General features: G+C 67.3%; 48 protein-coding genes (1 of these 48 only partly in view). 36 read left to right on the top strand and 12 right to left on the bottom strand.

Going from position 1 to position 57,040, the window contains the following annotated elements; genetic code table 11:
- Positions 1-164: 164 nt before the first annotated feature.
- From ACYJP6_RS20015 to ACYJP6_RS19905, 23 genes are all read left to right on the top strand, one after another.
- Positions 165-578, top strand: a complete 414-nt coding sequence (locus ACYJP6_RS20015; RefSeq protein ID WP_007158885.1) for an NADH-quinone oxidoreductase subunit A — start codon at positions 165-167, stop codon at positions 576-578.
- A gap of 10 nt (positions 579-588) precedes the next feature.
- A complete protein-coding gene (locus tag ACYJP6_RS20010) occupies positions 589-1,263 on the top strand; it encodes a NuoB/complex I 20 kDa subunit family protein (RefSeq protein ID WP_007158886.1) in 675 nt (224 codons plus the stop codon).
- Between the two features lie 51 nt (positions 1,264-1,314).
- Positions 1,315-3,099 carry an NADH-quinone oxidoreductase subunit C/D gene (nuoC, locus tag ACYJP6_RS20005; RefSeq protein ID WP_459477176.1) on the top strand — a complete coding sequence of 595 codons (1,785 nt, stop codon included), beginning with the start codon at positions 1,315-1,317 and terminating at the stop codon, positions 3,097-3,099.
- A gap of 2 nt (positions 3,100-3,101) precedes the next feature.
- On the top strand, positions 3,102-3,602 hold the full coding sequence (gene nuoE, locus ACYJP6_RS20000; RefSeq protein ID WP_058764029.1) for an NADH-quinone oxidoreductase subunit NuoE: 501 nt from the start codon (positions 3,102-3,104) through the stop codon (positions 3,600-3,602).
- Positions 3,599-4,948 carry an NADH-quinone oxidoreductase subunit NuoF gene (gene nuoF, locus ACYJP6_RS19995; protein WP_459477173.1) on the top strand — a complete coding sequence of 450 codons (1,350 nt, stop codon included), beginning with the start codon at positions 3,599-3,601 and terminating at the stop codon, positions 4,946-4,948. Before nuoE ends, nuoF begins: the two co-directional genes overlap by 4 nt.
- 140 nt (positions 4,949-5,088) lie before the next feature.
- Positions 5,089-7,806 carry an NADH-quinone oxidoreductase subunit NuoG gene (gene nuoG, locus ACYJP6_RS19990; RefSeq protein WP_459477171.1) on the top strand — a complete coding sequence of 906 codons (2,718 nt, stop codon included), beginning with the start codon at positions 5,089-5,091 and terminating at the stop codon, positions 7,804-7,806.
- Positions 7,803-8,813: an NADH-quinone oxidoreductase subunit NuoH gene (nuoH, locus tag ACYJP6_RS19985; RefSeq protein ID WP_459477169.1), complete on the top strand. Its 1,011-nt coding sequence runs from the start codon at positions 7,803-7,805 to the stop codon at positions 8,811-8,813. Before nuoG ends, nuoH begins: the two co-directional genes overlap by 4 nt.
- Positions 8,814-8,823: 10 nt before the next feature.
- Positions 8,824-9,372, top strand: coding sequence for an NADH-quinone oxidoreductase subunit NuoI (gene nuoI / locus ACYJP6_RS19980; protein WP_007158892.1), 549 nt, complete (start codon positions 8,824-8,826; stop codon positions 9,370-9,372).
- 9 nt (positions 9,373-9,381) lie between these two features.
- A complete protein-coding gene (nuoJ, locus tag ACYJP6_RS19975; RefSeq protein ID WP_459477167.1) occupies positions 9,382-9,894 on the top strand; it encodes an NADH-quinone oxidoreductase subunit J in 513 nt (170 codons plus the stop codon).
- Positions 9,895-9,919: 25 nt separating this feature from the next.
- Positions 9,920-10,228, top strand: coding sequence for an NADH-quinone oxidoreductase subunit NuoK (nuoK, locus tag ACYJP6_RS19970; RefSeq protein ID WP_007158894.1), 309 nt, complete (start codon positions 9,920-9,922; stop codon positions 10,226-10,228).
- Complete coding sequence (nuoL, locus tag ACYJP6_RS19965) at positions 10,225-12,072, top strand: NADH-quinone oxidoreductase subunit L (protein WP_459477164.1); 1,848 nt, start codon at positions 10,225-10,227, stop codon at positions 12,070-12,072. The genes nuoK and nuoL overlap by 4 nt, the downstream gene beginning before the upstream one ends.
- 27 nt (positions 12,073-12,099) lie before the next feature.
- Positions 12,100-13,632 (top strand): NADH-quinone oxidoreductase subunit M, encoded by a 1,533-nt coding sequence (gene nuoM / locus ACYJP6_RS19960; RefSeq protein ID WP_145008994.1) that lies wholly within the window; start codon positions 12,100-12,102, stop codon positions 13,630-13,632.
- A gap of 7 nt (positions 13,633-13,639) precedes the next feature.
- Entirely contained in the window at positions 13,640-15,091 is a 1,452-nt protein-coding gene (nuoN, locus tag ACYJP6_RS19955) for an NADH-quinone oxidoreductase subunit NuoN (RefSeq protein WP_459477162.1), read from the top strand.
- Positions 15,092-15,240: 149 nt separating this feature from the next.
- Positions 15,241-17,274: a M13 family metallopeptidase gene (locus tag ACYJP6_RS19950; protein WP_459477160.1), complete on the top strand. Its 2,034-nt coding sequence runs from the start codon at positions 15,241-15,243 to the stop codon at positions 17,272-17,274.
- Between the two features lie 73 nt (positions 17,275-17,347).
- Complete coding sequence (locus tag ACYJP6_RS19945) at positions 17,348-19,018, top strand: protein kinase domain-containing protein (protein WP_459477158.1); 1,671 nt, start codon at positions 17,348-17,350, stop codon at positions 19,016-19,018.
- A 63-nt stretch (positions 19,019-19,081) separates the two neighbouring features.
- Positions 19,082-20,326 (top strand): nitrate- and nitrite sensing domain-containing protein, encoded by a 1,245-nt coding sequence (locus ACYJP6_RS19940; protein ID WP_459477156.1) that lies wholly within the window; start codon positions 19,082-19,084, stop codon positions 20,324-20,326.
- Between the two features lie 381 nt (positions 20,327-20,707).
- The gene (locus ACYJP6_RS19935; protein WP_459477154.1) at positions 20,708-22,033 is read left to right on the top strand and encodes a CmpA/NrtA family ABC transporter substrate-binding protein; all 1,326 of its coding nucleotides are present in this window, start codon (positions 20,708-20,710) and stop codon (positions 22,031-22,033) included.
- Positions 22,034-22,061: 28 nt separating this feature from the next.
- Positions 22,062-22,907, top strand: a complete 846-nt coding sequence (gene ntrB, locus ACYJP6_RS19930; RefSeq protein ID WP_459477152.1) for a nitrate ABC transporter permease — start codon at positions 22,062-22,064, stop codon at positions 22,905-22,907.
- Positions 22,908-22,917: 10 nt separating this feature from the next.
- Positions 22,918-23,718 (top strand): ABC transporter ATP-binding protein, encoded by an 801-nt coding sequence (locus ACYJP6_RS19925; protein ID WP_459477150.1) that lies wholly within the window; start codon positions 22,918-22,920, stop codon positions 23,716-23,718.
- Positions 23,719-23,959: 241 nt separating this feature from the next.
- Positions 23,960-24,706 carry a uroporphyrinogen-III C-methyltransferase gene (gene cobA, locus ACYJP6_RS19920; protein WP_459477149.1) on the top strand — a complete coding sequence of 249 codons (747 nt, stop codon included), beginning with the start codon at positions 23,960-23,962 and terminating at the stop codon, positions 24,704-24,706.
- Positions 24,707-24,767: 61 nt separating this feature from the next.
- Positions 24,768-25,787 (top strand): ligase-associated DNA damage response exonuclease, encoded by a 1,020-nt coding sequence (locus ACYJP6_RS19915; protein ID WP_459477147.1) that lies wholly within the window; start codon positions 24,768-24,770, stop codon positions 25,785-25,787.
- The gene (locus ACYJP6_RS19910; RefSeq protein ID WP_459477145.1) at positions 25,784-27,505 is read left to right on the top strand and encodes an ATP-dependent DNA ligase; all 1,722 of its coding nucleotides are present in this window, start codon (positions 25,784-25,786) and stop codon (positions 27,503-27,505) included. Before ACYJP6_RS19915 ends, ACYJP6_RS19910 begins: the two co-directional genes overlap by 4 nt.
- A 3-nt stretch (positions 27,506-27,508) precedes the next feature.
- A complete protein-coding gene (locus ACYJP6_RS19905; RefSeq protein WP_459477143.1) occupies positions 27,509-28,612 on the top strand; it encodes an FUSC family protein in 1,104 nt (367 codons plus the stop codon).
- Here ACYJP6_RS19905 and ACYJP6_RS19900 read toward each other — a convergent pair.
- The gene (locus ACYJP6_RS19900; protein WP_459477141.1) at positions 28,552-29,049 is read right to left on the bottom strand and encodes a hypothetical protein; all 498 of its coding nucleotides are present in this window, start codon (positions 29,047-29,049) and stop codon (positions 28,552-28,554) included. The genes ACYJP6_RS19905 and ACYJP6_RS19900 overlap by 61 nt on opposite strands.
- Positions 29,050-29,487, bottom strand: a complete 438-nt coding sequence (locus tag ACYJP6_RS19895; RefSeq protein ID WP_459477139.1) for a GNAT family N-acetyltransferase — start codon at positions 29,485-29,487, stop codon at positions 29,050-29,052.
- A gap of 351 nt (positions 29,488-29,838) precedes the next feature.
- On the opposite strand from ACYJP6_RS19895, the gene ACYJP6_RS19890 reads away from it, so the two are divergent.
- The 5 genes from ACYJP6_RS19890 (at position 29,839) to ACYJP6_RS19870 (ending at position 34,117) form a co-directional block, all read left to right on the top strand.
- Positions 29,839-30,618: a transporter substrate-binding domain-containing protein gene (locus ACYJP6_RS19890; protein ID WP_459477137.1), complete on the top strand. Its 780-nt coding sequence runs from the start codon at positions 29,839-29,841 to the stop codon at positions 30,616-30,618.
- 102 nt (positions 30,619-30,720) lie between these two features.
- On the top strand, positions 30,721-31,461 hold the full coding sequence (locus ACYJP6_RS19885; RefSeq protein ID WP_145009008.1) for an ABC transporter permease: 741 nt from the start codon (positions 30,721-30,723) through the stop codon (positions 31,459-31,461).
- Positions 31,458-32,168, top strand: a complete 711-nt coding sequence (locus ACYJP6_RS19880; RefSeq protein WP_459477135.1) for an ABC transporter permease — start codon at positions 31,458-31,460, stop codon at positions 32,166-32,168. Before ACYJP6_RS19885 ends, ACYJP6_RS19880 begins: the two co-directional genes overlap by 4 nt.
- Positions 32,169-32,205: 37 nt before the next feature.
- Entirely contained in the window at positions 32,206-33,318 is a 1,113-nt protein-coding gene (locus ACYJP6_RS19875; protein WP_459477133.1) for a succinylglutamate desuccinylase/aspartoacylase family protein, read from the top strand.
- 34 nt (positions 33,319-33,352) lie between these two features.
- Positions 33,353-34,117: an ABC transporter ATP-binding protein gene (locus ACYJP6_RS19870; RefSeq protein ID WP_459477131.1), complete on the top strand. Its 765-nt coding sequence runs from the start codon at positions 33,353-33,355 to the stop codon at positions 34,115-34,117.
- An 81-nt stretch (positions 34,118-34,198) separates the two neighbouring features.
- Here ACYJP6_RS19870 and ACYJP6_RS19865 read toward each other — a convergent pair whose 3' ends face one another.
- Positions 34,199-34,330 carry a hypothetical protein gene (locus tag ACYJP6_RS19865; RefSeq protein WP_459477129.1) on the bottom strand — a complete coding sequence of 44 codons (132 nt, stop codon included), beginning with the start codon at positions 34,328-34,330 and terminating at the stop codon, positions 34,199-34,201.
- 468 nt (positions 34,331-34,798) lie between these two features.
- Here ACYJP6_RS19865 and ACYJP6_RS19860 point away from each other — a divergent pair, with 468 nt between their 5' ends.
- Positions 34,799-35,524, top strand: a complete 726-nt coding sequence (locus ACYJP6_RS19860) for a TorF family putative porin (RefSeq protein WP_459477127.1) — start codon at positions 34,799-34,801, stop codon at positions 35,522-35,524.
- A gap of 2 nt (positions 35,525-35,526) precedes the next feature.
- Here the strand turns inward: ACYJP6_RS19860 and ACYJP6_RS19855 are convergent, their stop codons facing one another.
- Together ACYJP6_RS19855 and ACYJP6_RS19850 are read right to left on the bottom strand one after the other, a co-directional pair.
- A complete protein-coding gene (locus tag ACYJP6_RS19855; protein WP_459477125.1) occupies positions 35,527-39,873 on the bottom strand; it encodes a DEAD/DEAH box helicase in 4,347 nt (1,448 codons plus the stop codon).
- Between the two features lie 56 nt (positions 39,874-39,929).
- Positions 39,930-40,874, bottom strand: a complete 945-nt coding sequence (locus ACYJP6_RS19850) for an NAD(P)-dependent oxidoreductase (RefSeq protein ID WP_459477123.1) — start codon at positions 40,872-40,874, stop codon at positions 39,930-39,932.
- A 206-nt stretch (positions 40,875-41,080) separates the two neighbouring features.
- On the opposite strand from ACYJP6_RS19850, the gene ACYJP6_RS19845 reads away from it, so the two are divergent.
- From ACYJP6_RS19845 to ACYJP6_RS19830, 4 genes are all read left to right on the top strand, one after another.
- A complete protein-coding gene (locus tag ACYJP6_RS19845; protein ID WP_459477121.1) occupies positions 41,081-42,310 on the top strand; it encodes a carbohydrate porin in 1,230 nt (409 codons plus the stop codon).
- Positions 42,311-42,411: 101 nt separating this feature from the next.
- Positions 42,412-43,695, top strand: coding sequence for an ergothioneine biosynthesis protein EgtB (egtB, locus tag ACYJP6_RS19840; RefSeq protein WP_459477119.1), 1,284 nt, complete (start codon positions 42,412-42,414; stop codon positions 43,693-43,695).
- Between the two features lie 3 nt (positions 43,696-43,698).
- The gene (gene egtD / locus ACYJP6_RS19835; protein WP_459477117.1) at positions 43,699-44,661 is read left to right on the top strand and encodes an L-histidine N(alpha)-methyltransferase; all 963 of its coding nucleotides are present in this window, start codon (positions 43,699-43,701) and stop codon (positions 44,659-44,661) included.
- A gap of 102 nt (positions 44,662-44,763) precedes the next feature.
- Positions 44,764-46,596 carry a sensor domain-containing phosphodiesterase gene (locus tag ACYJP6_RS19830; RefSeq protein WP_459477114.1) on the top strand — a complete coding sequence of 611 codons (1,833 nt, stop codon included), beginning with the start codon at positions 44,764-44,766 and terminating at the stop codon, positions 46,594-46,596.
- A 47-nt stretch (positions 46,597-46,643) separates the two neighbouring features.
- On the opposite strand, the gene ACYJP6_RS19825 is transcribed toward ACYJP6_RS19830, so the two are convergent.
- Both ACYJP6_RS19825 and prmB read right to left on the bottom strand, forming a co-directional pair.
- The gene (locus tag ACYJP6_RS19825) at positions 46,644-47,957 is read right to left on the bottom strand and encodes a DEAD/DEAH box helicase (RefSeq protein ID WP_459477112.1); all 1,314 of its coding nucleotides are present in this window, start codon (positions 47,955-47,957) and stop codon (positions 46,644-46,646) included.
- A 48-nt stretch (positions 47,958-48,005) separates the two neighbouring features.
- Positions 48,006-48,920 (bottom strand): 50S ribosomal protein L3 N(5)-glutamine methyltransferase, encoded by a 915-nt coding sequence (gene prmB, locus ACYJP6_RS19820; protein WP_459477110.1) that lies wholly within the window; start codon positions 48,918-48,920, stop codon positions 48,006-48,008.
- Between the two features lie 111 nt (positions 48,921-49,031).
- Between prmB and ACYJP6_RS19815 the strand changes: the two genes are divergently transcribed.
- Complete coding sequence (locus ACYJP6_RS19815) at positions 49,032-50,798, top strand: thiamine pyrophosphate-requiring protein (RefSeq protein ID WP_459477107.1); 1,767 nt, start codon at positions 49,032-49,034, stop codon at positions 50,796-50,798.
- A gap of 70 nt (positions 50,799-50,868) precedes the next feature.
- Complete coding sequence (locus ACYJP6_RS19810; RefSeq protein ID WP_459477104.1) at positions 50,869-51,192, top strand: hypothetical protein; 324 nt, start codon at positions 50,869-50,871, stop codon at positions 51,190-51,192.
- Here ACYJP6_RS19810 and ACYJP6_RS19805 read toward each other — a convergent pair whose 3' ends face one another.
- From ACYJP6_RS19805 to ACYJP6_RS19795, 3 genes are read right to left on the bottom strand one after another with little or no spacing between them, the layout of a single operon-like run.
- Positions 51,193-52,062, bottom strand: coding sequence for a rhomboid family intramembrane serine protease (locus ACYJP6_RS19805; protein ID WP_459477102.1), 870 nt, complete (start codon positions 52,060-52,062; stop codon positions 51,193-51,195).
- Positions 52,059-53,018, bottom strand: coding sequence for a metallophosphoesterase (locus tag ACYJP6_RS19800; RefSeq protein ID WP_459477099.1), 960 nt, complete (start codon positions 53,016-53,018; stop codon positions 52,059-52,061). Before ACYJP6_RS19800 ends, ACYJP6_RS19805 begins: the two co-directional genes overlap by 4 nt.
- Positions 53,018-53,902 (bottom strand): NAD(+) kinase, encoded by an 885-nt coding sequence (locus tag ACYJP6_RS19795; RefSeq protein WP_145009025.1) that lies wholly within the window; start codon positions 53,900-53,902, stop codon positions 53,018-53,020. Before ACYJP6_RS19795 ends, ACYJP6_RS19800 begins: the two co-directional genes overlap by 1 nt.
- Positions 53,903-54,036: 134 nt before the next feature.
- Between ACYJP6_RS19795 and ACYJP6_RS19790 the strand changes: the two genes are divergently transcribed.
- Positions 54,037-54,921: a DUF1853 family protein gene (locus ACYJP6_RS19790; RefSeq protein WP_459477096.1), complete on the top strand. Its 885-nt coding sequence runs from the start codon at positions 54,037-54,039 to the stop codon at positions 54,919-54,921.
- Here ACYJP6_RS19790 and ACYJP6_RS19785 read toward each other — a convergent pair.
- Together ACYJP6_RS19785 and ACYJP6_RS19780 are read right to left on the bottom strand one after the other, a co-directional pair.
- Complete coding sequence (locus tag ACYJP6_RS19785) at positions 54,894-55,817, bottom strand: 1-aminocyclopropane-1-carboxylate deaminase/D-cysteine desulfhydrase (RefSeq protein WP_459477094.1); 924 nt, start codon at positions 55,815-55,817, stop codon at positions 54,894-54,896. The genes ACYJP6_RS19790 and ACYJP6_RS19785 overlap by 28 nt on opposite strands.
- Before the next feature lie 19 nt (positions 55,818-55,836).
- On the bottom strand, positions 55,837-57,040 hold the 3' portion of the coding sequence (locus ACYJP6_RS19780) for a chromosome partitioning protein ParA (protein ID WP_459477091.1). Its footprint extends 110 nt past the window's final position; only the last 1,204 of its 1,314 coding nucleotides appear in the window; its start codon lies beyond the right edge, outside the window — the gene reads right to left on this strand; its stop codon occupies positions 55,837-55,839.

Here is a 57,040-nt window from a genome sequence, read left to right as displayed (position 1 = left end):
CATATAAAACGAAAGTTCTGTTTAATTTGATTCAAGGCAGTCAAATAGAATCTTTTTAATCCAATAAATTTACAGAATGAATCGATAGAGCATAAAATCTGTCTGTCTTGCGACACCGTGTCGCACTGATAGCGCCTGATACCCAATAATTAAGGATTCAAAGCATGTCTGAGTCGATCAGCCTACTGACCCACAACTGGAGCTTCGCGGTATTTCTCCTGGGCGTGGTTGGTCTGATCGCCTTCATGCTCGGAGTCTCGAGCCTGCTCGGCAGCAAAGCCGTGGGCCGCAGCAAGAACGACCCCTTCGAGTCCGGCATCGTCCCCACCGGGGGTGCCCGTCTTCGTCTCTCTGCCAAGTTCTACCTGGTCGCGATGCTCTTCGTGATCTTCGACGTCGAAGCCCTCTTTCTCTTCGCCTGGTCGGTGTCCATCCGTGAATCGGGATGGGCCGGCTTCGTGGAAGCCTCCATTTTCATAGCAATTCTGTTGGCGGGTCTTGTCTACCTGTGGCGAATCGGAGCGCTCGATTGGGCGCCTGCGAGCCGTCGCGAGCGGCAGGCGAAGTCGAAACAATGAGGCTTTGGCAATGCAATACAATCTCACCCGGATCGATCCCGATGCGGCAGTAGACCGCTATCCGGCCGGCCAGCGGGAAACCGTGGCCGACCCCGTCGAAAGTCAGGTCAACCGCAGCATCTTCATGGGCAAGCTCGAAGATGTCCTGCGGGGCGCGGTCAATTGGGGACGCAAGAATTCCCTGTGGCCGTACAACTTCGGCCTGTCCTGCTGCTATGTGGAAATGACCACCGCCTTCACGGCGCCCCACGACATCGCCCGCTTCGGCGCCGAAGTCATCCGGGCCTCGCCGCGTCAGGCCGACTTCATGGTCATCGCCGGCACCCCCTTCATGAAGATGGCCCCGGTCATCCAGCGCCTGTACGAGCAGATGCTGGAACCCAAGTGGGTGATCTCCATGGGCGCCTGCGCCAACTCCGGCGGTATGTACGACATCTACTCGGTCGTTCAGGGCGTGGACAAGTTCCTGCCCGTCGACGTCTACGTGCCCGGCTGCCCGCCTCGCCCCGAAGCCTTCCTCCAGGGCCTGATGCTCCTGCAGGACTCCATCGGTGAAGAACGCCGCCCCCTTTCCTGGGTGGTGGGCGACCAGGGTATCTACCGCGCCGAGATGCCTTCGCAGCGCGAGCAGAACCGCGAGCGCCGCATCCAGGTCACCAACCTGCGCAGCCCAGACGAAGTGTAAGTCCCCTTCGGGACCTGCACGCTGACGACGATCGATTAGCGACGGAACATCATGACCGCAGACACCGCTCTGTCCGCCTCTGCGCTCGCCCCTGCCGGCGAAGCGTCGGTGGTTGGCGAACTCCAGGGCCAATTCGGCGCCGACACCCTGACCCTGCAAGACACCCGTACCGGCATGCCGGTGATCTGGGTGGCACGCGAACGAATCATCGAAGTACTGCGCTTCCTGCGCAATCTGCCCCGCCCCTACGTCATGCTCTATGACCTGCATGGGGTGGACGAGCGGCTGCGGACCCACCGCCGCGGCCTGCCCAACGCGGACTTCACCGTTTTCTACCACCTGCTGTCCATCGACCGTAATAGCGATGTAATGCTCAAGGTGGCCCTCTCCGCCAACGACCTGCGCCTGCCCACCGCCACCGGCATCTTCCCCAATGCCAACTGGTACGAGCGGGAAGTGCTGGACATGTACGGCATCCACTTCGACGGACACCCGCTGCCCAAGCGCATGCTGATGGCCGACAACTGGCAGGGTCATCCGCTGCGCAAGGACTATCCGGCGCGCGCCACCGAGTTCGATCCCTATGCGCTGAATGCCGCCAAGCAGGACCTCGAACAGGAAACCCTGAGATTCAAGCCCGAGGAATGGGGCATGAAGGAGCATGCGGAGAATTCCGACTTCATGTTCCTCAACCTTGGTCCGAACCACCCCTCCGCCCACGGTGCCTTCCGCATCATCCTGCAGCTGGACGGCGAAGAGATCGTCGACTGCGTGCCGGAGATCGGCTACCACCACCGCGGCGCCGAGAAGATGGCCGAGCGCCAGTCCTGGCACAGCTACATCCCCTACACCGACCGGATCGACTACCTGGGTGGGGTGATGAACAACCTGCCCTACGTCCTCTCGGTGGAAAAGCTCGCCGGCATCAAGGTGCCGTCGCGGGTCGACTTCATCCGCGTGATGATGGCCGAGTTCTTCCGCATCAACAGTCACCTGCTGTACCTGGGTACCTATATCCAGGACGTCGGTGCCATGACCCCGGTGTTCTTTACCTTCACCGACCGTCAGCGCGCCTACAAGGTGATCGAAGCCATCACCGGCTTCCGCATGCACCCCGCCTGGTTCCGCATCGGCGGCGTGGCCCATGACCTGCCACGTGGCTGGGACAAGCTGGTCCGCGAATTCCTCGATTGGATGCCCAAGCGTCTGGACGAGTACGAAAAGGCCGCGATGAAGAACAGCATCCTCATCGGCCGGACCAAGAACGTCGCCGTCTACAACACCAAGGAAGCCCTCGAGTGGGGCGTCACCGGTCCCAACCTGCGCGCGACCGGTCTGGACTTCGACCTGCGCAAGGCCCGCCCCTACTCCGGTTACGAGAACTTCGAATTCGAAGTGCCCATCGCCCACAACGGCGACTGCTACGACCGCGGCATGCTGCGCGTCGAGGAAATGCGCCAGAGCCTGCGCATCATCGAGCAGTGCCTGCAGCACATGCCCGAGGGCCCGTACAAGGCGGATCACCCGCTGACCACGCCGCCGCCCAAGGAGCGCACCCTGCAGCACATCGAGACCCTGATCACCCACTTCCTGCAAGTGTCCTGGGGTCCGGTGATGCCGGCCGGCGAAGCCTTCCAGATGATCGAGGCGACCAAGGGCGCCAACAGCTATTACCTGACGAGCGATGGCAGCACCATGAGCTACCGCACCCGCATCCGGACGCCGAGCTTCCCGCATCTGCAGCAGATCCCGGCCGTCATCCGCGGCAGCATGGTGTCCGACCTGATTGCCTACCTGGGCAGTATCGACTTCGTCATGGCCGACGTGGACCGCTGAGCATGAGCACCGAAACCCTGATCCAAACCGACCGCTTCGTCCTGAGCGACACCGAGCGCTCGGCCATCGAACACGAGATGCACCACTACGAGGACCCGCGCGCGGCGTCCATCGAGGCCCTGAAGATCGTCCAGAAGGAACGCGGCTGGGTGCCGGACGGCGCCATCTACGCCATCGGCGAGGTGCTGGGCATCCCGGCCAGCGACGTCGAGGGCGTGGCCACCTTCTACAGCCAGATCTTCCGCGTGCCGGTCGGCCGCCACATCATCCGGGTGTGCGACAGCATGACCTGCTACATCGGCGGCCACGAATCCGTGGTCGGCGAGATCCAGCGCCAGCTGGGCATTGGCCTGGGCCAGACCACCGCCGACAGCCGCTTCACCCTGCTGCCGGTGTGCTGCCTGGGCAATTGCGACAAGGCCCCGGCGCTGATGATCGACGACGACACCCATGGCGATGTCCAACCCGCGGGCGTGGCCAAACTGCTGGAGGGATACGCATGAGACTGACCTCCTTCGGGCCTGCCAACAGCATCGCCCGTACCCCCGAGACCCACCCCCTGACCTGGCGCCTGCGTGAAGACGGCGCTCCGGTCTGGCTGGAGGAATACCAGGCGAAGGACGGCTATGCCGCGGCGCGCAAGGCGCTGACCGAGCTGGCTCCCGATGCCATCGTCCAGGAAGTCAAGGACTCCGGCCTCAAGGGCCGCGGCGGCGCGGGTTTCCCCACCGGCGTGAAGTGGGGCCTGATGCCCAAGGACGAATCCCTCGATATCCGCTACCTGCTGTGCAACGCGGACGAGATGGAACCCAACACCTGGAAGGACCGCCTGCTCATGGAGCAGCTGCCGCACCTGCTGGTGGAAGGCATGCTGATCAGTGCCCGGGCGCTCAAGGCCTATCGCGGCTACATCTTCCTGCGCGGCGAATACGTCGACGCCGCCGCCAACCTGCGGCGCGCGGTGGAAGAAGCCAAGGCCGCCGGCCTGCTGGGCAAGAACATCCTTGGCAGCGGCTTCGACTTCGAGCTGTTCGTCCACACCGGCGCCGGTCGCTACATCTGTGGCGAAGAGACCGCGCTAATCAACTCCCTGGAAGGCCGCCGCGCCAACCCGCGCTCCAAGCCGCCCTTCCCCGCCGCCGTCGGCGTCTGGGGCAAGCCGACCTGCGTTAACAACGTCGAGACCCTGTGCAACGTGCCGGGCATCGTCGCGGGTGGCGTCGACTGGTACAAGAGCCTGGCCCGCACTGGCAGCGAAGACATGGGCACCAAGCTCATGGGCTTCTCCGGCAAGGTGAAGAATCCCGGCGTCTGGGAATTGCCCTTCGGCATCACCGCCCAGGAGCTGTTCGAGGACTATGCCGGCGGCATGCGCGATGGCTTCAAGCTGAAATGCTGGCAGCCCGGCGGCGCCGGTACCGGCTTCCTGCTGCCCGAGCACCTCTCGGCGCAGATGTACGCCGGCGGCATCGGCAAGGTCGGTACCCGCATGGGCACCGGCCTGGCCCTGGCGGTGGACGACAGCATCAACATGGTCTCGCTGCTGCGCAACATGGAAGAGTTCTTCGCCCGCGAATCCTGCGGCTGGTGCACCCCCTGCCGCGACGGCCTGCCGTGGAGCGTCAAGCTGCTGCGCGCCCTGGAGAAGGGCGAAGGCCAGCAGGGCGATCTGGACACCCTGTTGCAGCTGGTCAACTTCCTCGGCCCGGGCAAGACCTTCTGTGCCCACGCACCGGGCGCCGTCGAGCCCCTGGGTAGTGCCATCAAGTATTTCCGCGAGGAGTTCGAGGCCGGCGTGCGCAAGGCGCCCAGCGAGCCGCGGCCGACCGCTTCCGCGAGCGTGACCTGAAGATCGGTCCCTAGCGGGGCCGCCTTCATAGCTTTCAGGCCGGGCCCGACCCGGCCGGCGCTGCCAGTGGCGATCGCCAGGGCGGCGCGAACGTTTTCCCATTAGCCAGACCCGCCCTGCGCGGGTGAGAAGAAAACCCTATGGCCACTATCCATGTAGACGGCAAGACGTACGAGGTCGACGGGGCGGACAACCTCCTCGAAGCCTGCCTGTCCCTGGGGCTCGACATCCCCTATTTCTGCTGGCACCCGGCGCTGGGCAGCGTCGGTGCCTGCCGCCAGTGCGCGGTCAAGCAGTTCGCCGACGAGAACGACACCCGCGGGCGCCTGGTCATGTCCTGCATGACGCCGTCCAGCGACAAGACCTACATCTCCATCGAAGACGCCGAAGCCAAGGAATTCCGCAGCTCGGTCATCGAATGGCTGATGACCAACCATCCCCACGACTGTCCGGTCTGCGAAGAAGGCGGCCACTGCCACCTGCAGGACATGACGGTGATGACCGGCCACAACAAGCGCCGCTATCGCTTCACCAAGCGTACTCACCAGAACCAGGACCTCGGCCCGTTCGTCGCTCACGAGATGAACCGCTGCATCGCCTGCTATCGCTGCGTGCGCTACTACAAGGACTACGCCGGCGGTACCGACCTGGGCGTCTATGGCGCCCACGACAACGTCTATTTCGGCCGCGTCGAGGACGGTGCCCTGGAGAGCGAATTCTCCGGCAACCTGACCGAGGTCTGCCCCACCGGGGTGTTCACCGACAAGACCCACTCCGAGCGCTACAACCGCAAGTGGGACATGCAGTTCGCCCCGAGCATCTGCCATGGCTGCTCCTCGGGCTGCAACATCAGCCCCGGCGAGCGCTACGGCGAACTGCGCCGCATCGAGAACCGCTTCAATGGCTCGGTGAACCAGTACTTCCTATGCGACCGTGGCCGCTTCGGCTATGGCTACGTCAATCGCAAGGATCGTCCGCGCCAGGCGCTGTTGAAGGACGGCAGCCTGGAGACTGGTATCGACGCCGCCCTGGATCGCGCCGCCCTGCTGCTGCGCGGCAAGAAGGTCATCGGCATCGGCTCGCCGCGTGCCAGCCTGGAAAGCAACCACGCCCTGCGCGAACTGGTCGGCGCCGAGAACTTCTATAGCGGCATGAGCGCCCGTGACCTGGCCAATGTGCGCCTGGTGCTGCAGGTGCTCAAGGACAGCCCCCTGCCCGTCCCGACCCTGCGCGCCATGGAGAAGCACGATGCCGTCTTCGTCCTTGGCGAGGACCTGACCCAGACCGCCGCGCGCCTGGCCCTGTCCCTGCGCCAGGCGGTCAAGGGCAAGCCCGAGGCCATGGCCGCGGCGCAGAAGATCCAGCCCTGGCTCAACGCCGCGGTGCAGAACATTGGCCAGAGCGAGCGCAATCCGCTGTTCATCGCCAGCGTCGCCGCCACCCGCCTGGATGACGTCGCCGATGCCCGCCTCCATGGCTCGCCGCTGGAGCTGGCCCGCTTCGGCCATGCCGTGGCCCATGCCATCGACGCCAGTGCCCCGGCCGTCGACGGCCTGAGCGATGAAGTCGCCGAGCAGGCGCGCCTGCTGGCCGAGACCCTGCTGGCCGCCGAACGTCCGCTGGTGGTGTCCGGTACCTCCCTGGGTGAACCGGCGCTGATCGAAGCCGCCGCCAACCTGGCCAAGGCCCTGGCCGCCAAGGGCAAGGCCGGCTCCTTGAGCCTGGTGGTGCCCGAGGCCAACAGCCTGGGTCTGGCGCTCTATGGCGGCGAGTCCGTCGAGGACGCCTTCGCCGCCCTGGAAAACGGCCAGGCCGATGCCCTGGTGGTCCTGGAGAACGACCTGTATCGCCGCGCCCCTGCCCAGCAGGTGGATCAGGCCCTGGCCCGCGCCCAGGTGCTGGTGGTGCTGGATCACCAGCGCACCGCCACCGCCCAGCGTGCCGATCTGGTGCTGCCGGCGGCGAGCTTCGCCGAAGGCGACGGCACCCTGGTCAGCCAGGAAGGTCGCGCCCAGCGCTTCTTCCAGGTCTATGAGCCGAGCTACTACGATCCCTCCAGCCTGGTCCGCGAAGGCTGGCGCTGGCTGCACGCCCTGCGCAACACCCTGGACAACCGTCCGGTGGACTGGACCCAGCTGGACCACGTCACCAATGCCGTGGCCACCGCCGCGCCGCAACTGGACGGCATCCGCGACGCCGCGCCCAACGCCAGCTTCCGCGTCAAGGGCCTCAAGCTCGCCCGCGAACCGCACCGCTACAGCGGCCGCACCTCCATGCGTGCCAACCTCAGCGTGCACGAGCCGCGTGCGCCCCAGGACGCCGACACCGCCTTCGCCTTCTCCATGGAAGGCTATGCCGGCAGCGCCGAGCCGCGCCAGCAGATCCCCTTCGCCTGGTCCCCGGGCTGGAACTCGCCCCAGGCCTGGAACAAGTTCCAGGACGAGGTCGGCGGTCACCTGCGCGCCGGCGATCCGGGCGTGCGCCTGATCGAGTCCCAGGGCGATCGCCTGAGCTGGTTCGCCGTCCCGGCCGCCGCCGCGCGTAGCGCGGAGTCCGGCTTCCAGGCCGTGCCGCTGTACCACCTGTTCGGCAGCGAAGAGACCTCCTCCCGCGCCGAGCCGGTGCGTGAGCGCATCCCGGCGGCCTACGTGGCGCTGGCCAAGGCCGATGCCGACCGCCTGGGCGTCAACGAAGGTGCCCTGCTGCGCCTGCAGATCGCCGGTCAGGAACTGCGCCTGCCGCTGCAGATCAAGCCCGAGCTGTCGGCCGGCCTGGTCGGCCTGCCCGCCGGCTTCGAAGGGATTCCGGTGGGCTTCGCCGGCCTCACCGTGGAAGGACTGCAGGAGGCCGCGGCATGACCTGGCTCACCCCCACCCTCATCGCCGTCGTCATCGGCATCCTCAAGGCCATCGTCATCCTCTTGGCGGTGGTCATCTGCGGGGCGCTGCTGAGCTTCGTCGAGCGGCGCCTGCTGGGCCTCTGGCAGGACCGCTACGGTCCCAACCGGGTCGGCCCCTTCGGTGCCTTCCAGCTCGGCGCCGACATGCTGAAGATGTTCTTCAAGGAAGACTGGACCCCGCCGTTCGCCGACAAGATGATCTTCAGCCTGGCCCCGGTGATCGCCATGGGTTCGCTGCTGGTGGCCTTCTCGGTCATTCCCATCACCCCCACCTGGGGCGTGGCAAACCTGAACATCGGCCTGCTGTTCTTCTTCGCCATGGCCGGTGTCAACGTCTATGCCGTGCTCTTCGCCGGCTGGGCGAGCAACAACAAGTTCTCCCTGCTGGGCGCCATGCGCGCCTCGGCCCAGACCCTCTCCTACGAGGTGTTCATGGGCCTGTCGGTGATGGGCATCGTCGCGGTGACCGGCTCCTTCAACATGAGGGAGATAGTCGAGGCGCAGCACCAGGGCTGGTGGTTCATCGTTCCCCAGTTCTTCGGCTTCTGCACCTTCTTCATCGCCGGCATCGCCGTCACCCACCGTCATCCCTTCGATCAGCCGGAAGCCGAGCAGGAGCTCGCCGACGGCTACCACATCGAGTACGCGGGCATGAAGTGGGGCATGTTCTTCGTCGGCGAGTACATCGGCATCGTGCTGATCTCGGCGCTGCTAGTGACCCTGTTCTTCGGTGGCTGGCACGGTCCCTTCCTGGAGACCCTGCCCTGGCTGTCGTTCGTCTGGTTCGCCCTGAAGACCGCCTTCTTCATCATGATCTTCATCCTGTTGCGCGCGTCCATCCCGCGTCCGCGCTACGACCAGGTAATGGCCTTCAGCTGGAAGTTCTGCCTGCCCCTGACCCTGATCAACCTGCTGGTGACCGGCGCCGTGGTGCTTTACAGCGCCCAGCCGGCCATCGGCCAGTGAGGTATCCGTCATGATCAAGGAAATCCTGCACGTCCTGCATGGCACCTACACCCAGCTGCGCAGCGTGGTGATGGTTTTCGGCCACGCCTTCCGCAAGCGCGACACCCTGCAATACCCCGAGGAACCCGTGTACCTGCCGCCGCGCTACCGTGGCCGCATCGTGCTCACCCGTGACCCCGACGGCCAGGAACGCTGCGTGGCGTGCAACCTGTGCGCCGTGGCCTGCCCGGTCGGCTGCATCTCGCTGCAGAAGACCGAAGCCGAAGACGGTCGCTGGTACCCCGAGTTCTTCCGCATCAACTTCTCGCGCTGCATCTTCTGCGGCATGTGCGAGGAGGCCTGCCCCACCACCGCCATCCAGCTGACCCCGGATTTCGAGATGTCCGAGTTCAAGCGCCAGGAACTGGTGTACGAGAAGCAGGACCTGCTGATCTCGGGTCCGGGCAAGTATCCGGAGTACAACTTTTACCGGGTGGCCGGCATGGCCATCGCGGGCAAGCCCAAGGGTGCCGCGCAGAGCGAGGCAGAGCCGATCAACGTGAAGAGCCTGCTGCCCTAAGGAGCTGTCGTGGAATTCGCCTTCTATTTCTCCGCCGGAGTGGCCGTCCTGGCCACCTTCCGGGTGATCACCAACACCAACCCGGTGCATGCCCTGCTGTACCTGATCATCTCGCTGTTGGCCGTGTCCATGGTGTTCTTCGCCCTGGGTGCTCCCTTCGCCGGGGCGTTGGAGATCATCGTCTACGCCGGCGCCATCATGGTGCTGTTCGTCTTCGTGGTGATGATGCTCAACCTCGGGCCGGTGATCTCCGAACAGGAGCGCAACTGGCTGACGCCCAAGGTCTGGATCGGTCCGGTGATTCTCGCTGGCGCGCTGCTGGTGGAACTGCTGGTGGTGCTGTCGCGCACCCCGGGCGGCGCCGCCATCGGCCACACCTCGGTGGAAGCCAAGGCCGTGGGCGTGAGCCTGTTCGGGCCTTATCTGCTGGCGGTCGAGCTGGCGTCCATGCTGCTCCTGGGGGCCCTGGTCGCGGCCTACCACCTGGGTCGCAGTGACGTCAAAGACGGGATCGGCGAGTGAGTCGCCAAGGACTGGAGAACAGCCAATGAACGCCATACCTCTGGAACACGGCCTGGCCCTCGCCGGCGCCCTGTTCGCCCTTGGCCTGGTGGGCCTGATGGTCCGCCGCAACATCCTCTTCGTGCTCATGAGTCTGGAAATCATGATGAACGCCGCCGCCCTGGCCTTCGTGGTCGCGGGTAGCCGTTGGGGCGCTCCCGACGGCCAGGTGATGTTCATCCTGGTGCTGAGCCTGGCCGCCGCCGAGGCCAGTATCGGCCTGGCGATCCTGCTGCAGCTCTATCGCCGCTTCCACACCCTCGACGTCGATGCCGCCAGCGAGATGCACGGATGAACCTGCTACCCCTCACCTTCGCCTTTCCCCTGGTCGGTTACTTCCTGCTGGCCTTCTCCCGCGGTCGGCTGTCGGAGAATGTCTCCGCGCTGATCGGCGTGGGTTCGGTGGGCCTGGCGGCGCTGGTCGCCGCCTGGGTCGGCTGGAACTTCCACGTCGCGCCGCCCGCCGACGGTCACCTGACCCTCGTGCTCTGGCAGTGGATGAACGTGGACGGCTTCGCGCCGAACATGGCGCTCTACCTGGACGGCCTGTCGCTGACCATGCTTGGCGTGGTCACCGGCGTCGGCTTCCTGATCCACCTGTTCGCTTCCTGGTACATGCGCGGTGAAGAAGGCTATTCGCGCTTCTTCGCCTACACCAACCTGTTCATCTTCAGCATGTTGCTGCTGGTCCTCGGCGACAACCTGCTGCTGCTGTACTTCGGTTGGGAAGGCGTGGGCCTGTGCAGCTACCTGCTGATCGGCTTCTACTACAGCGAGCGCGCCAATGGTAACGCGGCGCTGAAGGCCTTCATCGTCACCCGCGTCGGCGACGTCTTCATGGCCTTCGGTCTGTTCATCCTGTTCATGACCCTGGGCACCCTGGACATCCAGGAACTGCTGCAGAAGGCGCCCGACGTCTTCGCCAGCGGTGATCCGCTGATCGTGCTGGCCACCCTGGCGCTGCTCGGCGGCGCGGTCGGCAAGTCGGCCCAGCTGCCGCTGCAGACCTGGCTGGCGGACGCCATGGCCGGCCCCACCCCGGTCTCCGCCCTGATCCATGCGGCGACCATGGTGACCGCGGGCGTCTACCTGATCGCCCGCACCCACGGCCTGTTCCTGCTGGCGCCGGAGATCCTGCACCTGGTCGGCATCGTCGGTGCCGTGACCCTGGTGCTGGCCGGTTTCGCCGCCCTGGTGCAAACCGACATCAAGCGCATCCTGGCCTATTCGACCATGAGCCAGATCGGCTACATGTTCCTGGCCCTGGGTGTCGGCGCCTGGCAACCGGCGATCTTCCACCTGATGATCCACGCCTTCTTCAAGGCGCTGCTGTTCCTCGCCTCGGGTTCGGTGATCCTGGCCTGCCACCACGAGCAGAACATCTTCAAGATGGGCGGCCTGTGGAAGAAGATCCCCCTGGCCTACGCCAGCTTCGTGGTGGGTGGCTCGGCCCTGGCGGCGCTGCCGCTGGTCACCGCCGGCTTCTACTCCAAGGACGAGATCCTCTGGGAAGCCCTGGCGAGCGGTCACACCTACCTGCTCTACGCAGGCCTGGCCGGTGCCTTCCTGACCTCGATCTACACCTTCCGCCTGATCTTCATCACCTTCCACGGCGAGGCGCACACCGAGGCCCATGCCGGCCACGGCATCGCCCACAACCTGCCGCTGGCGGTGCTGCTGGTGCTCTCGACCTTCGTCGGCGCGATGATCGTGCCGCCGCTGGCCGGGGTGCTGCCGGAATCCATCGGCCATGCCGGTGGCGAAGCCAAGCACTCGCTGGAGATCACCTCGGGGGCCATCGCCATCGCCGGTATCCTGCTGGCCGCCCTGCTCTTCCTCGGCAAGCGTTCCTTCGTGAACGGTCTGGCCAAGAGCGCGCCGGGTCGCTTCTTCGGGACCTGGTGGTATCACGCCTGGGGCTTCGACTGGCTGTACGACCTGATCTTCGTCAAGCCGTACCTGCTGCTGGCCCGCCTGCTGCGCCGCGACCCCATCGACCAGGGCATCGGCCTGATCCCGCTGCTGGCGCGCGGCGGCAACCTGGCATTGAGCATCACCGAGAACGGCCGTCTGCGCTGGTACGCGGCTTCCATCGTGGGAGGCGCCGTGCTGCTGCTCGGCGCGCTGCTGCTGGCCTGACCCCCTGACTAAGGATAAGTACACGTCATGCTTCTGCCCTGGCTAATCCTGATCCCCTTCATCGGCGGCCTGCTCTGCTTCCTCACGGAAAAGACCGGCCCGCTGGTGCCCCGCTGGATCGCCCTGTTCACCATGCTGCTGGAGCTGGTGCTCGGCCTGTGGCTGTGGGCCCACGGCGACTACAGCCTGGCCCCCGCCCCCGGCGCCGAGACCGCCTGGACCGCGGAATTCCAGATGGACTGGATTCCGCGCTTCGGCATCAGCCTGCACTTCGGCCTCGACGGCCTGTCGCTGCTGATGATCCTGCTCACCGGCCTGCTCGGGGTGCTGGCGGTGACCTGCTCCTGGCGCGAAGTGCAGCGCCACGTCGGCTTCTTCCACCTCAACCTGCTGTGGATCATCGGCGGCGTGGTGGGGGTATTCCTGGCGCTGGACCTGTTCCTGTTCTTCTTCTTCTGGGAAATGATGCTGGTGCCGATGTACTTCCTGATCGCGCTGTGGGGCCATAGCTCCGCGGACGGCAAGAAGAGCCGCATCACCGCCGCCACCAAGTTCTTCATCTTCACCCAGGCCAGCGGCCTGATCATGCTGGTGGCCATCGTCGCCCTGGTGCTGGTGAACTACGGTGCGACCGGCGTCCTGACCTTCGATTACGAAGACCTGCTGCAGCTGCAACTGGATCCCAAGCTGGAATACCTGCTGATGCTGGGTTTCTTCATCGCCTTCGCGGTGAAGTTGCCGGTGGTGCCGGTACACTCCTGGCTGCCGGATGCCCACGCCCAGGCACCGACTGCAGGTTCCGTCGACCTCGCCGGCATCCTGCTCAAGACCGCCGCCTATGGCCTGCTGCGCTTCGCCATCCCGCTGTTCCCCAACGCCTCGGCGGAATTCGCGCCGATCGCCATGTGGCTGGGCATCATCGGCATCTTCTACGGCGCCATCCTGTCGTTCGCCCAGACCGACATCAAGCGCCTGGTGGCCTACTCCAGCGTCTCGCACATGGGCTTCGTGCTGATCGGCATCTACTCCGGCAGCCCCCAGGCGCTGCAGGGCGTGGTGGTGCAGATGATCGCCCACGGCCTCTCCGCCGCCGGCCTGTTCATCCTCTGCGGCCAGCTCTACGAGCGGATGCATACCCGCGACATGCGCGAGATGGGCGGCCTCTGGGCGCGCCTCCCCTACCTGCCGGCGCTGAGCCTGTTCTTCGCCTCGGCGTCGCTGGGCCTGCCGGGTACCGGCAACTTCGTCGGCGAATTCCTGATCCTGCTGGGCGCCTTCCCGGTGGTGCCGATGATCACCGTCATCGCCACCTTCGGCCTGGTGTTCGCCTCGGTCTACTCGCTGATCATGATCCACCGCGCCTACTTCGGCCCCGCCAAGGCCGAGGGCGCGCTGCCAGGCCTGAACGTGCGGGAGCTGTCGATGCTGCTGTTGCTCGGCGTGCTGCTGGTGCTGCTCGGCGTCTATCCGCAGCCGGTGCTGGATACCTCGGCCGCGAGCATGGCCGGTGTCCAGCAGTGGCTCGGCGAAGCCTTCTCCTCCCTCGTTTCCGCCCGGTAAGAGCGCCATGACCTTTACCTACGAACACTTCATCGCCCTCCTGCCGATCATCATCACCGGCCTCACCGCCGTGGTGGTGATGCTGGGCATCGCCTGGCGGCGGGATCACACCCTCATCCCGACCCTGGGCGTGATCGGTCTCAACCTGGCCCTGCTGTCCTGCATCCCGGCCCTCGGCGTCGGTGCCATCGACGTTACCCCGCTGTTGCGCATCGACGGCTTCACCTGCTTCTACATGGCGCTGATCCTGATCGCCACCCTGGCCTGCATGACCCTGTCGCACGCCTACATGGAAGGCTATCCGGGCAACCGCGAAGAGCTGTACCTGCTGCTGCTGATCTCCGCTACCGGCGGCCTGGTGCTGGTGGCGGCGCAGAACGTCGCCGGCCTGTTCATCGGCCTGGAGCTGCTGTCGGTGCCGGTCTACGGCCTGGTGGCCTACAGCTACTTCAATCGCCGCTCCCTGGAAGCCGGCATGAAGTACCTGGTGCTGTCCGCCGCCGGCTCGGCCATCCTGCTGTTCGGCATGGCCCTGCTTTACGCCCAGTCCGGTAGCCTGAACTTCGCCGACATCGGCATGCAGATGGATGCCCCGGCCAGCACCGGCCTGCTGATGGAAATCGGCCTCGGCATGCTGATCGTCGGCCTCGGCTTCAAGCTGTCGCTGGTGCCCTTCCACCTCTGGACGCCCGACGTCTACGAAGGCTCCCCGGCGCCGGTCGGTGCCTTCCTGGCCACCGCCAGCAAGGTCGCCGTCTTCGCCGTGCTGGTGCGGGTGTTCCAGACCATGCCCATGGCCACCGAAGACGGCTGGCTGCACGATGCCATCGCCTTCATCGCCATCGCCTCCATGCTGGTGGGCAACCTGCTGGCGCTGATGCAGAGCAACCTCAAGCGCCTGCTGGGTTACTCCTCCATCTCCCACTTCGGCTACCTGCTGGTGGCGGTGGCGTCGGGCGAAGGCCTGTCGATGGAGGCCGTGGCGGTCTACCTGGTGACCTATGTCTTCACCAGCCTGGGCGCCTTCGGCGTGATCACCCTGATGTCCAGCCCGAGCAATGGCCAGCGTGACGCCGATGCCCTGTTCGAGTACCGCGGCCTGTTCTGGCGCCGGCCGTACCTGACCGCGGCGCTGACGGTGATGATGCTGTCCCTGGCCGGCATCCCGCTCACCGCCGGCTTCATCGGCAAGTTCTACGTCATCACCGTGGGCGTGGAAGCGGGCATGTGGTGGCAGACCGCGGCCATCGTGCTGGGCAGCGCCATCGGCCTGTTCTACTACCTGCGCGTGATGGTCACCCTGTACCTGACCGAGCAGGGCCTGCAGCGTCACGATGCACCGATGAACTGGGGCCAGCGCGCCGGTGGCGTGATGCTGATCGCCATTTCCATCGCCACCTTCGTCCTCGGCGTCTATCCGCAGCCGCTGCTGCAACTGGCGCAGCTGACGGTGTTCTGATCCCTGGCGTTGCCCACGATCCCCGCTTCGGCGGGGATCGTCGTTTCTGGGGTCCACGCGCGATCCGCCTTGGCAGGGTCGTAGCCGGACCGCTACCCTCGACGCCCTACCCTGCTAGCCCTGTCCTTTTCTGGAGACCCTTTTCTCCCATGCCTGCGTTGAAACCCCTCGCCCTCACCCTCGGCCTGCTGCTCGGCAGCCAGGCCTTCGCCGCGCCTGTCTTCGATGTCACCGAGCTGGGTGACCCCGCCACCGCCTGCAGTGACCTCGACACCTTCGTCAACGCCAAGTGGGTAGCGGCCAATCCCATTCCGCCGGACAAGTCGCGCTGGGGTTCCTTCATGGCTCTGGGCGAGAAGTCGCTCAACGACCAGCACGCCATCCTGCAGCGGGCCGCCCGTGAGGCGGATCGCGCGGCCCAGGGTTCGGTGGAGCAGAAGATCGGCTGGCTCTATCGCTCGGGGATGGACGAGGCCGCCATCGAGCGCGCCGGCTACCGGCCGATCCAACCGCAGCTGGCCGCCATCGACCAGCTGCGTACCACCGCCGACCTGGTGACCTATCTGCAACGCAGCTTCGCCCGCGGCGACATGCAGGTGTTCTCCTTCGGCTCCGGCGCCGACTACCAGAACGCCAAGCAGCAGATCGCCTACGCCTTCCAGAGCGGCCTTGGCCTGCCGACGCCCGACTACTACACGCAAGGCGACTACGCCAAGCTGCGCCAGGCCTATCTCGGCCACATCGCCCGGTTGTTGGCCCTCACCGGGGTACCCAAGGCCCAGGCCGCCGCCCAGGCCGAGCTGGTGCTGGCCTTCGAAAGCCGCCTCGCCCGCGCCTCGGTCAAGCCGGTGGACCTGCGCAACCCGGACAACCAGTACCACTACCTGAGCTTCGCCGAGGCCAACAAGGTGACGCCACACTTCGACTGGCAGGCCTTCTTCGCCAGCCAGGGCGTGACCGGCCAGCAGGGTTTCTCCCTGTCCCAGCCAGGCTTCTTCGCCGAATTCGACCGGATGCTGGCCGATACCCCCATCGAACAATGGCAGGCCTATCTGCGCGCCCATGTGATCGACGATGCCGCCCCGCTACTGTCCAAGGCCTTCCAGGAGGAGAGTTTCGCCTTCAACCAGAAGACCCTGAGCGGCCAGCAGCAGCAGAGCGAACGCTGGAAACGGGTGCTGCGGGCGGTCAATGGCGCCATGGGCGAAGGCCTCGGCCAACTCTATGTGCAGGAGCATTTCTCGCCCCAGGCCAAGGCCCGTGCCCAGGAGCTGGTGGACAACGTGATGCTGGCTCTCAGGGCACGCATCGAGCAGCTCGACTGGATGAGCCCGGAAACCAAGCAGAAGGCGCTGGCCAAGTGGGACAGCTTCCTGCCCAAGATCGGCTATCCCGAGCGCTGGCGCGACTGGCGCGGCCTGACCCTGCAGCCCCACGGCTTCTACGCCAACCTGGAGGCGGCTTCGCGCTTCAACTACCGCCATGACCTGGACAAGATCGGCAAGCCCACCGACCGCCAGGAATGGGGCATGCTGCCGCAGACGGTGAATGCCTACTACAGCTCCACCGACAACACCATCAACTTCCCCGCCGCCATCCTGCAGCCACCCTTCTTCTATGCAGACGGCGACGACGCCATCAACTACGGCGGCATCGGCGCGGTGATCGGCCATGAGGCCAGCCATGGCTTCGATGACCAGGGCAGCAAGTTCGATGGCGCCGGCAACCAGGTGGACTGGTGGACCCCCGACGATCGGAAGGCCTTCGAGGCGCGCACCGGCAAGCTAGTGGAGCAATTCGACGGTTATCAGCCGCTGCCCGACCACCCGGAGCTGCACGTCAATGGCAAGCTGACCCTGGGCGAGAACATCGGCGACCTCGGTGGCATCAACGCCGCCTACGATGCCCTGCAACTGGCCCTGGCGAAGAAGCCGGAAGAAGCCGCCCGGAAGATCGACGGCTATACCCAGGACCAGCGCTTCTTCCTCAACTGGGCCCGGGTCTGGCGGGGCTCGATCCGCGAAGAGCAGGCACGCCTGTTCCTCAACACCGATCCCCATGCGCCCATGAGATTCCGTGCCATCGGCGCGCCGTCCAACATGCCGGCCTTCGCCCGCGCCTTCAGCTGCAAGGCTGGCGACGCCATGGTCCGGCCCGCGCAGCAGCGCGTGGAAATCTGGTGACGGCAGGGAGGCGCCCGGGCGCCGGGTATCGCTTTTGCATTGCCTGGGCATCCGTCTGCCCGGCGCCTCACCCATGTCCCTAGAACTCGTCACCGCCGAAGCCACCGCGACCGGCCCGCGCAAGGAAAACCAGGATGCCTTGCGCAGCGTCCAGCCGAGCGCGGCCCTGGCGGCGACCAAGGGGCACCTGTTCGCCCTGGCCGATGGCGTCAGCGGCTGTCCGGATGGCGGACTGGCCGCCCGCGCCACCCTGCAGGCCCTGGCCCTGGACTACTACGCCACCCCGGAGACCTGGCCGGTGGCCCAGGCGCTGGAGCGGCTGCTGCTGGCGCAGAATCGCTGGCTGCAGGCGGCCGGCAATGGCCAGCCGCTGCTCACCACCCTGACCGCCCTGGTGATCCGCGGGCGCCGCTACACCCTGGCCCATGTCGGCGATTGTCGCGCCTATCGCTGGCATGGCGGCACCCTGACCTGTCTCACCGTCGATCACGTCTGGCAACAGGCCGGGATGCAGCATGTGCTGACCCGCGCCCTGGGGCTGGAGACTCATCTGGTGGTGGACTTTCGCGAAGGCGAGCTGGAGGCCGGCGAGACCCTGGTGCTGGTGAGCGATGGCGTCTGGGCCGCACTGGGCGAGGACAGCATGAGGCGCATCCTCACCGACGGCGGGCCGGACCTGGACGCCACCGCCCAGGCCCTGGTGGCTGGCGCCCTGCACGCCGGCGGCCAGGACAACGCCAGCGCCCTGCTGGTGAAGGTCGACCGCCTGCCCGAGGTGTCCCTGGCCGACACCCTGGCCAGCGCCGATACCTGGCCGCCACTGCCGGCGCTCAAGCCGGGCCAGGCCTTCGAAGGCTGGACGGTGGTCGAGCGGCTGGCCGAATCGCGGCAATCGCTGCTCTATCGCGTTGAGGACGAAAGTGGCCGCCCCTGGCTGCTGAAGACCCTGCCCGCGGCCCTGCAGTACGACACCCTGGCCGGGCACGCGCTGCTGATGGAGGAGTGGTTCCTGCGCCGCGTCGCCGGGCGCGCCTTCGTCGAGGTGCATCCGCTACCGCGCCGTGCCCACCTCTATTTCGTCCAGCGGGAGTATCCCGGGCGCACCCTGGCGCAACAGCTGCACAGCGATGGGCCGCTGGCGCTGGCCGATTGGCTGGACGTCGCCTCCCGCCTGCTGCGCGCCCTGGGCCAGCTGCATAGGCGCAATATCCTGCACCGGGATATCAAGCCGGATAACCTGCATCGCGGTACCGATGGCGAGTTACGCCTGCTGGACTTCGGCCTGGCCTACTGCCCGCAGCTGTCCCAGGACCTGCAGGATGCCCCGGGCACTCCGAGCTACCGGGCGCCCGAATCCTTCGACGGCATCGCCCCGAGCCCGGCCCAGGACCTCTATGCCGCCGGGGTGACGCTCTATGAACTGCTCACCGGCCACTACCCCTATGGCGAGATCGAGCCCTTCCAGCGACCCCGCTTCGGCAGTCCCGCCAGCGTGCTGCGGCGGCGCCCCGATGTGCCGACCTGGCTGGACGACTGGCTGCAGCGCGCGGTAGCGGTCACCCCCGAGGAGCGCTTCGAGACCGCCGAGGAGGCGCTGCTGCTGCTCGAGCAGGGCGAGCGCCAACCCCTCGCACGGCCGCTGCCGCTGCTGCAGCGCGATCCCCTGCGCACCTGGCAGACGGTGGCGCTGTTGTCCCTGGCGCTGAACCTGGCGGCCATCCTGTTCTGGCTCTACCGCCACTGAGGCCGGCACAGTCTGGAGCAGCTTTTGCAGGCCATTGGCCAGCGCCCCATTCGAGCCCTCGCCATGCCCGACCGCCAGATGCCCCCTGCCCTGCGTTTCATGCTGGCGGCCCGTCGCTGCGAATTGCAGCAACTGGAAGGCCTCGCCCTGACCTGCGAACTGGTGGAAGGCGCCAGCGCCCTGGTGCATGACCTGCAGCGCGAACGCGGCTTCAGCAATATCCTGCTGGGCACCGGCAACGACCGTTATCGCACCGCCCTGGAGCAGCACTCCAGCAACGCTCGCGCCAGCGAGGCGAGTCTGCGCGGCCGGCTGGAGGCCCTCGACGCCAGCGGCGCCCAGGACCGACCCCGCCTGCTCAACCGCATCGCCTGCGTCCTGCACCTGCTCGACGGCCTGCCGAGCCTGAGACGCGGCATCCTCGAGCGGAGGGTGGAGCTGCAGGCGGCCTCCGCCGCCTTTTCCCACCTGATCGGGGCGCTGCTGGCGGTCATCTTCGAGGCCGCCGACACGGCCAGCGATCCCGGCCTGACGCGCGCCCTGGTGGCGTTGTTCAACTTCATGCAGGGCAAGGAGCTGGCCGGGCTGGCCCGGGCGACCGGCGTGGCCGGCTTCGCCCAGGGCCATTTCGATGCCACCCTGCTGGCCCGGCTCGATGAGCTGGACAGCGGCCAGTCGCGTTGTTTCGCCGGCTTCCTCGATCATGCCGATCCGACGGCACTGGCGCACTGGGCCGAGGTGCAGCGTTGTCCGTCGCGCCTGCAGATCGAGCGCCTGCGCGAGGTCGCCCGCCGCACCTCGGCTCATGCCCGGGTAGAGCCGGCGCTCGCCGAGCTGTGGTTCGAGCTCAACACCTGTCGTCTCGACGCCATGCAGACCCTGGCCCAGCACCTGGTGGCGGAATTGCGCGCGCGCTGCACGGCGAGCATCGGGACCGCCCAGGCCGACCTGGACAGTCATCGCAAACTGTCGCGGCGCCTCGCCGAGCTGGAACGCGATCCCGGCCAGCCCTTGCTGTTCAGCCTGGCGACCCAGCCGGTCGGCGATGCCCGGCCGAGCGACTCGCCGCCCGGCATCCTCGACCTGCTCCAGGCCCAGACCCGGCGACTGCACGAGGTCGAGGCGGAACTGCAGGAGACCCGGCGCTCCCTGGCCGAGCGCAAGTTGCTGGAACGCGCCAAGCAGCGCCTCATGCAGCAACTGGCACTGCCCGAGGCCGAAGCCCACCAGCATCTGCAGCAGCTGGCGATGCACAGCGGCCTACCGCTGCCGGAAGTGGTGCGGCAGGTATTGGCGCAACCTCGTTAGGTCCTGTACGAAAATGCCTGCGCTCGGTGATGCTTCGTTGAAAATCAGCTCGGAATGCTCATTTACCACTCGTAATCTCCGCTTCCTCGCTAATCTTCGCCGCGCCTGACCTTCGCTCGACGATTTTTCGTACAGAACCTAGTACAGCCCCCCGTGCGCCCGGACGGCGCACAGCGGGTGCGTTTCGCCCCGGGGCTGTGCGCCAGCAGGCCCTGGAAGGCCCTCCAAGACGCTATTTGCCGTTTGGCACGCTCCCTGCAACTGCCCTGGCGAGCGATGTTTCGCTCCCACAGAACACCCCGGACGACGGCGTCCACCCTCGCAGCCACGGCTGCCGAGTGTGGACGCCGTTTTTTTGTGCCCGAGAAAAAGGATAGGACGATGGACGACAGCTCCCGTAACGATGACCAGGCCGGTCGCGGACTCCCCCGCCGCAGTTTCCTCAAGCAGTCGCTCGGCGTACTCGGTGCCAGTGCCGCCCTGGGTCTGCTGCCGCCCGGCCTGAGGTCCGCCGCCTGGGCGGCCGGCAGCGACGCCGTGGAGACCCCCAAGGCCAAGCTCGGCTTCATCGCCCTCACCGATGCCGCGCCGCTGTTCGTGGCCGACGAGCTAGGGCTGTTCGCCAAGCACGGCATGACCGAGGTGGAGGTGCTCAAGCAATCCTCCTGGGGCACCACTCGCGACAACCTGGTATTGGGCTCGGCGGCCAACGGCATCGACGGGGCGCACATCCTCACCCCCATGGTCTATCACCTGGCCACCGGCAAGATCACGCCCAACAACCAGCCCCTGCCGATGGCGCTGCTGGCGCGGCTGAACCTCGACGGCCAGGGCATCTCCCTGTCCAACGACTACCTGGAGCAGAAGGTCGGCCTCGACGCCAGCGGCTTCAAGGCCGCCCTCGCCAGTCGCCAGGCCAGCGGCAAGAAGACCTCCGCCGCGGTGACCTTTCCCGGCGGCACTCACGACCTCTGGATGAGGTACTGGCTGGCAGCCAACGGCATCGATCCGAACAAGGACATCGCCACACTGGTGGTTCCGCCACCGCAGATGGTCGCCAACATGAAGGTCGGCAACATGGACACCTTCTGCGTCGGCGAGCCCTGGCACGCCCAGCTGATCGCGCAGAAGATCGGCTACAGCGCCCTGACGACGGGCGAGCTCTGGAACAACCATCCGGAAAAAGCCCTGGCCCTGCGCGCGGACTACGTTCAGGCCAACCCCAAGGCAACCCTGGCGCTGCTCAAAGCGGTGCTGGAAGCCCAGCAATTCTGCGAGGCGGCGGCCAACAAGGCCAAGGTGGCGGAGATCTGCGCCAAGCGCCGCTGGATCGGTGCGTCGGCCGAGGATGTGGTCGGCCGCCTGCAGGGCACCTTCGACTACGGCAATGGCCGGGTGGTGCAGAACAGCCCGCACCTGATGAAGTTCTGGAGCGAACACGCCTCCTACCCCTACCAGAGCCACGACCTCTGGTTCCTCGCCGAGAACCAGCGCTGGGGCTACCTGCCCGGCGACCTGGATGCCCAGGGCCTGATCGCCCAGGTGAACCGGTCCGATCTCTGGCGCGAAGCCGCGGCCGCTATCGGCGTACCCGCCGCCGACATCCCCACCGCCAATTCGCGCGGCAAGGAAACCTTCTTCGACGGCAAGGTGTTCGACCCCGCCGATCCCAAGGCCTACCTCGCCAGCCTGACGCTCAAGGCCTGACGCCCCCATCCTGACAGGAGTGCCGCCCATGAACGCCCATACCCAGCCGCCCAAGGCCCTCGCGACCTTCCGCCCGCAAACCCGCCTGCACCGCCTTGCCCGGCAAGTGCTGCGCAACGGCCTGCCGCCGCTGGTGGTGGGCGCCCTGCTGCTGCTCGTCTGGCAGCTGCTGTGCAGTCGCCCTGGCGCGGCGCTGCCGCCGCCGAGCCAGGTGGTCAACGACACCTGGGAATTGATCACCCAGCCCTTCTACGACAACGGCGGCAACGACGTGGGCCTCGCCTGGCAACTGCTGGCCAGCCTCGAGCGGGTCGCCTATGGCTACCTGATGGCCGCCGTGGTGGGCATCGCCCTGGGGGTGCTGGTGGGCCAGTCGGCCTGGGCCATGCGCGGTCTCGATCCGCTGTTCCAGATCCTGCGCACGGTGCCGCCGCTGGCCTGGCTGCCGCTGTCCCTGGCCGGCTTCAAGGACAGCCATCCCTCGGCGCTGTTCGTCATCTTCATCACCGCCATCTGGCCGATCATCATCAATACCTCGGTGGGCATCCGCAACATCCCCGAGGACTACCGCAACGTGGCGCGGGTGCTGCGCCTGAATGGCTGGGAATACTTCCAGAAGATCATGCTGCCGGCGGCGGCGCCCTACATCTTCTCCGGGCTGCGCATCGGCGTCGGCCTGTCCTGGCTGGCCATCATCGCCGCCGAGATGCTGATCGGTGGCGTCGGCATCGGCTTCTTCATCTGGGATGCCTGGAACGCCTCGCGCATCAGCGACATCATCCTGGCGCTGGTCTACGTCGGCGTCATCGGCTTCCTGCTCGACCGGCTGGTGGCCTTCATCGGCCGGCTGGTCACCCGCGGCACCGCGAATTAGAGGATTACCCATGGCCAAGCCCTACCTGAGCATCGAGCACGTCGACAAGAGCTTCACCCGCAACGGCCTCACCTCCACGGTGCTGCGCGACGTCAACCTCAAGATCGAGCGCGGCGAATACCTCTCCATCATCGGCCACTCCGGCTGCGGCAAGTCGACGGTGCTCAATATCGTCGCCGGCCTGATCGAGCCCAACTCCGGCTCGATCCTGTTGGAGAACCGCGAGGTCCGCGGCCCCGGACCGGAGCGCAGCCTGGTGTTCCAGAACCATTCGCTGCTGCCGTGGCTGACCGTCTACGAGAACGTCGCCCTGGCGGTGGACAAGGTCTTCAAGCACACCAAGAGCAAGGCCGAGCGGCGCGCCTGGACGTTGCACAACCTGGCGATGGTCAACATGAGCCATGCCCTGCACAAGAGGCCCAGCGAGATCTCCGGCGGCATGAAGCAGCGCGTCGGCATCGCCCGCGCCCTGGCCATGGAACCCAAGGTGCTGCTGCTGGACGAGCCCTTCGGTGCCCTGGACGCCCTCACCCGGGCGCACCTGCAGGACGAGGTGATGCGCATCCAGAGCGAATTGCGCAACACGGTGCTGATGATCACCCACGACGTGGACGAGGCGGTGCTGCTCTCGGACCGCATCGTCATGATGACCAACGGTCCCGCCGCCACCATCGGCGAGATCCTCACCATCGACCTGCCGCGCCCCCGCGACCGCATCACCCTGGTCGACGATCCCCGCTACAACGGCTATCGCCACGCGGTGCTGAGCTTCCTCTACGAAAAGCACAGTCATCCCGGCGCCGTGGCCTGAAGGACCGCCCTTTTTTGAGGCATCCCGCCTTGAAAGAGGGCAACGTTTCACCAAGATTGGCCAGGAAGCCCCAGGAAATCGGGGCTGCAACACCTGGCATGAAGACTGCAAATCCCTAGGCAACATAGGTCTTTCTTCAACGGCGAGGAAAGACGCTCCAGGACAAAGGCGTCCCAGCTGCATGCAGCGGGACGCCTTTTTTTTTGCGTTATGGTTTGCTTGAAGACGAGAGGTAGCTTGGATGAGCGGAAAAGTCTGGTTGATCGGTGCCGGCCCTGGCGATCCCGAGCTGCTCACCCTCAAGGCGGTGCGCGCCCTGGGCGAGGCCGAGGTGGTGATGATCGATGACCTGGTCAATCCGGCGGTGCTCGAACACTGCCCGGGCGCCCGGGTGATCCGCGTCGGCAAGCGAGGCGGCTGCCGCTCCACGCCCCAGGCCTTCATCCATCGGCTGATGCTGCGCTACGCCCGGCAGGGCCGCTGCGTGGCCCGGCTCAAGGGCGGCGACCCCTGCATCTTCGGTCGCGCCGGCGAAGAAGCCGAATGGCTGGCCGCCCGCGGCGTGCAGAGCGAGATCGTCAACGGCATCACCGCCGGTCTGGCCGGGGCCACCGCCTGCGGCATCTCCCTCACCCTGAGAGGCGTCGCCCGTGGCGTGACCCTGGTCACCGCCCACACCCAGGACGACAGCGCGCCCAACTGGTCTGCCCTGGCGGCCACCGGCACCACCCTGGTGGTCTACATGGGCGTGGCCCGCCTGGTGGAAATCCAGCAGGGCCTGCTGGACGGCGGCCTGCCGCTGACGACCCCCGTGGCCATGATCGAGAACGCCTCCCTGGCCAGCCAGCGCGAATGCCGCTCGACGCTGCAGGACCTGCCGGTGGACGCCGCCTTCTTCCAGCTCAAGAGTCCGGCGATCCTGGTGATCGGCGAGGTGGTGGGCCAGGCGGCCCTGCAGCAGGCCTTGAGTTTCGCCGCCCAGGCCTGAGCGGCGAACTCCGATGCCCGGCCGCCGTTCCTATGGGTAATCCCCCAGCAGAGCGGCGCCCATGGACCTCGTCATCGCCCGCCCGGACGGTCTCTATTGCCCGCCCGGCGATTTCTACATCGATCCCTGGCACCCGGTGGAACGCTCGGTCATCACCCACGGCCATGGCGACCATGCCCGGGTGGGCAACGGTCACTACCTGGCGACCGCGGGCAGCGCCGGTATCCTGCGCACCCGGCTCGGCGCCGACATCAACCTGCAGACGCTGGAATACGGCGAGGTCATCGACCATCACGGGGTGAAGCTGAGCTTCCATCCGGCCGGCCATGTGCTGGGCTCGGCCCAGGTGCGCCTGGAATACCGTGGCGAGGTCTGGGTGGCCTCGGGCGATTACAAGGTCGAACCCGATGGCACCTGCACCCCCTTCGAGCCGGTGCGCTGCCATACCTTCATCACCGAATCCACCTTCGGCCTGCCGATCTACCGCTGGCGGCCACAAGGCGAGATCTTCGCCGAGGTCAACACCTGGTGGCGGGCGAACCAGGCCCAGGGTCTGGCCAGCGTGCTCTACAGCTATGCCTTCGGCAAGGCGCAGCGCCTGCTGCACGGACTCGATCCGGACATCGGTCCGATCCTCGCCCACGGCGCGGTGGAGCCGCTCAACCGGGTCTATCGCGACGCCGGTATCCGCATACCCGAGACCCACTACGCCGGCGACTTCAAGAAAAGCGATCCGCTGCTGCGCCAGGCGCTGATCATCGCCCCGCCCTCGGCCGGCGGCAGCACCTGGATCCGTCGCTTCGGCGACCATAGCGACGCCTTCGCCAGCGGCTGGATGATGTTGCGCGGGACCCGCCGCCGGCGCGGCGTGGATCGCGGCTTCGTGCTGTCCGACCACGCCGACTGGCCGGGCCTGCTGTGGGCCATCGAGCAGACCGGCGCCGAACGGGTGATGGTCACCCACGGCTCGGTCGCCACCCTGGTGCGCTACCTGCGCGACCAGGGCCTGGATGCCCAGGGCTTCACCACCGAATACGGTGAGGAAGACGACACCCCCGTCGTCGCGGAGGCCCAGGCATGAAGGCCTTCGCCGAACTCTATGGCCGGCTCGACGCCACCACCTCCAGCAATGCCAAGCTGGCCGCGCTGGTTGACTACTTCGGCAGCGCACCCGCGGCGGACGCCGCCTGGGCGGTGTACTTCCTCGCCGGCGGCCGGCCGCGGCGGCTGGTGCCGACCCGCCAGCTGCGCGAGTTGACCATGGCCCTTTCCGGGCTGCCCGAATGGCTGTTCGAGGAGAGCTACCAGGCGGTAGGCGACCTGGCCGAGACCATGGCGCTGCTGATACCCACCGCCGATACCGCCAATGCCGAAGGGCTGGCGTTCTGGCTGGAAGAATATCTACTGCCGCTGCGCGGCCTGCCGCCGGAAGAGCTGGCCGAGCGCCTGCCACCGCTGTGGGGCCAGCTGGATCGCCAGAGCCTGATGGTCTGCATCAAGCTGATCACCGGCGAATTTCGCGTCGGTGTCTCCAAGTTGCTGGTGACCCGCGCCCTGGCCACCCTGGCCGACCTCGACCCCAAGCGGGTCGCCCAGCGGCTGGTGGGCTATACCGACCTCTCCCACCGTCCCACCGCCGAGGGCTATGCGCGCCTGGTCGCGCCGGAAAGCCCGGACGAACATGCCCAGCGCGGCGGCCAGCCCTACCCCTTCTTCCTCGCCCACGCCCTGCAGCTGCCGGTGGAGCAGTTCGAGGCGCAACTGGGCCCGGCTGACGACTGGCAGGTGGAGTGGAAGTGGGACGGCATCCGCGCCCAGCTGGTCAAGCGCGACGGCCGCCTGTGGATCTGGTCGCGAGGCGAGGATCTCGTCACCGATCGCTTTCCCGAATTACATCCCCTGGCGGCCCTGCTGCCCGATGGCACCGTGATCGACGGCGAGATCGTGGTCTGGAAGGAAGACGCCGCGCCCGACACCCTGCTCAGCAGCGAGGAAGTGAGCGAACACCAGGACGCCCGCGACCCAGCCGCGCCCATGCCCTTCGGCGTCCAGCCCTTCGCCCTGTTGCAGCAGCGCATCGGCCGCAAGACCCTGGGCAAGAAGATCCTCGAGGACGTGCCGGTCATCCTGCTCGCCTATGACCTGCTGGAATGGCAGGGCCATGACCTGCGCAGCCAGCCGCAACGGCAGCGCCGCGCCCAGCTGGAAACCCTGGTAGCCCGGTGCGCCAGCCCGCTGCTGAGGCCCTCGCCGCTGTTGCACGGCCGCGACTGGCAGGATCTCGCCCGCCAGCGCGAGGCCTCCCGCACCCTGGGCGTGGAAGGCATGATGCTCAAGGCGCGCGACTCCCTCTATGGCGTCGGCCGCACCAAGGACATGGGCACCTGGTGGAAGTGGAAGGTCGATCCCTTCTCGGTGGATGCGGTGCTCATCTACGCCCAGCGCGGCCATGGACGCCGTGCCAGCCTCTATTCCGACTACACTTTCGCCGTCTGGGATGGCCCGCCGGACAGCTCCGAGCGGACCCTGGTGCCCTTCGCCAAGGCCTACTCGGGTCTCACCGACGAGGAAATGCGCAAGGTCGACGCCATCGTGCGGCGGACCACGGTGGAGAAGTTCGGTCCGGTGCGTAGCGTCGAGCCGACCCTGGTGTTCGAGCTGGGCTTCGAGGGTATCGCCCTGTCCAAGCGCCACAAGAGTGGCGTCGCCGTGCGTTTTCCGCGAATGCTGCGCTGGCGCCACGACAAGCCGGTGGCCGAGGCCGACACCCTCGACATCCTGCAGAACCTGCTGGCCTAGCCAATGAGTGGCAGCACCTCGCCGCCCGTGGCCGATGGCGCCATCGGCGCACCTCGGGAGCCCCGCTGGGCCCTGGCGCTGGCCTGTCTCCCGGCGCTGGCGGCGATCCTCCTCGGTTCCTTGCTGACCGGTGCCTGGCTGCCCGGCGTAGTCGCCCTGGGCGGTGCCTTCACCGTTGGCTTCGGTGCCTACAAGAGCTTTGCCGCCGAACCCCTGGCACCCATGCTGGTGGCCGCGCTCGGCATGGCCGGCTCCGCCGTGGTCGGCTCCCTGCTCGGTCACCAGTTGCCCGCCCTGGTCCTGGCCGGCGCGCTCTGGGCCGCCTGGTGCGCCTGGTTGTTCGCCGTCGGCAACGGCCCCTGGTGGATCACCCAGCAATGGACGGTCGCGCTGCTGGTGGCGGGCGGCTTCCCCGGCGATCTGCACCAGGCCCTGTCACGAGGTGGCCTGGTGCTTGCCGGCGGCCTGCTGCAGCTGCTGCTCTTCGCCCTCCTGCAAAAGGCACTCTACCGCTCCCAATGGCAGCTGCGCAGCGGCTCGCTCCGTGCCCATCTACGCGAAGTGGTGGCCTTGTTCGAAGACCGCTTTCGCCTCGGCCGTTATGGCTTCTATGCCGCCGCCGTGGTCGCGCTCTGCCAGACGCTGACCGGCCTGCTCGACTATGGCCACGGCTACTGGGCGCCGATGACCGCCTTGCTGGTACTCAAGCCCCGACTGGACGACACCTGGCGCCGTGGCCTGGGTCGCCTGGGCGGCACCCTGGCCGGCTGCCTGCTGGCCGGCGCGGTGGTCTGGGTCGACAACACGCCGGCGGTCCTGGCCGGTGCCTGCCTGCTGTGCGCGGCAGGCGCCTACCTGCTGCAGGACGGCCGCTATTCGCTGCAGACGCTGTTCATTACCGGCACCACGGTGCTGATGGTCGCCCTGGCCGGCGCACCGGAAACGGCGATCGCCCTCGAACGGCTCGGCAGTACGCTGCTCGGCGGTCTCGTCGCCCTATTGTTCCTCGCGCTGGAAGCCAGCCTGGAAAGACGGCTCGCACCTGTTCAGCGCTGGCGACGGCGGCGCCAGGCGAAGGCCACCAGTCCCACCAGGGCGCCAAGGTAGCTGCCGTCATGCATCCAGGCCGCCAGCAGGAAACCCCGGGCGTCCTGCACGCAAGCCGGCACCCGCGGCAAACCGCCCAGCTCCAGGGCCAGCCAGCCCACACCCAACCCCAGCAGGGCGAAGCTCACCGCGCCGAGCAGCACCGCCAGGGCGCCGTGCCACGGCACGCAGGCCTGTCGCTGCCTGCGCGTCAGCCAGAGCAGTACCAGGCCAAGCGGCACGCCTGCCGTACCACCGGCGAGCAGACCAACCTGGGCCGCCCGCCAGCGCGGCGCCAGGTGCGCATCTAGCAGACCGAATTGCGGGAATTTGAGGCAGGTGAAGTATTCCGGCCCCAGGCCATAGCTCAGCTGATCGTGCAGTGCACCATAGAGGGCGGCCAGGGCCACCAGCGCCGTCAATCCTGCCAGTGGGCGGAGCCAGCCCGGTCCAGCCACCTAGTTCAGCTCCTTGTAGAAGCTGTGCAGCCCGGTACCCAGGGGTCGCGGCAGATAGCCGCAGTGGCGGTAACCACAGCGCTCATAGAAGGCCGCGGCCTGGGCCGTACGCAGGTAGGCCACCTGGGCACCCCGGGCGCGCGCCTCGTCCTCCGCCTGGAGTAGCAATCGCCGGCCCAGCCCGGTCCCGCGATAGGCCTCGGCCACCCACAGCACCTCGATCTCCAGGCCCTGCCAGAACAACCGGCCCAGCACGCCGGCGATGACGGTCCCCCCATCACAGATGACCCACTGCAGGGGGATGTCCGCGGATTCGTCAGCCAATTGTGGTTGCTGGGCCCTGACAAAGGCCTGGAATCCCCGGGATACCGCTGCGGCCTGGGCGGCCGTCGCCACCTGGACCTCGGCCAGGCCCCCCGCTCTCGTGCCCTCGCTCATCTGGCGTCGCTCCCGTTTCCTTTGCACCCAGGCCCGGCCTGACGTGCTACCGCCGCTGTCCGGAGCGCTGGCCTGGCTGGCTTGGCTGCTACCTTTCTGCCCACCTTTGGCGCATTCGGCGCTTTTCCGACCCAAAGCAGTGCGCCCTTCCGCACCATGCAGGAAAGCCGCGCCGTTCCGGAGCATAATGCGCGCCGCTCGAAGAGGCGCGCTGCTACAGGATGTAACCAACGCGGCAACCGCGTACAGATTTGGGACGATCTTCGCCGACTGGTAAGCTTATTGCTCCCGCGAGGGCACGGGCGTCGTAATGGCCCCATGATTTCATCCACATTCGTACTAGGATCCGACATGAAAAAAAGCTGGCTGACTCTCTCTGCGCTCGCCCTGTGTCTGGCCGCCGGTTCGGCGATGGCCAAGGAATGGAAAGAGATCCGCTTCGGTGTGGATACCACCTACCCACCTTTCGAATCCCAGGCTGCCGACGGTAGCTTCACCGGGTTCGACATCGAGCTGGGCGAGGCCATCTGCCAGAAGCTGGACGTGAAGTGCAAGTGGGTGGTGAGTGACTTCGACGGCCTGATCCCCGGCCTGCGCGCGCGCAAGTTCGACGGCATCCTGTCCTCGCTGACCAAGACCCCGGCACGTGCCGAGCAGATCGACTTCTCCGACCTGCTGTGGTCGGGCCCCTCCTCCATGGTCACCAAGGAAGGCGCCAACCTGCAGGCCACTCCGGAAAGCCTGAAGGGCAAGACCGTGGGCGTCCAGCAGGGCACCATCCAGGAAACCTTCGCCAAGCAGAAGCTGGCACCCAACGGCGTGAACGTCCAGAGCTACCAGAACCAGGACCAGGTCTACGCCGACCTGGTGTCGGGCCGTATCGACGTCGCCATGCAGGACATGCTGCAGGCCGAAGGTGGCTTCATGAAGTCGCCCCAGGGCAAGGGCTACGTCAACACCGCCATCCACGACGAGCTGCTGCCGGCCGATACCGCCATCGGTATCCGCAAAGGCAACGACGAGTTCAAGACCTTCGTCAACAAGGGCATCGCGGCCATCCACGCCGACGGCACCTACGACAAGATCCAGAAGAAGTACTTCGGCGACCTGAACCTCTACGATCCCAAGTAAGGTTCGCTCGGCAGACGCCCCCGGTGCCGCCGGGGGCGTTTTACGTATGATCGCCGGCGCTCGCCGCGCCCGCGTTCTCACCAGGCGATTCCCCCAAGACGCATGCAGCAGAATTCCTTCGATACCTTCTTGCAGTCCATCGGACTGGGCACGCTCAGCCTCCACGGCTACGGCCCGCTGATCCTGGAAGGCACCCTGACGACCCTCAAGCTCGCCGGCTTCGCGCTGGTGGTGGCCGTCATCCTCGGCCTGCTCGGCGCCTCCGCCAAGCTGTCACGGCTCGCTCCGCTGCGCTTCATCGCGCAGAGCTACACCACCCTCATTCGCGGCGTACCCGACCTGGTGCTGATGCTGCTGATCTTCTACAGCCTGCAGAACTGGCTGGGCGCCCTCACCGACTACATGGGCTGGGACTACATCGACATCGATCCCATGGCCGCCGGTATCGCCACCCTCGGCTTCATCTATGGCGCCTACTTCACCGAGACCTTCCGCGGCGCCATCCTCGCCGTGCCGCGCGGCCAGGGCGAAGCGGCCATGGCCTACGGCCTGACCCGCTGGCAGACCTTCACCCTGATCACCTTTCCACAGATGATGAGATTCGCCCTGCCCGGTATCGGCAACAATTGGCAGGTGCTGCTCAAGGCCACCGCGCTGGTCTCCATCATCGGCCTGGCCGATCTGGTGCGCGCCTCCCAGGAGGCCGGCAAGGGCACCTTCAAGCTGTTCTACTTCCTGATCGTCGCCGGCGTCATCTACCTGCTCATCACCGCCCTCACCAACGCCATCCTCGGCGCCCTGGAACGGCGGTATCACGTCGGCGTGCGGGAGGCCAAGCGATGATCGAACTCCTGCAGCAATACTGGAAACCCCTGCTATGGACCGATGGCTACCACATCACCGGCCTGGCCATGACGCTCTGGCTGCTGGTGGCCTCGGTGGTAATCGGCTTCATCGTCTCGGTGCCACTGTCGGTGGCCCGGGTCTCCGAGCGCCGCTGGCTGCGCTGGCCGATCGGCTTCTACACCTACGTGTTCCGCGGCACCCCGCTCTACCTGCAGCTGCTGATCTGCTACACCGGCATCTACAGCCTGAGTTTCGTACGTGACCAGCCCCTGCTCGGCAGCTTCTTCCGCGACGGCCTGAACTGCACCATCCTGGCCTTCGCGCTGAATACCTGCGCCTACACCACCGAGATCTTTGCCGGGGCCATCCGCAATACCCCCCACGGCGAGGTGGAGGCGGCCAAGGCCTACGGCCTGGACGGCTGGCGACTGTACGTGCACGTGATCCTGCCGTCGGCGCTGCGCCGCTCGCTGCCCTTCTACAGCAACGAAGTCATCATGATGCTGCACTCCACCACCCTGGCCTTCACCGCCACGGTGCCGGACCTGCTCAAGATCGCCCGCGACGCCAACACCGCGACCTTCCTGACCTTCCAGGCCTTCGGCCTGGCCGCGTTGCTCTACCTGGCGGTGTCCTTCATCCTGATCGGCCTGTTCCGCCTGGCGGAGCGCCGCTGGCTGGCCTTCCTCGGCCCGACCCACTGACCCAAGCGGCCGCGCCCGGCGCGGCCCCGGAGTTGTCATGCGCCATCTCACCCATCCGCTGGTCGCCCCGGTCCCGGGCACCGAGCGCTGCATCCACAGCTTCCACTTCGGCCCCGCCGACAGCGGCCGCAAGGTCTACATCCAGGCCTCGCTGCACGCCGACGAATTGCCCGGCATGCTCACCGCCTGGCACCTCAAGCAGCGCCTCCAGGCGCTGGAAAGCGCCGGCGAACTGCTGGCGGAAGTGGTGCTGGTGCCGGTGGCCAACCCCATCGGCCAGGACCAGCAGGTCGCCGATGTCCACCTCGGTCGCTACGAGCTGGAGACCGGGCAGAATTTCAACCGGCGGTTCCGCGACATGACCACCCAGGTGGAAGCCGCCATCGCCGAGCGCCTCGGCGACGACCCGGCCGCCAACCAGGCCCTGGTCCGCGAGGCCTTCCGTAGCGCCCTGGCCGCGGAAACCGCCAGCGGCCAACTCGACAGCCAGCGCCTGACCCTGCAACGCCTGGCCTGCGACGCCGAGGTGGTGCTCGACCTGCACTGCGATTTCGACGCCGTGGCCCACCTCTACACCACGCCGGAAGCCTGGCCGCAGGTGGAGCCCCTGGCGCGCTACTTCGGTTCGGAAGCCAGCCTGCTCGCCACCGACTCGGGTGGCCAGTCCTTCGACGAGTGCTTCACCCTGCTCTGGTGGAACCTGCACCAGCGCTTCGGCGAACGCCTGCCGATGGGCAGCCTGTCGGTCACCCTCGAATTGCGCGGCCAGCTGGACGTGCGTGACGAGCTCGCCGGCCCGGATGCGGATGCCATCATCCACTACCTGCGTCACCAGGGCTTCCTGAGCGGTACCCCTGCGCCCCTGCCGCCGCTGCTGCAACCGGCGACGCCACTGGCCGCCGTGGAGCCCGTGGCGACCCGCCAGGGCGGCGTGCTGGTGCTCAAGGCCCAGGTGGGCGAGCGCATCGAGGTCGGCCAGCTGCTGGCCCTGGTCATAGATCCCATCGGCGACCAGGTGGAAGAGGTCCGCAGCGCGGTGGCCGGTATCCTCTATGCCCGCTCCAATCGCCGCATGGCCACGGCCGGCATGGTGGTCGCCCACGTGGCGGGCACCGAGGCCTATCGCAGCGGCTACCTGCTCTCGCCGTGATCCCTACCCCTTTTCAGCTGTGGAATCCCTATCCATGTACAAACTGACCGTCGAAGGCCTGCACAAGCGTTACGGCGACCATGAGGTGCTCAAGGGCGTGTCGCTCAAGGCCAAGACCGGCGACGTGGTCAGCCTGATCGGCGCCAGTGGCTCGGGCAAGAGTACCTTCCTGCGCTGCATCAACTTCCTCGAGCAACCCAACGCCGTGACCATGACCCTGGATGGCGAAACCATCCGCATGGCCGAAGACCGCGGCGCGGTTCGGGTAGCCGATGCCGCCCAGCTGCAGAATCTGCGCACCCGCCTGGCGATGGTCTTCCAGCACTTCAACCTCTGGAGCCACCTGAGCGTGCTGGACAACATCACCCTGGCGCCCCGCAAGGCGCTGGGCATCGGCAAGGCGGAAGCCGAAGAGCGTGCTCGCAAGTACCTGGAGAAGGTGGGCCTGGCGGCGCGGGTAGCCGACCAGTATCCGGCGTTCCTGTCCGGCGGCCAGCAGCAGCGGGTGGCCATCGCCCGTGCCCTGGCGATGGAGCCGGAAATCATGCTGTTCGACGAACCGACCTCGGCGCTCGACCCGGAATTGGTCGGCGAGGTGCTGAAGGTGATCCGCGCGCTGGCGGAAGAGGGTCGCACCATGTTCATGGTGACCCACGAGATGGCCTTCGCCCGCGAGGTGTCATCCCAGGTGCTATTCCTCCATCAGGGCGTGGTGGAGGAAGAAGGCCCGCCGAGCGAGGTCCTGGCCAATCCGCGTAGTGATCGCCTGCGGCAATTCCTCAGCGGCAATCTCAAGTAAGGGAGTGCCCCGCCCGGGGCATCCGCGGCGAACCTGAGGGCGCAAGGCCGCTCAGGCGCGCCTGCTATCGCTACCGATCGTTCAGCGGCGCTGCTGTGCGCGGCGACGCTGGGCGGCCAGGGCTTCGCGCTCGCGGCTGGGGATCGGGATCGCCTTTACCACACCGAGTCGCGCGAGCAGGTCCAGCACCAGGGCTTGTATACGGTCGTTCATGGAAACTCCTCGAGCCAGCGCTCAATCGGGACAGCCACTTCGGGGCAGCGCCTGCTGCCCTCCCACACAATATTGAGTCTTGCTCGGCCGATTCAATCCATAGGGCTGCGGTTGTTCGTCGCAAGCAGCCCACCCTTTGTCAAAAAATATGTCGCCGGACCCTGTAGCCGCTCTGCCATGGAGCCGGGGCGCCCTCAGGGCCTCCAGCAGATTGTTATCGGAACCCATATCAAATATGCCGGTCTGGTCTTTCCAAGGGAGTTCAACCAGCAAGCCACGAACTGACGAATGGTGAAAAAACCCGGCTTTCGTTGGTTATTATCCTGGGTAGATAACGGGTCAGCCGCGATTTCTCCCTCCAATAACAACGATGTCATCAGGGTGTTCGCACTTTGATGTTTTCCCTGCTTGTTGTTATCCCCATCACATTTCTTTCAGTCGCGTGACCGGCACGGCGGGAGTGCTCTCATGACCAGATCCTTACCTCTACTCATCGTGCTGGGTTTGCTCGGCAGTCCGGCACTGGCGGCCAGCTGGGGGATGCAGCGCGAGGTCGGGGATTTCGATCTGAAGATGGGCACCGCGCCCTCCCGCAGCATGGCGCAAGGCCTGGTCGCCCCTACCTCGGCGGGCATGGGTGGTGGCTTCGACCTGACCCATGATAGCGGTCTCTACTTCGGCCAGTGGACGACCAACAATGCCTCGTCCGCCGATGCGCCGCTGCTGGAAATGGATACCTACGCCGGCTACAAGCATCGTTTCGCGCCTGGCTACGGCTACGAACTGGGCGTGATCAACTACAGCAACCTGATCCAGAACGTCGAGCCCAGCCGCGAGCTGTATTCCGGGATGACGATGTTCGGCAAGCGCCTGGGCGCGGCCTTCGCCAATGACCCGGGGCGGCACAATGCCTCGCTCTACGCCGATCTGGGCACCCTGCCCCTGGTGAAGACGGGGGTCTCCCTCAAGTACACCAACTATGTGCTCGACACGCCGTCGACCCTGGATGGTGGTGGCATGGTGCGCAGCTTCAACGACTGGTCGGTGAATCTCAGTCGCAAGTGGGTGAACACCCTGTTCAACCTCACCTATAGCGGCACCAGCCTCAGAGGCGCTGACTGCTCGGTGTATTCCGGGCACAACACCTATTGCGACAACGCCCTGATGCTCAAGGCGTCGCACCCCTTCTTCTAGCGCTACTGACGCAACAGGCTGCGCCCGAGCCCCACCTGCGGGCGCTCGCGCCCCAGCTGCTGCAAGGCCTGCCGCGCCCGGGCCTGATCGGCGCCGGACAAGTCGACCAGCCAGGTGACCTTGGCGCCGACGCGGGCAGCAATGGGCACCCCATCACGATAGAGCAGGCGGTTGCCGGCCACCGCGGGCACCTTGGCGCCGGGCAGCAGGGTGCCGACCAGATTGAGCGGATCCAGCGCCGATACGCTTACCCAGAGATCGTCCGCCGGACGTTGACGCCATTCTCGTAGCGGGGCGATGGCCGCGGGATCGGCGAATTGCTCGCCCGACAGCCCGGCGATGAACCGGCCACCGCGGATCTCGCCGCGGGCCTCCAGGCGATGGCAGGCACGGAGCAGATCGCGCCACGGCGGCAGTACCGCGCTTTCCCGCTGCAGCAGCTGCCAACACAGGACCCCATAGCGACGCAGCAGCACCCAGACCAGCCGCTCCAGCAGGGCATCCGGCAGGCGCTCGGCGGCCGGGCTGTCAGCCGGGCGCAGGGCCGCCCAGCGGCCCGCATCGTCCATGCCGCCATAGAGCACCATCCGCCCGCGGCGCGCGCCGCTGCGGCTACCGCGCTGGGCGGCTGGCATCAGCAGCGCCCGCAAGCCGGCGAAGCTGTCCGCATTCACCGCCCCGGCACCCACCAGTTCGCCCAGCGCCGCCTCCAGTTCGCTGCGCAGCAGGCGCGCCTCCCCCTGCAGTTCATCGAAGAAGGACGCACCGCGCCGCGTTAGCACCTCCAGGACACGCTGCGCCTTGGGCGACAGGGCGTCTGCCGGCGATGGAACGGTGAGGCTGTTCCAGTCGGCCAGGTGCCGCCGAGGCAGCAGGACGATGGGTGAACTCTTCACCGGTCCGCCGCCGCTGCGGCCCGGGTACGGCAGGCGCAGCCAGACCACTCGCCCCGCGCGACAGAGGTCATCGAGCCCATTGAACAGGTAACCCGGCAGTCGGCTGGGCAGGATCTCGCCTTCCCAGCCCGCCGCGGCGACCTCGAAGCCCTCCAGCAGCCCTATGATCTGCTCCAGGCCCTCTGCGCCCCTCGGCGTGGCCGGACCGGCCAGGTGATGGTGCTCCAGCAGGAACCTCAGGTAGTCGGCCAGGGCCACGGGCTCGATGGCCTTGCGCAGCCGGCCCAGGGTATAGCGGTGGATGCGAGCCAGCAGGTGGCGTTCGCACCATTCGACTGCCGGGCTCGCGGCGGTGAAGCGCCCCTGCAGCACATAGCCTTCGCCCTGCAGCACCTGCAATGCCGGGGTCAGACGCGCCGCGGGCAGGCCGAGGCTCGCGGCCACGTCGGTCTGGGCCACCGGCCCCAGGGCGGTCAGCCGCGCGCGCAACAGCTCGACCAGGGCCGCCTCGGCATCCGCCGGCGCCTGGAACCCGGGGGGCGCGGTCAGTGGCGGCTCACTGACGGCCCCGGGGAACAGCCGCTGGAACAGCGGCAGGCGCTCCGCGGCGAGCCACAGCGTCGCCTCGGGCAAGCGCAGGCGCCCTGCACGCCCGCTGTCGGCTAGTTGCCGGGCCTGGGCCTGGTGGGCCACCAGTTCGGCGTCGGTGAGAAAGCCGACGCCCAGCAGGGCTTCGTGCAGCTCATCGGCCGTCTCCAGCCGCGGCCAGGCCTCTTCCCGGACCAGGGCGATGGCGGCGGGATCCAGGGCGCCCAGCTCATCGGGATCGGCGCCGCCGAAGCGCCGATTCTGCACCGCCAGGGTCCGCCGCTCCTCGACCGGGGCGTCGTCCAGGTAGGCATAGGGCTTGGCGGTGAGCACCTCGGCGGCCAGCGGCGAGGGCCCCGGCAGGTCGCGGGTCAGCAGGGTCAGTCGCCCCTGGGTGATACGTTCCAGCAAGGCCAGCCAGCCGCTGCTGTCTAGGGATTCGTGCAGGCAGTCATCCAGGGTCTGGCGCACCAGCGGATGCTCCGGCACCTGGCGCTCACCGGCGAGGTTCTCCAGGCAGGCGACCTGATCGGGAAAGACCGTGGCCAGCAGGTCTTCGCTGCGCATGCGCTGCACCTGGGTGGCCACCTTGCGCCCGCCGCTGAAGCGCGGCAGGGCCAGCGCCGTGGTGGCGTTCCAGCGCCAGCGCACGGCGAACAGCGGTGCATCGAGCAGCGCCTGGATGAGCACCTGCTCAGCGGTGGCCGGGTGCAGGTAGCGCCAGACCTCGTCGAGCACGAAGCTGTGGCTGGTGGCCAGCGACAGGATCAAGGCGTTCTCGGTGGCCGCCGCCTGCAGCTCGACATTGAAGTTGCGACAGAATCTCTTGCGCAGGGCCAGGCCCCAGGCGCGATTGATGCGGCTGCCGAAGGGCGCATGGATGATCAGCTGCATACCGCCGGCCTGATCGAAGAAGCGCTCCATGACCAGCGTCCGCTGGGTCGGCAAGGCGCCCAGGGCCAGGCGGGCCCGCCCGAGGTAGTCCACCAGCTGGCGCGCGGCGCCCTCCTCCAGCCCGTAGGCGGTGCCAACCCGGGCGATGGCCGTCTCGGGCGCCTCGTCGGCCGCAGGCAAGAGCGGTTCGAGCTCCGCCCGCAGCCGCGCCAGACCTGCCGACAACTCGTCGCTGCGTCCTGGCGCCTCCCCATGCCAGAAGGGAATGTTGGGTGGCTGCCCCCTCGCATCCTCGACCCGCACCTTGCTGCCTTCGATCTTGACGATGCGGTAGGCGGTGTTGCCCAGCTGGAAGACATCGCCCACCAGGCTTTCGAAGGCGAAATCCTCGTTGACGCTGCCCACGGTGTGGCCCTGGGGTTCGAGCAGCACGCTGAAGTCACCGCTTTCCGGGATGGTGCCGCCGCTCATCACCGCGGTGGCCTTGCCGCCGCGACGACCGCGCAGCAGGCCGTTGACCGCATCGCGGTGCACATAGGCCGCCCGCGGGCCACGGCGGTCGCTGTAGCCCTGGCTGAGCATCTCCACCACGGACCGGTAGTCCGCCTCGCTCAGCTTGGCATAGGGCTCGGCCTGGCGCAGCACCGCCAGCAGCGCCGCCTCCGACCATTCCTGGCAGGCCACCTCGGCCACCAGTTGCTGGGCCAGCACATCCAGCGGCGCCCGGGGGATAGCCAGGGTATCCAGCTCACCGCGGCGCACGCAGTCGAGCAGCGCCACGCATTCCACCAGGTCGTCCCGCGAGGTGGGAAACAGCCGCCCCTTGGGCAGGCCGCCGACCTGGTGATTGGCTCGCCCGACGCGCTGCAGGAAGGCGGCGATGGAGCCTGGCGAGCCGATCTGGCAGACCAGGTCGACGTCGCCGATATCGATGCCCAGCTCCAGGGAGGCGGTCGCCAGCAACAGGCGTAATTCGCCCCGCTTGAGTCGCTGTTCGGCGTCCAGACGCTGTTCCTTGGCCAGGCTGCCGTGGTGAGCGGCGACCTGGTCGCTGCCGAGGCGATCCGAGAGCTGCCGCGCCATGCGCTCGGCCAGGCGGCGGGTATTGACGAACACCAGGGTGGTGCGGTGCGCCTCGGCCAGTTCGGCGAGACGGTCGTAGACCAGCTCCCAGGCCTGGGTGGACAGGATCGCCTCCAACGGGGTGGGCGGCACTTCTAGGGCCAGGTCGCGGGCGCGCTGGTGACCGATGTCGACCACCGTACAGGGTCGCGGCTGCCCTTCTACATCGCGCCCGACCAGGAAGGCGGCGACCGCGGCCAGCGGCTTCTGGGTGGCGGACAGGCCGATGCGTTGCAGGGGGTGCCCCGTCAGGGCCTCCAGTCGCGTCAGGCTCAGGGTCAGGTGACTGCCGCGCTTGCCATCGGCGATGGCATGGATCTCGTCGACGATGACGCCCCGCACGCTCGCCAGCATCCGCCGGCCGGAATCCGAACCGAGCAGCACATAGAGCGACTCGGGCGTGGTGACCAGCAGGTGCGGCGGTCGCCGCCGCATGGCCGCCCGCTCCTTCTGCGGGGTATCGCCGGTGCGCACCGCGGTGCGCAACTGCAGGGGCGGCAGCCCACGGGCGTCGAGGGCCGCGGCGATACCGGCCAGGGGCTCTTCGAGGTTGAGGCGGATGTCGTTGGACAGCGCCTTGAGGGGCGACACATAGAGCCAGAGGCAGGCCTCGGGCAGTCCGCCGTCACGCAGCGCCTCCTGCACCAGCCCATCGAGCACGGCGAAGAAGGCGGTCAGCGTCTTGCCCGACCCGGTGGGCGCCGCCACCAGCACCGACTCACCGGCCCGGATGGCCGGCCAGGCCTGGCACTGGGCCGCCGTCGGCGTGGGAAAGCGCCCGGCGAACCAGCTCCGGGGCGCGTCGTGAAACTCCGCCAGGACAGCGGCAGCAGGCGAGATCGAGGTCATGCGGCCAATATGGGAGCGGACCGCAGCGGCCACAACCCAGACCGACCGATGGCGCCTCAGGCGATGCGATTGCGCAATTCGCCGCCCTCTAGCAGCGCGGCGATGTTGGCCAGCATCACCTGCTGCTGGGCAGCCTGGGCCGAGGCGGCGTTGGCCGCCACATGGGGGCTGAGCACCAGGTTGGCCTGGCTGCGCAGCCGCTCGGGGACCTCGGGTTCCCGGGCGAAGACGTCCAGTCCGGCACCGGCGATCACCCCGGCCTCCAGGGCAGCGGCCAGGGCCTCTTCGTCGACCACGCTGCCGCGGGAGATGTTGACCAGGTGCCCCTCCCCGCCCAGCGCGGCGAGGACCTCGGCGTCCACCGCGCCGACGGTCTCGGCACTGGCCCGTACCGCCACCACCAGCACGTCGCTCCAGCACGCCAGCTCCATCAGACTGGGCTGGTAGACATAGTCCAGGTCCGCGCGCGGCGAGCGGTTGAAGTAGCCGATCTCCATGTCGAAGGCCTCGCCCCGCCGGGCGATGCGCCGACCGATCTCGCCCAGGCCATAGATACCCAGTCGCCGACCCGCCAGCCCTGGCACCTGGGGCATGCGTTCGATGGCGTTGCCCTGCCAGGCACCACTGCGGACGAAGGCATCGCCCTGCAACAGACGCCGGGCGCTGGCCAGGATCAGACCGAAGGCGAATTCGGCCACGGCCGTGGCATTGGCGTCACCGGCGGTGGTCACCGCGATGCCCCGCTCGCGACAGGCCGCCAGATCCACGCCTTCGTAACCGGTGCCATAGCAGGCCACCAGGCGCAGGGCCGGCAGGGCCTCCAGCAAGGCCGCACGGGTAGGCAGGCCGCCAATGGTCAGCAAGGCCACCGCGTCTTCGGCACCGGCTGGCAGAGCGCTAAGGTCGGCCGGGGAAAAGGGGCCCAGCACCCGGTAGCGGGATTCGAGCTGGGTCACCAGTGCCTGGGGCAAGCGCGGAGCCATCAAGAGTGTCGGTTTCATTTTGTAATACTTTCCCTGGCGAAAAACCCAAGCGTCGCCAGCAGGGGTCGGTCTCGTCAACCATTCTCTTGAGGCCGCCGGTTTCGCTCGGCTTCGTGACTGCTGAAAGTGTCCGCCAAGCCCTTGATGGGCCAGCAGTTTCACGCAACTTGGCAGTGCCGGAGCGGGTCCGATCGGCGTTTGCCAATCGCACAGGGATTTTTTGGATGAGTAGAGTTCTCCGCCAGGCCGGTACCGCTTCCTGTTTCGCCCTCTTCGCCAGCAGCCTGCCCTTCACTGCCTCGGCGCTGGAATTCGACGGCTATGGCCGGGTCGGTGTCGGGGGCGCCGCCGCGGGCGGCAAGCAGAGTTGCTTCCAGCTGCCCGGGGCGCCGGCCAAGTACCGGCTGGGTAACGAATGCGAGACCTACTGGGAACTCGAGCTGCACCAGACGTTGTACAAGGGCGCCGATGGCACCGAACTCAAGGTGCACGGGATGGCCAGCCTCTATAACGTCTACGACCAGACGCCGACCTTCAGCGGCGACAACGGCAGCGTCCGCCTGCCGCAGATCTGGACCAGCCTCAAGCTGCCCGCGCTCAACGGCGGCGGCCTCTGGGCCGGCCGGCGCTACTACAAGCGCCACGACATCCATATCAACGACTTCTATTACTGGAATCCGAGCGGCACCGGTGCCGGCATCGAGGACTACGGCCTGGGCGACAGCGGCCTGCGCCTGAGCTACGCCTTCAGCCGCGAGGACAACATCGACCAGCCGGACAAGGCTAACCGCCATGATCTTAACCTGGGCGGCATCAAGACCAATCCCGGTGGCGAGATCGAACTGGGCCTGTCCTACATCCAGCGGGCCGGCCAGGTACAGGGAGCCCATAGCGGCTGGTCGGCCACCGCCGAGCACAAGCAGAGCGCCTTCTTCGGTGGGGTCAATGTCTTCACCGTGCAATACGGCCGTGGGCCGGGTACCGGACTGGGCGCCACCGGCAGCCCGACCGCCGACCAGGACTACGAAAGCCTGCGCGTCCTCGAGTCACCCCGCTGGCAGATCACCCCGCGCTTCGGTGGCCAGCTGCTGGCGCTGTACCAGCGCGACCGGGCGCCGGGCGACGCCGGCCAGACCTGGTATTCCTTCGGCGTCCGCCCCAGCTATGCCTTCACCCGGCTGTTCAAGCTGCAGGTGGAGTTCGGCCACGACCAGATCCATCCGGACAGCGGTGCCACCCGCACGCTGAACAAGGTGACGGTGGCCCCGACCCTGGCGCTGGGCGGCATGGGCCTGATGGACCGGCCGGAAATCCGTCTCTACTGGACCTACGCCAGTTGGAACCAGGGGGCCCAGGACGCTGCTGCAGCCGGCACCGCCCTGTCCGATACCGGCGCCTTCGGCGACGCCCGGCACGGCAACAACTTCGGCGTCCAGCTGGAAACTTGGTGGTAGACCACTCGCACAAGCGAGACCGCCCGTCATAACTTGTCGAACTTTGCTTATGCCGCCCGGTCGGTTTCCTGACCACAGGAAGACCGACCCGGGAGCTCCCCATGAATCCTCTCGCCCGCGAACTGCCCGCAGCGAGCGTTACCGCCGCAACCCCGTTGGAACGCTATCGTCAGGTACGCCGGGCCAGCGAAGCCCTCTGTGCCCCGCTTACCGTCGAGGATTACGTCATCCAGAGCATGCCCGACGTCAGTCCGCCGAAATGGCACCTGGCGCATGTCACCTGGTTCTTCGAGGCCTTCATCCTCAAACCCTTCCTCAAGGGTTACCAGACGCCCAATCCCGCCTACGACTACCTGTTCAACTCCTACTACGAAACCCACGGCAAGCCCTTTCCGCGGACCGCCAGGGGTCACCTGTCGCGCCCGGGGGTGGAGGACGTCTATCGCTTCCGCGCGGCGGTCGATGCGGCCATGGCCGAACTCCTCGGCGCCCTGCCCGCGGAACATGCCGCCGAGATCGAGCGGCGGCTGGAGCTGGGGCTGCACCACGAACAGCAGCACCAGGAACTGCTGCTGATGGACATCAAGCACATCCTGGCGCAGAACCCGCTGCATCCGGTCTATCGCGCCGACCTGGCCAAGGCCAGCGCGAGCCCGGTAGCGCCGCTGGGCTGGGAAAGCCACCCCGGCGGCGTACGCCATGTCGGCCACGCGGGCGAGGGCTTCGCCTTCGATTGTGAGACGCCGGTCCATCGCCAGTTCGTCGATGACTTCCAGCTGGCCGACCGCCTCGTCACCAACGCCGAGTACCTGGCCTTCATCGAGGACCGCGGCTACGGCCGCAGCGAGCTCTGGCTCTCCGACGGCGCCGCCGCGATCCGCACCCTGGGCTGGCAGGCGCCGCTGTACTGGGAGAAGCTCGACGGGGTCTGGCATCACTTCACCCTGGGTGGCCTGACCCCTCTCGACCTGGACGCACCGGTCTGCCACCTGAGCTTCTACGAGGCCGACGCCTATGCCAGCTGGGCCGGTGCCCGCCTGCCCACCGAAGCGGAATGGGAAACCGTGGCAGCGCGCCAACCGATCGCCGGCAACTTCGTCGAGCAGGACCGGCTGCAACCGGTGGCGGCGGCTGGCAGCGGCATGCGCCAGCTGTTCGGCGACGTCTGGGAATGGACCGGCAGTGCCTTCCGCCCCTACCCCGGGTTCAAGCCTCTCCCGGGCAGCCTGGGCGAGTACAACGGCAAGTTCATGTCCGGCCAGATGGTGCTGCGCGGTGGCTGTTGCGCCACACCCCAGGACCATGTGCGCGCCTCCTATCGCAACTTCTTCTATCCCACCATGCGCTGGCAGTTCTCCGGCCTGCGCCTGGCCCGAGAGGTATGACCCATGGCCCTCGCCGTACGCTTCTTCGATCAGCAAACGGCGAAGGTCGCCGACAGCTCACTGCGCAGCGATGTACTCCAGGGCTTCGGCCAGACACCCAAGGCGCTGTCGCCCAAGTACTTCTACGATCAGCGCGGTTCCGAGCTGTTCGAAGCCATCACCCAGCAACCGGAGTACTACCCCACCCGCACCGAGGAAGCCATCCTGGCCAAGGCCGCCGGCGAGATCGCCCAGTTGGCCGGGCGGGACGCGGCGCTGGTCGAATTGGGCAGCGGCGCCAGCCGCAAGGTACGCCTGCTGCTGGAAGCCATGCGACCCGCAGGCTACCTGGGCATCGACATTTCCCGGGATTTCCTGCTCAGCAGCACCCAGCGGCTGGCGGCGGATTATCCCTGGCTGGATGTCAGCGCCGCCTGTGCCGACTTCAGCCGTCCCATGGCCCTGCCCGCCAGCCTGGAAGGTTTGCGCCCCATCGCCTTCTTCCCCGGCTCGAGCATCGGCAACTTCACCCCGGAAGAGGCCGGCGTCTTCCTACGCAACCTGCAGCGGATGTTGCCGGCTACCGGCGGCCTGCTGATCGGGGTGGACCTCATCAAGGACCAGGCTCGGCTGGACGCCGCCTACAACGATGCCGCCGGGGTGACCGCCGACTTCAACCTGAATCTGCTGCACCGCATCCGCCGCGAGCTGGACACCGACCTGGATCCCAGCCGTTTTCGCCATCTGGCGTTCTTCAATGCCCAGAACGCGCGGATCGAGATGCACCTGGTCAGTACCCGCGACCAGACCGTACGTCTGGAAGGCCAGCGCTTCACCTTCCGCGAAGGCGAGCGGCTGCACACGGAAAACTCCTACAAATACAGTCTGGAAAGCTTTCGTGCGCTGGCCGAGGATGCCGGATTTAGACAGGTCCGGGTGTGGACCGATCCGGCCAGACTGTTCGCGGTCTTCTACTTCGCCGCCTGAGGCTCGGGCTCCGCGGCGGTTGTGAGGCGCACGACAAGGGAACTCTCGACCCGATCACGCTCTAAGTAGCAATCTGCTACTACAGCGTATCGAGACGTTGCCATGGAGCCTGCGCCATTCACTGCAGCCAAAGAACGCCAGCGTCTCGCGCTGCTGCGCGACCTCGCCTTGATCGACCGGCCGGCCGACCGGGCCTTCTGTGATATCACCGAGCTCTGTGCCCGGCTGTTCGACATGCCCTTCGCGATGATCTGCTTCCTCGATGGGCAGCAGGTGCATTGCCAGGCCACGGTCGGTTGCGAGCCCTTCAGCGTGCCGCGCGAAGAGTCCTTCTGCCAGTACCTACAGGGGAGCAATGAAATTCTGCAGGTGGAAGACGCTCGCGACGATGCACGCTTCGCCGCCCTGGCGGCGGTCAAGGGCGCGCCAAAGGTCCGCTACTACCTCGGCGCGCCGCTGTGCACCGCCGAGGGCATGATACTGGGCAGCCTGTGCATGTTCGACGTGGCCCCGCGCGCGGCCCTGCCCGAGGAGTGCCTGCTGGTGCTCCAGCAGTTGGCCAACTTGGTTGGCCAACACATCGAACGGTTGCGCACGGAAGCCTTCTGGGACCCGGTCACCCAACTGCCCAACGGCCAGCGTTTCAGCGAGGATGCCGAGGCGCTGACCCGCGAAGGCCGCCGTGTCGTCGCCGTGGCCGCCGACCTGTTCGCCCAGAGCTATCTCAACGACTTCGTCAAGGCCATGGGCCAGGCGCACTTCGACGGTTTGCAGCGCGCCATCAAGCAGCACCTGCGCCGCCTGCTACCAGCCGACCAGCCGCTGTACCGCCTGGGCGCCGCCCGCTTCGGCTTCCTGCTCCAGGACACCGACGAGACCGCGCAGCAGGCCTTGCTCGATGCCCTGCAACAGGAGCTGACCGGTGTACTCGACTACAACGGCATCCCCATCCAGACCCGGCTCGGCCTGGGGGTCATGTCGCTGACCGACGATCATCCGACCGATTGGCTGCGCGCCCTGATCGCCACCGCCGACGATGCCCGCGCCGAGATGCGTGGCTGCCGCCACTTCGATCCGCAGCACGATGCCGCCTACCGCCGCGCCTTCGCCCTGCTCAGCGCCCTGCCCCAGGCCCTGCGCGCCGACGACCAGCTGAGCCTGGTCTACCAGCCGCGCATCGACCTCGCCACCGGCCGCTGCCATAGCGTCGAAGCACTGCTGCGCTGGCAGCATCCGCACCTGGGACCTATCAGTCCGGCGGAATTCATTCCCCTGGCGGAAAAGACCGCGCTGATCACCGCCCTGAGTCGCTGGGTGATGCGCAACGCCATTCGCCAGGCCTACCACTGGCAGCGCGAAGGTCGCGGGTTGGGGGTGGCCATCAACATTTCCGCCCACGACCTCAACGATCCGGACTTCACCGACCACACCACCGACCTGCTGCGGCGTTATCCGGTCAATCCCCGGCGCCTGGAGCTGGAGGTCACCGAAAACGCCCTGCTGGGCGATGCGACCCTCATCCATCGCCAGCTGGCCGCCTTGCGCGAGCTGGGAATAGGCATCGCCATCGACGATTTCGGTACGGGTTACAACAACCTCTCGCACCTGCGCGAATTGCCGGCCGACACCATCAAGATCGACCGCAGCTTCGTGCGCGACCTCACCCACCGCACCAAGGACCGGCTGATCGTCAGTTCCCTGATCGAGCTGTCCCATCAACTAGGCTTTCGCATCACCGCCGAGGGCATCGAGACCGCCGAGGCCCTGGCCAGCCTGCTGGCCATGGGCTGTGATGAAGGTCAGGGCTTCTGGATCGGCAAGCCGATGGCCGAGCCGGAGCTGCAGGCCTGGCTGCTGGTCCAGCAGCCCGACCTGCAACGCCCGACCCGCCGGGCGACGGTCTTCCAGCTGTTCGACCACACCGCCAAGCACTGACGCTCAGCGGCGCAGCAGGCGCTGCGCCGCTCACGTCCGCCGCGAGCTTACTCCGAGGTACGCTTGCGCGGCGGGGCGAAGCCGTCGGCCGAGGTCGGTACCAGGGCACCCGGACGTCGCTCCGGCTTGGCTTTCGCCTTGGCCTTGCCGTCCTTCTTGCCCTCGGTCTTTTTCTTCTTGACGCCCGCAGCCTTGCCCGAAGCCTTGAGCTTCTTCGGACCGCTGTAGCTGGCCTTCAGGCCCGGCAGCTGACGGCGCTCGAACCTGAGCTTGAGATAGCGCTCGATGCTGGACATCAGATTCCAGTCGCCATGGGTGACGAAGGAGATCGCCAGGCCCGCCTCGCCTGCCCGGCCGGTACGGCCGATGCGGTGCACGTATTCGTCGCCACTGCGCGGCAGGTCGTAGTTGATGACCAGGTCCAGGCCTTCGACATCCAGGCCGCGGGCGGCCACGTCGGTGGCGATCAGCACCTTGACCGCGCCGCTCTGCAGCCGCTCCACGGCCAGCTTGCGGTCCTTGGTGTCCTTGTCGCCATGCAGCACGAAGACCTTGAGGCCCTCGGCGATCAGGCGCCCGGTGAGACGGTCGGCCTGCACCTTGGTGTTGGTGAAGACGATGGCCTTGCGGTAGGTCTCGTTGGCCAGCAGCCACTGCAGCAGCCGCTCCTTGTGGGGCGGCTCGTCGGCCAGGATCACCTGCTGCACCACCGCCTCGTTCAGCTCGCCGGTACGGTCGAGCAGCAGATTCTGGGGCTCGCGCAGGACCTGCTCGACCACCTGGCGCAGGGCGTTGCCGCCACCGGTGGCAGAGAACAGCAGGGTCTGGCGGCCTTCGCGCTCGCAGCTGGCGGCGATCTGCAGGACGTCCTCGGAAAAGCCCATGTCGAGCATGCGGTCGGCTTCGTCCAGCACCAGCAGCTCGATATCCTTCAGGTCGACGTTGCCAGCGTTACGCTGCTCCAGCAGCCGCCCCGGAGTGGCCACCAGGATCTCGGGATTCTTGCGCAGGCCGGCGGCCTGGACGCGGAAGTCCTCGCCGCCGATCACCAGGCCGGCCTTGAGGAAGGTAAACTGGCCGAAGCGTTCGATTTCCTTGGCGGTCTGCTGGGCCAGCTCGCGGGTCGGCAGCAGGATCAGGGCCCGGGCGCCGGACTTGGGCTTGGGGTCCTTGAGCAGGCGATCCAGCAGCGGCAGCAGGAAGGCCGCCGTCTTGCCGCTGCCGGTACGGGCGGTGACGCGCAGGTCATGGCCTGCCAGGGCCGGGCCCACGGCAGCGGCCTGGACCGGGGTGGGCGTCTTGAAGCCCAGGGTGTCGAGGGCCTTGAGCAGGCGCTCGTGCAGAGCGAGTTCGGTAAACACGGATAGACCTCGGAGAAAAAGGCGGCCGCCGCGGGCGACCACGGGTGATCAGGGAAGCAGACGGCTACGGAACAGCGCCTGGTGCTCGCGGCACTGGGCGGCGGCGAGCAGGAAGACGCCATGGCCGCCACGTTCGAAGTCGAGCCAGGTGAAATCGACTTCCGGATAGAGCGCCTCGACGTGAACCTGGCTGTTGCCCACCTCCACGATCAGCAGGCCCTGTTCGGTCAGATGATCGGCGGCCTCGGCCAGCATGCGCCGCACCAGATCCAGGCCATCGTCGCCACAGGCCAGACCCAGCGCGGGTTCGTGCTGGTACTCGGCGGGCATGTCGGCGAAGTCTTCGGCGTCCACATAGGGCGGATTGCTGACGATCAGATCGAAGCGCTGCCCCGGCAGGCCGGCGAAGCCGTCGCCCTGCACGGTATAGACGCGATCCTCCAGGCCATGCCGCTCGATGTTCTGCCAGGCCACTTCCAGGGCATCGTAGGAGAGATCGCCCAGGGCCACCTCGGCCTCGGGGAAGGCATAGGCGCAGGCGATGCCGATGCAGCCGGAACCGGTGCAGAGATCGAGGATGCGCGCCGGGGTAGCCGGCAGCCAGGGTTCGAAACGCCCATCGATCAGTTCGCCGATGGGCGAACGGGGCACCAGCACCCGCTCGTCGACGGCGAAGGGTAGTCCGCAGAACCAGGCCTCGCCGAGCAGATAGGCGGTGGGCACGCGTTCCTGGATGCGCCTGTGCAGCAGCACGCCGAGTTCATAGCGCTCGTCGTCTTCCAGGGCGCAATCCAGGTAGCGGTCGGCGGTGTCCCAGGGCAGGTGCACCGCGCCCAGCACCAGGGCGCGGGCCTCGTCCCAGGCGTTGTCGTGGCCATGGCCGAAGAACAGCTCTTCGGCGTGGAAGCGGCTGACGGCCCAGCGGATGTGGTCGCGCAGGGTGCGCAGGCGGGATTCGCTCATGGAAGGCTCCGGATGTTCAGCCGCGCATTCTAACCCGCGCCCGGTCCGGCTGCAGGAACTTAACGTCGGAGGCCTTCTTCCTAACCCTAGAAGCCAAGTGAGGAGAACGTCATGAGCAAGACCGTAGCCGACCATCTCTGGGAGCGTCTCGGCCAGTGGAACGTCGAACGCGTCTTCGGTTATCCGGGCGATGGCATCAACGGCATCATGGGCGCCCTGGGACGGGTGGCCGACCAATTCGACTATGTGCGGGTGCGCCATGAGGAGATGGCCGCCTTCATGGCCTGTGCCCATGCCAAGTTCACCGGCGAGGTGGGCGTCTGCCTGGCCACCTCCGGACCCGGCGCCATCCACCTGCTCAATGGCCTGTACGACGCCAAGATGGACCACATGCCGGTGGTGGCCCTGGTCGGCCAGCAGGCGGCCTCGTCGCTCGGCAGCGACTACCAGCAGGAAGTCGACCTGCACACCCTGTTCAAGGACGTCTCCGCCTATGTGGAGACGGTGGTGCACCCGGCGCAATTGCGCCATGTCCTCGACCGCGCCTTCCGCGTGGCCATCGCCGAACGCCAGGTGGCCACGGTGATCATCCCCAACGACATCCAGCAACTGCCGGCAGTGGAAAGTCCGCCGCACCAGCACGCCAACGTCCTCTCCGGGGCGGGCGCCATCCCGCCGCGGCCCTATGCCCAGGAGGATGACCTGCAGGCCGCCGCCGACATACTCAACGCTGGCAAGAAGGTCGCCCTGCTGGTGGGTGCCGGTGCCCTGCAGGCGCGCAGCGAGGTGATGGCAGTGGCCGAGAAGCTCAGCGCCGGGGTGGCCAAGGCGCTGCTGGGCAAGGGCGTGCTTTCGGACGAGCTACCCTATGTCACCGGCTCCATCGGCCTGCTCGGCACCGAGGCCAGCGATCTGCTGATGAAGGAATGCGACACCCTGTTGATCGTCGGCTCGACCTTTCCCTACACCGAATTCCTGCCCAAGGAGGGCCAGGCGCGGGCGGTGCAGATCGACCTGCACGCGCGCAACATCAGCATGAGGTATCCCATCGAGCAGCCGCTGCTGGGCGATGCCGCCGAGACCCTGAGGCGCCTGCTGCCGCTGCTGCAGAGCAAGCCCCACGACAAATGGCGCGCGCGCATCGAGAAGAGCGTGGCCGACTCCTGGCACTCCATCGAGCAGCGCGCCATGGCACCCGCTGACCCGATCAATCCGCAGCGGGTGTTCCATGAGCTGTCCCAGCAACTGCCGCGTGATGCCATCCTCTGTGGCGACAGCGGCTCCCACACCAACTGGTATGCCCGCGACATCCGTATGAGCGGCCAGATGCTGGGTTCGCTGTCGGGCAAGCTGGCGACCATGGGGTGTGGCATTCCCTATGCCATCGCCGCCAAGTTTGCCCACCCGGACCGCCCGGTGATTGCCCTGGTGGGTGACGGCGCCATGCAGATGAACGGCAATGCCGAACTGGTCACCCTGCAGCAGTACTGGAAGAGATTCAGCAATCCGACCTTCATCGTCATGGTGCTCAACAACGGCGATCTCAACCAGGTGACCTGGGAGCAGCGGGCCCTGGCCGGCGACCCCAAGTTCGCCCCGGCCCAGGACGTGCTCGACTTCCCCTACGCCCGCTATGGCGAACTGCTCGGCTTCAAGGGCCTGCGCATCCATCGCCCGGACGAGGTGGCCGATGCCTGGCAGCAGGCCTTCGAAGCGGATCGGCCGGTGGTGCTGGAATTTGTCACCGACCCCAGCGTGCCGCCCCTACCGCCGCACATCAGCTTCGAACAGGCACGCGCCTTCCTCGGCGCCATCGCCAGTGGCGATGCGAACCGCTGGGACATGCTCAAGCAGGGGGCGCGGCAGCTGCTGCGCTAGCCCGCACCTTCAGGCTCGCCAAGGACTGTCGAGGCGTATAACCTCGGCGGCCTCACGAAAAGCCTGGGGTATGAGCATGCAGTTGCCCGAGCAAGACCGTTTCGATCCGCCCCCGCTGCGCCTGCGGCGGCCCTTTCTGACTTCTCTCAGCGCCGGCCTCGGCCTGCTGTCCCTGCTGGCCGGCCTGGCCGCGTTGCTGGCGGGCGGTGCCGCTCTCTTGCAGCTGCCGCAGTTGGCGCCCTATCTGACCATGACCCGTGGGACAGCCCAGGGCTTCCTGGGCGGCGGCGCGCTACTGTTGCTCGTCGGGCTCTGGTTGCGCAGCCGCAGCCGGCGGCGCTCGCGCTATCGCAATGCCCTGAGCCTTTCCCCCGCACTCAAGCGGCGGCGCTAGCTAGCGCTGCCGCAGGCGCGCCAGGCCACCGCCCAGCAGGCCGGTGAGGCAACCCAGCACCAGGCCGCCGACATGGGCGCCATTAGCGATGGAACCGAAGCCGAGCAGGTCGAAGACGCCGGTCAGGCAGATCACCAGCCAGATCAGCATCATGGCCACGACGCCGCGCGGCATGCGATAGGCCGGATTGGGCGCCAGCCACTGGAACAGCCAGCAATGGCCGAGCAGGCCATAGAGCACCCCGGACAGGCCGCCGAACAGGGCCGGGCCGGTCCAGGCGTACTGCAGCAAGTTGGAGCCGGCGGCGAAGACCAGGGTCAGCAGCAGCAGCATCAGGCCGCCCTGGCGGAATTCGATGCGCCGACCCAGCTCCCAGTACCAAAGGGCGTTCATCGCCAGGTGCAGCAGACCGAAGTGCAGGAAGATCGGCGTGACCAGCCGCCACCATTCGCCGCGGGCCAGGCTGGCGTCGAGATCGAGAAAGGCGATGTGCTCGGCGTCGATCAGGCGGAATTCCTGCAGCGTCAGGTAGTGGATCAGCGCCAGGTTATCGCCCAGTTCGGTGGCCAGGCCCAGCAGCAGGGTGATGGCGAGAAAGACGGCGCTGACCGGACTGGCCTTGAGTTGCGCCAACAGGCCGAAGCCGCGGGGTCCGCGGGCGGCCTGGACCTCGCCACGCGGATCGCCATCGGGATAGCGCTCATAGAGGCTGCGGGTCTCATCGACCCGCGCCGGGTCCAGTACCCAGAGCACCTGGCTATCGCCCTCTTCCACCACCCGGTGGCGGATCTGCAGCCGGCGCAGCAGGCGGGTGAAGGCCAGCAGGTCACGCCCGAGGGGCACGCGCAGCACGGGTTGCGGCTGGTTCATCGGCCCTCCTCGCGCTGCACGTCGATCCAGACGAACTTCGCCGGATCGATCTCGCGCTCGGCGTCCAACCGATAGGCCACCAGCTTGCCGTACTTGACCGCGCTGTAGTCCAGGCAGGCCAGGTTGGGCCGCAGCGGCTCGGGATGGCCGTCGCGCCAGTAATGGCCGACGAACAGCAGCGGCTCGTCCTCGCCGTAGCAGAGCAGCCCGGCCTTCTCCTCGTCGCTCAGGCGCTCGCAGGCGATCTCGGCCGGCAGGGCATCGGGCTGGAAGACCACGTCGCCATAGGTCTGGGGATCGCTCTCCCAGAACTTGGTGCGAAACCGCGCCCGGACATAGCCATCGCTGCCGGTCAGGCGCAGTCCATGGGGCAAGGGCAGCGAGACGCCGTTGAGCAGGCGCGAGGCGACCCGGCTGGCCAGGCTGCCGCCGATGATGGACTGGCGGACGAAATCCTCGTCGATGCAGGCGTCGGGGTAATGGTGCAGGAATTCCTCGATCAGCCCCTGATCCCAGCAGGCATGGACGATGCGGAAATGGCCGAAGTCCTTGCACAGCGGCAGGGTGTAGAGCCAGCGCAGATGGTCCTGCCATTCCTGCGGGTGGTCGGCGAAGGCGCTCAGGGTTTCCTGGATCAGCTGGCGGTGCCGCGGCGTGTGTTCACGCACCCAGGTCTGGCCGCTGCCGGGCGCGGCCGGCGTGTGCCAGGCCAGGGCATTGAGTTCGTGGTTGCCGAGGATGCAGTGGGCGTGGCCCGCCTCGACCATGGCCCGCACCCGGCGCAGGGCGCCGCGGATGCGCGGTCCGCGATCGACCAGGTCGCCGAGGAAGATCGCCTGGCGCTCGGCGTGCTGCCAGACGCCGTCCACCAGACGGTAGTCGAGCCGCTCCAGCAGCAGGTCCAGGGTATGGGCGCAGCCGTGGAGATCGCCGATGAGATCGTAGCCCCGGGGCATCAATCGTCTCCCAGCCGGCTGCCCCAGCCGAGCTTGGTCCGGCAGATCTCGTAGTAGTTGTGATCCAGCGGATGGATCAGCCTGAGCTTGTGGGGCTTCTTCTGAATGGTCACGGTATCGCCGGGTGCGCAGGTGAAGTGATTCTGGCCATCACATGAGACCTGCGGATAGATCGTCATGTTCGGCGACACCAGGATCGACAGGGTGCTGTCGCCGGACACCACGATGGGCCGGCTGGACAGGGTGTGGGGGTACATGGGCACCACCACGATGGCATCCAGCTTGGGATGCATGATCGGGCCACCGGCCGACAGCGAATAGGCGGTGGAGCCGGTGGGCGTGGCGACGATCAGGCCGTCGGCGCGCTGGCTGCAGACGAACTGGCCATCGATGTACAGCTCGAATTCGATCATCCGCGTCGACTTGCCGGGATGCAGCACCACGTCGTTGAGCGCATCGCCCTGGCCGATCATCTCGCCGCCGCGCTCGACGAAGGCGTCGAGCAGGAAGCGCGTCTCCATCAGGTACTGGCCGTCGAGCACCTCGGCCACCTTGGTTTCCAGCTCGTCGGGGCGGATGTCGGTGAGAAAGCCCAGCTTGCCGCGGTTGATGCCCAGCACCGGCACCCGCGGCCGCACCAGGGCGCGGGCGGCGCCGAGCAGGCTGCCGTCGCCGCCGACCACGATCACCAGGTCGCAGATCTCGCCCATGAGCTTGCGCGACACCGTCTGCAGGCCATGCCCGGGCAACACCTCGGCGATGGTGTTTTCCAGGATCACATTGCGTCCGCGGCTCAGCAGAAAGGTCTTGAGTCGGCGGATGGTGTCCAGCACCTGGGTGCTGCCGAGTCGACCGATGATGCCGATGTTACGAAAGGAGTCCATGACGCGCCGGCGGCCCCGTTGGCTGGAATGGGCGGAAAGTATGGGCGAAAGCCCGTGGCAGCGGCAAACCGCCTCCATCCGACCACGGGTCGCCGCGAGTGATCCGCGGGGCGCGCTTGGCCTATGCTGGCACCATGACGCCCTTCGCCGAGCTGCACGCCCTGCCCCGTCGCCTGAGCCAGCCCCAGGTGCGGGATCTCGCCTGGACCCTGGTCGCCCCGCCCCTGCTGGTCGCCGCCGATACCCGTCATCCACTGGCCGCCAGCGACTGGGCGAGCCAGCCCGGAAGGCTCGCCGACTGGCTGCGGCAACAGGACGCGGCTCCTGCGGAGCTGGCTGCCTGGCTGGCCCAGGGCAGCGATCGCCGGCTGGGCCGGCAATACGAAAGACTCTGGCAATTCGCCCTGGAGCAGGCACCTGGCGTGCGGCTGCGGGCCGCCAACCTGCCGCTGCGCGAGGGCGAGCGTACCCTGGGCGAGCTGGACCTGCTGGTGGAAGATGCCGAAGGCGTCCATCACCTGGAGCTGGCAGTGAAGTTCTACCTGGGCGAGGGCTCGCCCGGGGCGCCCCGCTGGTTGGGCCCAGGGGGTGAGGACCAACTGGCACTCAAGCTGGCTCATCTGCGCGAGCGCCAATTACCGCTGTCGGCCACGGCCCTGGCCCGGAGCCATCTGGCGGCGCTCGACATAGCGCCACCTCGGGCCGCGCTTTGGGTGGGCGGCTATCTGTTCCAGCCGGTCGCCGCCCCCCTGCCCTGGCCGGAGGACGCCCTGGCGCCGCGCCAACCCCAGTGGTGGTGCGAGCGGCCGCAACTGCCGTCCGGCCAGTGGGAGGTGTTGCCCAAGGGCCACTGGCTGGCCCCGGCGGTGGCGAGCACCCCTTGCCTGCCGCTACCCCGCGAGGCACCGGTCTGGCCGCAGCTGCTGGTGCAGCGTAACGGACAAGGGGATGAAAGCGCCCGGCTGTTTCTGGTGCCCGCCGGCTGGCCCGCTCAGCCGCCGGCCAGCGCCGCCAGCTGAGTCGCCAGGACCCGGCGACCCTGGAGGCCGCCGCTATGGATCAACACCAGGCGGCTGCCTGGCGCCACGGCGCCCCGCGCGATCTCCTCCTGCAGGGCCAGCCACAGCTTGCCCGTATAGAGGGGATCGAGGGCAATGCCGGTCTCGCGCTCGAAGTCCGCCATGGCCCGCGCCAATTGCGCATCGACACGGCCGAAGCCGCCGCGCGCCGCGTCCGCCAGGCGCCAGTTTGGGTGGGAGTCATCGGCTAGCAGGGCCTGCAGCGTAGCCTCGACGCCGTGACCCGGCGGCACCGCCAGACCGCCCACCACCTGCCAGCCCGGCGCGGCAGCGCGGATCACCCCGGCCAGGGTGGTGCCGGTACCGGCGGCGAGCCACAGCTGCTGGCAGTCTGGCCAGTCCAGGCGGGCGAGGCCTTGGCGCAGCTCCGCGACGATTCCGGCGCAGGCCTGGGCCGCCCGCTCATCGCAGCCGCCTTCGGGAATGGGCAACAAATCGGGATAGCGCACCTGCCAGGGCTCCCAGAAATCCGCGTCATGGCGCCGGCGATAACCGCCGTAGCCCAGCCAGTGCAGGGTCATGCCGCAGGCCTGCAGGTCCTCCACCGTGGGCGTCGTAGAGGGCTCGCCGCGCAGCAGGCCGACCGTGGCGAAGCCCGCCTCCTGTCCGGCGGCCGCCAGGGCATGCAGGTGGTTGGAATGAGCCCCGCCGAGGCTGATCAGGCCCCGGCCTTCGCCGCGATCCAGGCGTTCACGCCAGGGCAGCAACTTGTAGCCCTTGTTGCCATTCTGGCCGGGTGGGCGTTGGTCCAGGCGCAGCACCGCCAGGCGCAGGTCGCGGTCCGCCAGCAGAGGCAGCTGCACCTCCTGGAGCGCGGCGGGTGGGAAGACCGTCATGGGACCCGAGGATGCGCGATCAGAGATTGGCAACGTCACCATCGCTGTCGTCGCCACGGTGCTCGGCGCAGCGGGTCGAGCGCAGCGGATCGAACTGGGCGGGATGTTCCACCCGCACCACCGGCCGACCGCAACGCTCGCCGTCCACCTCGGCCTGGCAGACCGGCTGCTGGTGATGCTCCAGCCAGCGCTGGTACTGCTCGCGGCTGACCTTGCAGTGCTCGGCGACGAAGCCCAGGGGATCGGTGCTGAAGCGTGGCACGTCCTGGCGGCCGAGGATGAGGTGACCGGCACCCGGCTGGAAGGTGACGAAGAGGATGCCCTGCCGCGCCAGGCGCTCCAGCTGACCCTCGTTGCTGTCGCCGACCAGTTGGGCGCAACGCTCGCGCAACTGACGGATGTCCTCCTGGAGTTGGCCATCCAGCTCGTCGCGATACTTGAGCTCCACCTCGCGAATGGTCAGCTGGTTCTTCAGCTCGCCCACCGCAGCGGCCACCCGGGCCTCGCTCTCGGCCTCGGCCTGGATGCGCAGCGCCTCGATCTTGTAGAGGGCGTTGCGCTCCAGGGTGCGCATCTGTTCGTTGAGTTCTTCCCGCTGCTGGCGCGCCAGGTCGTTCTGTTGCTCGAGATGCTGCGCCAGGGCGGCGTAGCGCACCTCCAGTTCGGCCTTGGCGGTGCGCACTTCGTCCGCGTCGCGCTGCAGCCGCGCCAGGTCCTCCTGGTGCTGGCGGGTCAGGGTCAGCAGGCGGGTGCGCTGGCCGGCGATCAGCTTGTCCAGCGCCTCCTGATGCTCCTGGGCGAGGATGCGCCTCACCCGTTCCAGGCGGGCCTCGACGTCGATGCCGTCCGCGGCGCTGGGGTGGTATTCCCCGGCCAGCTCCACCTCGCCGGCGCGCGGGGCGACCAGGCCGAGGCAGTCGCGGATGGCCTGCCAGTCATCGTGCTCGGCATCGCTGCGCGGGTCCCACAGGTCGCCCTGGTGCCAGGACAGCGGGCAATGGCTGCGGCTCGCCAGGCGGATCGGTCCGGCGCCTAGGTCGGGCCCGACGTCGCCGCGCTCGGCCAGCTCGCCCAGCGGCAGGTTCCACTCCGGAAGAGGCCCGCCCTGGGTATCGAAGGCCAGCAGGAAGAACACCGCGGCCTTGACCCGCCGGTGCTCGTCCAGCAGCAGATAGACGAAGCGATGGCGACGCCCGGCGCAGTCGAGCAGCACCTGCTCGCCC

The organism is Pseudomonas sp. No.117, from assembly GCF_054558395.1.
This window is presented reverse-complemented; position numbering and strand designations above follow the sequence as displayed.

Excerpts from the sequence above, each read along its gene's own strand:
- ACYJP6_RS20015 (WP_007158885.1), top strand. The coding sequence starts at position 165 with ATGTCTGAGTCGATCAGCCTACTGACCCACAACTGGAGCTTCGCGGTA.
- ACYJP6_RS20010 (WP_007158886.1), top strand. The coding sequence starts at position 589 with ATGCAATACAATCTCACCCGGATCGATCCCGATGCGGCAGTAGACCGC.
- nuoC (WP_459477176.1), top strand. The coding sequence starts at position 1,315 with ATGACCGCAGACACCGCTCTGTCCGCCTCTGCGCTCGCCCCTGCCGGC.
- nuoE (WP_058764029.1), top strand. The coding sequence starts at position 3,102 with ATGAGCACCGAAACCCTGATCCAAACCGACCGCTTCGTCCTGAGCGAC.
- nuoF (WP_459477173.1), top strand. The coding sequence starts at position 3,599 with ATGAGACTGACCTCCTTCGGGCCTGCCAACAGCATCGCCCGTACCCCC.
- nuoG (WP_459477171.1), top strand. The coding sequence starts at position 5,089 with ATGGCCACTATCCATGTAGACGGCAAGACGTACGAGGTCGACGGGGCG.
- nuoH (WP_459477169.1), top strand. The coding sequence starts at position 7,803 with ATGACCTGGCTCACCCCCACCCTCATCGCCGTCGTCATCGGCATCCTC.
- nuoI (WP_007158892.1), top strand. The coding sequence starts at position 8,824 with ATGATCAAGGAAATCCTGCACGTCCTGCATGGCACCTACACCCAGCTG.
- nuoK (WP_007158894.1), top strand. The coding sequence starts at position 9,920 with ATGAACGCCATACCTCTGGAACACGGCCTGGCCCTCGCCGGCGCCCTG.
- nuoL (WP_459477164.1), top strand. The coding sequence starts at position 10,225 with ATGAACCTGCTACCCCTCACCTTCGCCTTTCCCCTGGTCGGTTACTTC.
- nuoM (WP_145008994.1), top strand. The coding sequence starts at position 12,100 with ATGCTTCTGCCCTGGCTAATCCTGATCCCCTTCATCGGCGGCCTGCTC.
- nuoN (WP_459477162.1), top strand. The coding sequence starts at position 13,640 with ATGACCTTTACCTACGAACACTTCATCGCCCTCCTGCCGATCATCATC.
- ACYJP6_RS19950 (WP_459477160.1), top strand. The coding sequence starts at position 15,241 with ATGCCTGCGTTGAAACCCCTCGCCCTCACCCTCGGCCTGCTGCTCGGC.
- ACYJP6_RS19945 (WP_459477158.1), top strand. The coding sequence starts at position 17,348 with ATGTCCCTAGAACTCGTCACCGCCGAAGCCACCGCGACCGGCCCGCGC.
- ACYJP6_RS19940 (WP_459477156.1), top strand. The coding sequence starts at position 19,082 with ATGCCCGACCGCCAGATGCCCCCTGCCCTGCGTTTCATGCTGGCGGCC.
- ACYJP6_RS19935 (WP_459477154.1), top strand. The coding sequence starts at position 20,708 with ATGGACGACAGCTCCCGTAACGATGACCAGGCCGGTCGCGGACTCCCC.
- ntrB (WP_459477152.1), top strand. The coding sequence starts at position 22,062 with ATGAACGCCCATACCCAGCCGCCCAAGGCCCTCGCGACCTTCCGCCCG.
- ACYJP6_RS19925 (WP_459477150.1), top strand. The coding sequence starts at position 22,918 with ATGGCCAAGCCCTACCTGAGCATCGAGCACGTCGACAAGAGCTTCACC.
- cobA (WP_459477149.1), top strand. The coding sequence starts at position 23,960 with ATGAGCGGAAAAGTCTGGTTGATCGGTGCCGGCCCTGGCGATCCCGAG.
- ACYJP6_RS19915 (WP_459477147.1), top strand. The coding sequence starts at position 24,768 with ATGGACCTCGTCATCGCCCGCCCGGACGGTCTCTATTGCCCGCCCGGC.
- ACYJP6_RS19910 (WP_459477145.1), top strand. The coding sequence starts at position 25,784 with ATGAAGGCCTTCGCCGAACTCTATGGCCGGCTCGACGCCACCACCTCC.
- ACYJP6_RS19905 (WP_459477143.1), top strand. The coding sequence starts at position 27,509 with ATGAGTGGCAGCACCTCGCCGCCCGTGGCCGATGGCGCCATCGGCGCA.
- ACYJP6_RS19895 (WP_459477139.1), bottom strand. The coding sequence starts at position 29,487 with ATGAGCGAGGGCACGAGAGCGGGGGGCCTGGCCGAGGTCCAGGTGGCG.
- ACYJP6_RS19890 (WP_459477137.1), top strand. The coding sequence starts at position 29,839 with ATGAAAAAAAGCTGGCTGACTCTCTCTGCGCTCGCCCTGTGTCTGGCC.
- ACYJP6_RS19885 (WP_145009008.1), top strand. The coding sequence starts at position 30,721 with ATGCAGCAGAATTCCTTCGATACCTTCTTGCAGTCCATCGGACTGGGC.
- ACYJP6_RS19880 (WP_459477135.1), top strand. The coding sequence starts at position 31,458 with ATGATCGAACTCCTGCAGCAATACTGGAAACCCCTGCTATGGACCGAT.
- ACYJP6_RS19875 (WP_459477133.1), top strand. The coding sequence starts at position 32,206 with ATGCGCCATCTCACCCATCCGCTGGTCGCCCCGGTCCCGGGCACCGAG.
- ACYJP6_RS19870 (WP_459477131.1), top strand. The coding sequence starts at position 33,353 with ATGTACAAACTGACCGTCGAAGGCCTGCACAAGCGTTACGGCGACCAT.
- ACYJP6_RS19865 (WP_459477129.1), bottom strand. The coding sequence starts at position 34,330 with ATGAACGACCGTATACAAGCCCTGGTGCTGGACCTGCTCGCGCGACTC.
- ACYJP6_RS19860 (WP_459477127.1), top strand. The coding sequence starts at position 34,799 with ATGACCAGATCCTTACCTCTACTCATCGTGCTGGGTTTGCTCGGCAGT.
- ACYJP6_RS19855 (WP_459477125.1), bottom strand. The coding sequence starts at position 39,873 with ATGACCTCGATCTCGCCTGCTGCCGCTGTCCTGGCGGAGTTTCACGAC.
- ACYJP6_RS19850 (WP_459477123.1), bottom strand. The coding sequence starts at position 40,874 with ATGAAACCGACACTCTTGATGGCTCCGCGCTTGCCCCAGGCACTGGTG.
- ACYJP6_RS19845 (WP_459477121.1), top strand. The coding sequence starts at position 41,081 with ATGAGTAGAGTTCTCCGCCAGGCCGGTACCGCTTCCTGTTTCGCCCTC.
- egtB (WP_459477119.1), top strand. The coding sequence starts at position 42,412 with ATGAATCCTCTCGCCCGCGAACTGCCCGCAGCGAGCGTTACCGCCGCA.
- egtD (WP_459477117.1), top strand. The coding sequence starts at position 43,699 with ATGGCCCTCGCCGTACGCTTCTTCGATCAGCAAACGGCGAAGGTCGCC.
- ACYJP6_RS19830 (WP_459477114.1), top strand. The coding sequence starts at position 44,764 with ATGGAGCCTGCGCCATTCACTGCAGCCAAAGAACGCCAGCGTCTCGCG.
- prmB (WP_459477110.1), bottom strand. The coding sequence starts at position 48,920 with ATGAGCGAATCCCGCCTGCGCACCCTGCGCGACCACATCCGCTGGGCC.
- ACYJP6_RS19815 (WP_459477107.1), top strand. The coding sequence starts at position 49,032 with ATGAGCAAGACCGTAGCCGACCATCTCTGGGAGCGTCTCGGCCAGTGG.
- ACYJP6_RS19810 (WP_459477104.1), top strand. The coding sequence starts at position 50,869 with ATGAGCATGCAGTTGCCCGAGCAAGACCGTTTCGATCCGCCCCCGCTG.
- ACYJP6_RS19805 (WP_459477102.1), bottom strand. The coding sequence starts at position 52,062 with ATGAACCAGCCGCAACCCGTGCTGCGCGTGCCCCTCGGGCGTGACCTG.
- ACYJP6_RS19800 (WP_459477099.1), bottom strand. The coding sequence starts at position 53,018 with ATGCCCCGGGGCTACGATCTCATCGGCGATCTCCACGGCTGCGCCCAT.
- ACYJP6_RS19795 (WP_145009025.1), bottom strand. The coding sequence starts at position 53,902 with ATGGACTCCTTTCGTAACATCGGCATCATCGGTCGACTCGGCAGCACC.
- ACYJP6_RS19790 (WP_459477096.1), top strand. The coding sequence starts at position 54,037 with ATGACGCCCTTCGCCGAGCTGCACGCCCTGCCCCGTCGCCTGAGCCAG.
- ACYJP6_RS19785 (WP_459477094.1), bottom strand. The coding sequence starts at position 55,817 with ATGACGGTCTTCCCACCCGCCGCGCTCCAGGAGGTGCAGCTGCCTCTG.